At 44.0% G+C, this 57671-nt stretch carries 43 protein-coding genes, 1 tRNA gene and 1 riboswitch (2 of these 45 cut by a window edge); of the genes, 20 read left to right on the top strand and 24 right to left on the bottom strand.

Annotation, left to right across the window (positions count from 1 at the left end):
* On the top strand, positions 1-211 hold the final stretch of the coding sequence (gene pelA, locus BUB52_RS00435; RefSeq protein WP_009122916.1) for a pectate lyase. It extends 896 nt beyond the left edge of the window; 211 of the gene's 1107 nt are visible here — the last part of the coding sequence; its start codon lies beyond the left edge, outside the window; the stop codon is at positions 209-211.
* Between the two features lie 6 nt (positions 212-217).
* Here pelA and BUB52_RS00430 read toward each other — a convergent pair whose 3' ends face one another.
* The 8 genes from BUB52_RS00430 to BUB52_RS00395 form a co-directional block, all read right to left on the bottom strand.
* Positions 218-1375, bottom strand: a complete 1158-nt coding sequence (locus BUB52_RS00430; protein ID WP_009122915.1) for an acyltransferase — start codon at positions 1373-1375, stop codon at positions 218-220.
* Between the two features lie 157 nt (positions 1376-1532).
* Positions 1533-3173, bottom strand: coding sequence for a fumarate hydratase (locus BUB52_RS00425; protein ID WP_009122913.1), 1641 nt, complete (start codon positions 3171-3173; stop codon positions 1533-1535).
* Positions 3174-3288: 115 nt separating this feature from the next.
* Positions 3289-5274 (bottom strand): DUF4954 family protein, encoded by a 1986-nt coding sequence (locus BUB52_RS00420; protein WP_009122912.1) that lies wholly within the window; start codon positions 5272-5274, stop codon positions 3289-3291.
* Positions 5275-5387: 113 nt separating this feature from the next.
* Positions 5388-6647, bottom strand: coding sequence for a GTPase HflX (gene hflX / locus BUB52_RS00415; protein ID WP_009122911.1), 1260 nt, complete (start codon positions 6645-6647; stop codon positions 5388-5390).
* A 115-nt stretch (positions 6648-6762) separates the two neighbouring features.
* Positions 6763-7266 (bottom strand): lipid-binding protein, encoded by a 504-nt coding sequence (locus BUB52_RS00410; RefSeq protein ID WP_009122909.1) that lies wholly within the window; start codon positions 7264-7266, stop codon positions 6763-6765.
* Positions 7267-7285: 19 nt separating this feature from the next.
* Positions 7286-8080, bottom strand: a complete 795-nt coding sequence (locus BUB52_RS00405) for a BT_2262 family domain-containing protein (protein WP_009122908.1) — start codon at positions 8078-8080, stop codon at positions 7286-7288.
* A 35-nt stretch (positions 8081-8115) separates the two neighbouring features.
* Positions 8116-9591, bottom strand: a complete 1476-nt coding sequence (locus tag BUB52_RS00400; RefSeq protein ID WP_009122907.1) for a SusD/RagB family nutrient-binding outer membrane lipoprotein — start codon at positions 9589-9591, stop codon at positions 8116-8118.
* 16 nt (positions 9592-9607) lie between these two features.
* The gene (locus BUB52_RS00395) at positions 9608-12787 is read right to left on the bottom strand and encodes a SusC/RagA family TonB-linked outer membrane protein (RefSeq protein WP_009122906.1); all 3180 of its coding nucleotides are present in this window, start codon (positions 12785-12787) and stop codon (positions 9608-9610) included.
* 453 nt (positions 12788-13240) lie between these two features.
* Between BUB52_RS00395 and BUB52_RS00390 the strand changes: the two genes are divergently transcribed.
* The 3 genes from BUB52_RS00390 (at position 13241) to BUB52_RS00380 (ending at position 19395) form a co-directional block, all read left to right on the top strand.
* A complete protein-coding gene (locus BUB52_RS00390; RefSeq protein WP_009122904.1) occupies positions 13241-14422 on the top strand; it encodes a site-specific integrase in 1182 nt (393 codons plus the stop codon).
* A gap of 595 nt (positions 14423-15017) precedes the next feature.
* Positions 15018-17942 (top strand): SusC/RagA family TonB-linked outer membrane protein, encoded by a 2925-nt coding sequence (locus tag BUB52_RS00385; protein ID WP_009122903.1) that lies wholly within the window; start codon positions 15018-15020, stop codon positions 17940-17942.
* A gap of 16 nt (positions 17943-17958) precedes the next feature.
* Positions 17959-19395, top strand: a complete 1437-nt coding sequence (locus tag BUB52_RS00380; protein WP_022219496.1) for a RagB/SusD family nutrient uptake outer membrane protein — start codon at positions 17959-17961, stop codon at positions 19393-19395.
* 230 nt (positions 19396-19625) lie between these two features.
* On the opposite strand, the gene BUB52_RS00375 is transcribed toward BUB52_RS00380, so the two are convergent.
* Positions 19626-20753, bottom strand: coding sequence for an AAA family ATPase (locus BUB52_RS00375; RefSeq protein WP_009122901.1), 1128 nt, complete (start codon positions 20751-20753; stop codon positions 19626-19628).
* A 432-nt stretch (positions 20754-21185) separates the two neighbouring features.
* Here BUB52_RS00375 and BUB52_RS00370 point away from each other — a divergent pair, with 432 nt between their 5' ends.
* The 4 genes from BUB52_RS00370 to BUB52_RS00355 all read left to right on the top strand — a co-directional run bounded on the left by BUB52_RS00370 (position 21186) and on the right by BUB52_RS00355 (position 30893).
* Entirely contained in the window at positions 21186-24236 is a 3051-nt protein-coding gene (locus BUB52_RS00370) for a SusC/RagA family TonB-linked outer membrane protein (protein WP_083554531.1), read from the top strand.
* Positions 24237-24249: 13 nt separating this feature from the next.
* Positions 24250-25902 carry a RagB/SusD family nutrient uptake outer membrane protein gene (locus BUB52_RS00365; protein WP_022219500.1) on the top strand — a complete coding sequence of 551 codons (1653 nt, stop codon included), beginning with the start codon at positions 24250-24252 and terminating at the stop codon, positions 25900-25902.
* A gap of 503 nt (positions 25903-26405) precedes the next feature.
* Entirely contained in the window at positions 26406-29390 is a 2985-nt protein-coding gene (locus BUB52_RS00360) for a SusC/RagA family TonB-linked outer membrane protein (RefSeq protein WP_394363695.1), read from the top strand.
* 24 nt (positions 29391-29414) lie between these two features.
* The gene (locus BUB52_RS00355; protein ID WP_009122899.1) at positions 29415-30893 is read left to right on the top strand and encodes a SusD/RagB family nutrient-binding outer membrane lipoprotein; all 1479 of its coding nucleotides are present in this window, start codon (positions 29415-29417) and stop codon (positions 30891-30893) included.
* Positions 30894-31034: 141 nt separating this feature from the next.
* Here BUB52_RS00355 and BUB52_RS00350 read toward each other — a convergent pair whose 3' ends face one another.
* From BUB52_RS00350 to BUB52_RS00330, 5 genes are all read right to left on the bottom strand, one after another.
* Positions 31035-31691, bottom strand: a complete 657-nt coding sequence (locus tag BUB52_RS00350) for a MarC family protein (RefSeq protein WP_009122898.1) — start codon at positions 31689-31691, stop codon at positions 31035-31037.
* Between the two features lie 56 nt (positions 31692-31747).
* Positions 31748-32440: a YjjG family noncanonical pyrimidine nucleotidase gene (locus BUB52_RS00345; RefSeq protein ID WP_009122897.1), complete on the bottom strand. Its 693-nt coding sequence runs from the start codon at positions 32438-32440 to the stop codon at positions 31748-31750.
* A gap of 83 nt (positions 32441-32523) precedes the next feature.
* Positions 32524-33402 carry a Cbp1 family collagen-binding glycoprotein adhesin gene (locus BUB52_RS00340; RefSeq protein ID WP_009122896.1) on the bottom strand — a complete coding sequence of 293 codons (879 nt, stop codon included), beginning with the start codon at positions 33400-33402 and terminating at the stop codon, positions 32524-32526.
* A 34-nt stretch (positions 33403-33436) separates the two neighbouring features.
* Positions 33437-34111 (bottom strand): 16S rRNA (cytidine(1402)-2'-O)-methyltransferase, encoded by a 675-nt coding sequence (rsmI, locus tag BUB52_RS00335; RefSeq protein ID WP_009122895.1) that lies wholly within the window; start codon positions 34109-34111, stop codon positions 33437-33439.
* A 12-nt stretch (positions 34112-34123) separates the two neighbouring features.
* Positions 34124-34672 (bottom strand): hypothetical protein, encoded by a 549-nt coding sequence (locus BUB52_RS00330; RefSeq protein ID WP_009122894.1) that lies wholly within the window; start codon positions 34670-34672, stop codon positions 34124-34126.
* Between the two features lie 109 nt (positions 34673-34781).
* On the opposite strand from BUB52_RS00330, the gene BUB52_RS00325 reads away from it, so the two are divergent.
* The 3 genes from BUB52_RS00325 to BUB52_RS00315 all read left to right on the top strand — a co-directional run bounded on the left by BUB52_RS00325 (position 34782) and on the right by BUB52_RS00315 (position 36692).
* Positions 34782-35387 (top strand): thymidine kinase, encoded by a 606-nt coding sequence (locus tag BUB52_RS00325; protein ID WP_009122893.1) that lies wholly within the window; start codon positions 34782-34784, stop codon positions 35385-35387.
* Positions 35388-35406: 19 nt separating this feature from the next.
* Complete coding sequence (locus tag BUB52_RS00320) at positions 35407-36537, top strand: AI-2E family transporter (RefSeq protein ID WP_009122892.1); 1131 nt, start codon at positions 35407-35409, stop codon at positions 36535-36537.
* 79 nt (positions 36538-36616) lie between these two features.
* Positions 36617-36692, top strand: a tRNA-Lys gene (locus tag BUB52_RS00315).
* 191 nt (positions 36693-36883) lie between these two features.
* On the opposite strand, the gene BUB52_RS00310 is transcribed toward BUB52_RS00315, so the two are convergent.
* Positions 36884-37426: a DUF2500 family protein gene (locus BUB52_RS00310; RefSeq protein WP_039951049.1), complete on the bottom strand. Its 543-nt coding sequence runs from the start codon at positions 37424-37426 to the stop codon at positions 36884-36886.
* Between the two features lie 131 nt (positions 37427-37557).
* Here BUB52_RS00310 and BUB52_RS00305 point away from each other — a divergent pair, with 131 nt between their 5' ends.
* Positions 37558-37806 carry a hypothetical protein gene (locus BUB52_RS00305; RefSeq protein WP_009122890.1) on the top strand — a complete coding sequence of 83 codons (249 nt, stop codon included), beginning with the start codon at positions 37558-37560 and terminating at the stop codon, positions 37804-37806.
* Between the two features lie 92 nt (positions 37807-37898).
* On the opposite strand, the gene BUB52_RS00300 is transcribed toward BUB52_RS00305, so the two are convergent.
* The gene (locus tag BUB52_RS00300; protein WP_009122889.1) at positions 37899-38750 is read right to left on the bottom strand and encodes a mechanosensitive ion channel family protein; all 852 of its coding nucleotides are present in this window, start codon (positions 38748-38750) and stop codon (positions 37899-37901) included.
* Between the two features lie 123 nt (positions 38751-38873).
* Positions 38874-38970: riboswitch (TPP riboswitch) on the top strand.
* Between the two features lie 35 nt (positions 38971-39005).
* On the opposite strand from BUB52_RS00300, the gene BUB52_RS00295 reads away from it, so the two are divergent.
* The 3 genes from BUB52_RS00295 to BUB52_RS00285 are packed head-to-tail and all read left to right on the top strand — an operon-like array spanning position 39006 to position 42533.
* Positions 39006-41240 (top strand): TonB-dependent receptor, encoded by a 2235-nt coding sequence (locus BUB52_RS00295; RefSeq protein WP_009122888.1) that lies wholly within the window; start codon positions 39006-39008, stop codon positions 41238-41240.
* 8 nt (positions 41241-41248) lie between these two features.
* The gene (gene pnuC, locus BUB52_RS00290; protein ID WP_009122887.1) at positions 41249-41866 is read left to right on the top strand and encodes a nicotinamide riboside transporter PnuC; all 618 of its coding nucleotides are present in this window, start codon (positions 41249-41251) and stop codon (positions 41864-41866) included.
* Positions 41867-41897: 31 nt separating this feature from the next.
* Positions 41898-42533 carry a thiamine diphosphokinase gene (locus BUB52_RS00285; RefSeq protein WP_039951047.1) on the top strand — a complete coding sequence of 212 codons (636 nt, stop codon included), beginning with the start codon at positions 41898-41900 and terminating at the stop codon, positions 42531-42533.
* Here BUB52_RS00285 and BUB52_RS00280 read toward each other — a convergent pair.
* A complete protein-coding gene (locus BUB52_RS00280) occupies positions 42460-43401 on the bottom strand; it encodes a DMT family transporter (RefSeq protein ID WP_009122884.1) in 942 nt (313 codons plus the stop codon). The two genes, BUB52_RS00285 and BUB52_RS00280, sit on opposite strands and share 74 nt — an antisense overlap.
* A 128-nt stretch (positions 43402-43529) precedes the next feature.
* Here BUB52_RS00280 and BUB52_RS15685 point away from each other — a divergent pair, with 128 nt between their 5' ends.
* Together BUB52_RS15685 and BUB52_RS00275 are read left to right on the top strand one after the other, a co-directional pair.
* On the top strand, positions 43530-43697 hold the full coding sequence (locus tag BUB52_RS15685; protein ID WP_009122883.1) for a hypothetical protein: 168 nt from the start codon (positions 43530-43532) through the stop codon (positions 43695-43697).
* Positions 43682-44002, top strand: coding sequence for a type II toxin-antitoxin system RelE/ParE family toxin (locus BUB52_RS00275; protein ID WP_009122882.1), 321 nt, complete (start codon positions 43682-43684; stop codon positions 44000-44002). Before BUB52_RS15685 ends, BUB52_RS00275 begins: the two co-directional genes overlap by 16 nt.
* Positions 44003-44163: 161 nt before the next feature.
* Here the strand turns inward: BUB52_RS00275 and thrC are convergent, their stop codons facing one another.
* The 3 genes from thrC to thrA all read right to left on the bottom strand — a co-directional run bounded on the left by thrC (position 44164) and on the right by thrA (position 49256).
* Entirely contained in the window at positions 44164-45465 is a 1302-nt protein-coding gene (thrC, locus tag BUB52_RS00270) for a threonine synthase (RefSeq protein WP_009122881.1), read from the bottom strand.
* Positions 45462-46715 carry a cofactor-independent phosphoglycerate mutase gene (locus tag BUB52_RS00265; protein WP_009122880.1) on the bottom strand — a complete coding sequence of 418 codons (1254 nt, stop codon included), beginning with the start codon at positions 46713-46715 and terminating at the stop codon, positions 45462-45464. Before BUB52_RS00265 ends, thrC begins: the two co-directional genes overlap by 4 nt.
* 108 nt (positions 46716-46823) lie before the next feature.
* A complete protein-coding gene (thrA, locus tag BUB52_RS00260) occupies positions 46824-49256 on the bottom strand; it encodes a bifunctional aspartate kinase/homoserine dehydrogenase I (RefSeq protein WP_009122879.1) in 2433 nt (810 codons plus the stop codon).
* A 449-nt stretch (positions 49257-49705) separates the two neighbouring features.
* Here thrA and BUB52_RS00255 point away from each other — a divergent pair, with 449 nt between their 5' ends.
* Positions 49706-50743, top strand: coding sequence for an asparaginase (locus BUB52_RS00255; protein WP_009122878.1), 1038 nt, complete (start codon positions 49706-49708; stop codon positions 50741-50743).
* A gap of 216 nt (positions 50744-50959) precedes the next feature.
* Here BUB52_RS00255 and BUB52_RS00250 read toward each other — a convergent pair whose 3' ends face one another.
* Positions 50960-51505: a beta-class carbonic anhydrase gene (locus BUB52_RS00250; protein ID WP_009122877.1), complete on the bottom strand. Its 546-nt coding sequence runs from the start codon at positions 51503-51505 to the stop codon at positions 50960-50962.
* Positions 51506-51617: 112 nt separating this feature from the next.
* Here BUB52_RS00250 and radA point away from each other — a divergent pair, with 112 nt between their 5' ends.
* Entirely contained in the window at positions 51618-52985 is a 1368-nt protein-coding gene (radA, locus tag BUB52_RS00245; RefSeq protein ID WP_009122876.1) for a DNA repair protein RadA, read from the top strand.
* A gap of 76 nt (positions 52986-53061) precedes the next feature.
* Positions 53062-54687, top strand: coding sequence for an NAD(P)/FAD-dependent oxidoreductase (locus tag BUB52_RS00240; protein ID WP_009122875.1), 1626 nt, complete (start codon positions 53062-53064; stop codon positions 54685-54687).
* Here the strand turns inward: BUB52_RS00240 and BUB52_RS00235 are convergent.
* The 3 genes in view from BUB52_RS00235 to BUB52_RS00225 are tightly spaced (at most 18 nt apart) and all read right to left on the bottom strand, a layout consistent with a single transcriptional unit that may run on beyond the window.
* The gene (locus BUB52_RS00235; protein ID WP_039951147.1) at positions 54679-55185 is read right to left on the bottom strand and encodes a flavodoxin; all 507 of its coding nucleotides are present in this window, start codon (positions 55183-55185) and stop codon (positions 54679-54681) included. The genes BUB52_RS00240 and BUB52_RS00235 overlap by 9 nt on opposite strands.
* 17 nt (positions 55186-55202) lie before the next feature.
* The gene (locus BUB52_RS00230) at positions 55203-57239 is read right to left on the bottom strand and encodes an alpha-ketoacid dehydrogenase subunit alpha/beta (RefSeq protein WP_009122873.1); all 2037 of its coding nucleotides are present in this window, start codon (positions 57237-57239) and stop codon (positions 55203-55205) included.
* Positions 57240-57257: 18 nt separating this feature from the next.
* Positions 57258-57671, bottom strand: the 3' end of a protein-coding gene (locus tag BUB52_RS00225; RefSeq protein ID WP_009122872.1) for a dihydrolipoamide acetyltransferase family protein. The gene runs 963 nt beyond the window's last position; the window shows 414 of its 1377 coding nt (coding positions 964-1377); its start codon lies beyond the right edge, outside the window; the stop codon is at positions 57258-57260.

Genomic DNA, 57671 nt, shown 5'->3' with positions numbered 1-57671 from the left:
CCCGCAGGACGATTATCCTTGTCCCGTACTTTGGGCGCGTTTCTACACTCTCGAAGACAACCGTCCTTTCTTCTGCGACCGAGACGGCGTGAAGAAGTACGATATCTCCGAGATAGGCTATGAACGCCGTAATGGATACAGCTGGTACAACAATGCCGGACTGAAAGTGCTGAAAAAGTACGAGCAGTGGAAAAAGCGGATAGGTAATTAAGCATACCTATCCCAACACCCATTTCGTATTCTTCCCGAAACAGCGATAAGCCATCGCTACCAGAAACCAGGATACACAGAATGCCACCACTGCCGCACAAGGTATCTGCAAAGGAATGGGAATATGGATAGCGCGCATCAGTACCACACTCGGTCCGGTAAAGAAATAATGTATCATATACACACCGAAACCGCAAAGAGTCAGATTGGCCAGCGCTCGTCTGACTCTTTCCGATTTAATATTTGCCCGTTTACACAGTACGAATACGGGAACAGTCATCATGACTACATTCAGCGAGCAATATGTAAAGTACAATTCCAGCATTTCATCCGTGAAGTCCGGTAACGAAGTCATGTGACAAAACCCCAGGAAGGTCACCGCATACCCCGCTACAAACATCGGTATACCGATAAATGCCAGTTGTCTTCCGCTCCAATCATGGTTACGCAAATAATGCCCCAGCAACAGGTAACCGTTGAAACCGGCAAAGTAGTACAACATTCCGAACGCATTCCACGAACAACCGCCCCAAAGATATTCCGATACGTACTCATTATAATAAGGTAGTAATAAAGTCACTCCCCACGCCGCAAGAAACCAGAGTTTGGCACGTTCCGACGCCTTTTCCACCCATGCCGAGAATATCGGCAAATATAAGTAAAGGCCGATCAGCAAGTATATGTACCACATATGTACGGCAAGCAGCGAGAAATTAAGGGGTATTTGAGCGATATATCCCATGCTCACTGCAAAAGATTGGCGCATGACATCCTCGCCCGAGTAAGGGAAGAAATCAAGAATGACTTCCGGGTTCAGCCCTAACAGTCCCGTTATCCAAGGAAAGAAATTATATATCAGCGACCAGATAATAAACGGGAAGAATACGCGGGGAATACGTTTCTTATAAAATACGGATGCTTCTCCACGTACCGGCAACAGCAACGCGCCGGTAATCATTACGAATAGCGGTACGCAGGGGCGAAGCACCGCGCCATAGGCGGCTCCCCAAAACTTAATACTTTCGATGTCGGGCGACGTACCCGGAAAGAAATTGAAAGGGTCTGCGCTGTGGCAGCAAACTACGGTAAACATAGCTACCAATCGGGCTACATCGAGCCATACAATGTGTTGTCCTGCTTTGGATTGTGTAAGTGTTTGTTCCATGTTATCAGATATTTGTGTTTGAAAGCGTAAAGATAGAAAATGTACCAAAATACAGCAGCCTTTTTCCATATATATTTTTGACAGGAAACTCATCAAACACAAACAGAGCCGCTGAAGTTTCCCTCGGCGGCTCTGTCTTTATTTAATCTTGCGGCACTTATTTACTGCAATTCCAGGGTTTCAGTTGTTTAAAGAAGTCATTACCCTTATCATCCACCAGGATAAATGCGGGGAAATCTTCCACTTCAATCTTCCAGATAGCCTCCATACCGAGTTCGGGATATTCCACACACTCGATACTCTTGATATTATTCTGTGCCAAGATGGCGGCAGGACCGCCGATAGAACCGAGATAGAAGCCGCCATACTTCTTGCAGGCATCCGTAACCTGCTGGCTACGATTACCTTTGGCAAGCATAATCATACTTCCGCCATGGCTTTGGAAAAGGTCCACATACGGGTCCATACGTCCGGCAGTTGTCGGCCCCATTGAACCACACGCCATTCCCTGCGGAGTTTTGGCAGGACCGGCATAGTAGATAGGATGGTCTTTGATGTATTGCGGCAAATCTTCACCGCGATCCAAACGTTCTTTCAACTTGGCATGAGCGATGTCACGACCTACGATGATAGTACCGTTCAGAGACAGACGGGTAGAAACCGGATACTTGGTCAGCTCCTTCAGGATATTTTCCATCGGTTGGTTCAAATCGATCTTCACTACATCACCCTCACCAGCTTTACGGAGTTCGGCAGGAATCAGCTCACCCGGATTGCTGTCGAGTTTTTCAATCCAAATACCCTCTTTGTTGATTTTACATTTAATGTTACGGTCGGCAGAACAGGACACGCCCAGACCTACCGGACAGGAAGCACCGTGACGCGGTAAACGAATGATACGTACATCATGAGCCAGATATTTACCGCCGAACTGTGCGCCAAGACCAATCTTGTGAGCTTCCGCCAATACCTGTTTCTCCAATTCCACATCACGGAAAGCACGACCGAACTCATTGCCGGCGGTAGGCAGGTTATCGTAGAAGTGAGTGGAAGCCAACTTCACCGTCAGCAAGTTCTTCTCGGCAGAAGTACCACCGATAACGAATGCAATGTGATAGGGCGGACAAGCAGCCGTACCCAATGTCTTTATCTTTTCGATAAGGAACGGAACCAGCGTTTCAGGATTCAGGATAGCTTTCGTTTCTTGATAGAGATATGTTTTATTGGCAGAACCGCCACCCTTAGTAACGCAAAGAAACTCATACTCCATGCCTTCAGTAGCTTCAATATCAATCTGCGCCGGAAGATTGCACTTCGTATTCACTTCGTCGTACATATTGAGAGGGGCGTTCTGAGAATAACGCAGATTCTCTTCCGTATATGTTTTATAGACACCGAGCGAGAGGGCTTCTTCATCACAATAGCCCGTCCACACTTGTTGTCCTTTTTCACCGTGGATGATAGCCGTACCCGTATCCTGGCAGAAGGGCAGCACACCCTTAGAGGCAACTTCGGCATTACGCAGGAAAGTCAAAGCCACATACTTATCGTTGTCACTTGCTTCAGGGTCACTCAAAATCTTAGCAACTTGTTCGTTGTGCGAACGACGCAACATAAACGAAACGTCACGGAAAGCCGCATTAGCCATTGCGGTCAGACCCTCTTTTTCAATCTTCAGGATGGGTTTTCCTTCAAACTCGCTTACGGACACGTAGTCTTTTGTAAGCAGATAATACTCAGTTGTATCCTTACCCTTCTCGAACATGGGCTGATACTTGAACGGAGGTGTTGTTGCCATAATTACTTGTTCATTTAATATTTAAAAGTGATTCGTGACACAAAGGTAACAACTATTATTGAAATATTTCTTTAATTAGGGTGAAAACTTATAGGCACAACCATCTTGCCATTACTTAACGTACGTGTCGCATGCGCCCTATCAATTCATCGCCCAACGCCGTCTTTACTTCGATATGTTTCAACACGGCAGTTACAAACGGATTACTTTCAAAATCACCGCGCACTTGCTCAAAGTCAAGTTCTTTTTCAAGACGTGAGCCATCGGCTCCGAACCCGGTCATAGAAGCCAAAGAAAATTCTTTCTTGGCATCTTCATAGACCATACGGTCTAGACCGACAACAGACTCTTTCCACTTTTCTACGATGTGTATAATGTCTTCCGCCGTAATATTTTCGGGATTGATACCGTAAAATTCTTCCAGTTTGTCGTACGCCCATGTCCACTCGTAAGTGTAGTAGTTCTGATGCATCCGTTCAAATTCCGCATTGATGTTTTTCAATCGGTTGACCACCCCGGACTCAATGCCGTCTATTAATGCGTCAATTTCGCTTTTAGGAGCTATCAATCCGGAAATATCCACCCACTCCCCGCTACCGATAGAGGTATCGGGCTTAAGGCGGGTGCGTATCTCTTCATTACTTCTGAAATTGATACCTTCCAAACGCTTGATTACGGAATTACCAAGGAATTTGTGAATAGCGATTTCATAAAAGCGAATACCTTTTACCAATGCTGAATTGCGAATCTTGGCACTATGGAAAGAATAGATATCGGATAATTCACCCGAAGCATAACGCAGGTTCTTCAATGTCTCCCGCCCCTTGAACATCTTTTGTACAGTATACGGACTCAAAAGGTTGTAGTTAATGAAGTCCAGCTTATTGGTATCGGTACGCTGGTCACGCTTAGGCCATTTCTGGGCATCACGGATAGTACCTACGCTACGCAGATTGACACCCGGAACAAGATAGGTCGTATTGTTCTGCTCTATCAGATAAGAGAACGGCAAGTTGGAAGTATCGGAATGGTTGACGTGACGACCCATAACGAGAGAGAAAGCCCCCACCCTTGCAGGCCACAGAATATAAGAATCGGAAGTGGTCTTAGCGCCGCGTTCCAACGTTCCCTGGTGAATAGGGCCGAGCTTGTACATGTGATTACTCTGATTGGAACCGGAACCGGCATTCATAAAGGAGAACATACCGGCTATAAGCAAAGTGGATTTGTGGTGCGTCACCGTATAAGGTCCGGCAAAGATGGCACATGCTTCACCGTTTTCTCCCTGACAATTACTGAAGAACAAGGAATCCGAAGCAGAATAGTTATGCCCCAGTTTGCAAGCCTGCCCTACAAAACAACGGGTAAGCATAGCACCGTCGTCCACACGCGAACCGGATGATATAATAAAGTTATCGCAAATAACGCCGTGACCGATATGTACAGGAGCTATCTCATTACTGTTGACGCTTCCGTTGTACAGACGGCACGTACCGCAAATGTGGCAATAGTCACCGATACGCACATTCTTGATAGAACCGGTGTTGAGTATCATGACATGATTACCGATAGAACCGACAGTAGAAGCATGCTTATTGGAATAGAAATCTGTTATTTCCTTCATCCGCGCAATCAGCTCCGGACGATGGCGGTAAAGCGCCATGATATAAGCTTGATGAGCGGAAAGTTTATCACTGATAAGAACCTCACGGCCACCCGTTTCGTTCAGAACGGATACCTCTACACCATTACCAAATTTAGATAACCCGTCTACAAGAATGATATCCACATTCTCAATGAAAGTATCATGTCCGATTTCATAATTGGCAATGTAGTTCTGAATATTCTCAATGCAGCAGTTATCGCCCACCGTTACATTGTGAAGCGTTACATGCCGCAAACCGGAATGTTTCTTTATTCCACCCGGTAAGGTAAATTCCGAATGGAATATCCCCAAACGCACCTCGCCCGAGAAGCGGGTATGATGCACAAATTCCGTTGAAAACTCTTCAGCAACGGTTACCTTCCCCCAATCATCCGCCAGACACGACTGGCTCTTTAACCGGAGCACTTCGTCTTCGGTCAAGTTTCTGTAAGTCATAACACCTAAATTAAGAATGAAGAATTAAGAATGAAGAATCCGGCTGCGCCGTGTCGTGCAGACATCATTCCGCACGGTAATTCTTCACTCTTCATTCTTAACTCTTCATTAAATTAAACCTCTTCTTCTTCGTAGGTCTGATAAAGAAAATCGTTATAGGGGTACTTTTGCACGTGCAGTTCTTTTACACGCTGATAAACCACACTCTTCAATTCCTCTACATTGACTCGTTCACGGGCAGAGATAAAGAGACAGTTGTCTTCCATCTTTGCCATCCATGTCTTCATCAGTTCTTCGAGCGTTAAGTTTTCTTTGGTTCTGGGGGTAAGGTCGTCTTCCGCTTTCGCCACATAGGTGTAAGCGTCTATTTTATTAAATACAAGTATCATGGGTTTACCGGATGCACCGATGTCCGCCAATGTCTTGTTTACCACTTCTATCTGCTCTTCAAAGTCGGGATGTGAAATATCTACGATGTGCAGCAACAAATCGGCTTCGCGCACTTCGTCCAAAGTAGATTTAAAAGAATCTACCAAGTCGGTCGGCAATTTACGGATAAAACCAACCGTATCTGACAAAAGGAACGGCAGGTTCTCGATGATAACTTTACGTACCGTAGTATCCAACGTAGCAAAGAGCTTATTCTCCGCAAATACTTCGCTCTTGGAAAGCAACGTCATCAAAGTAGATTTGCCTACATTGGTATATCCTACCAATGCTACACGAATAAGACGACCGCGATTCTTACGCTGGGTTGCCTTTTGCTTATCAATCTCCGCCAAACGTTCTTTCAGTAATGACATGCGGTTTAAGATGATACGACGGTCCATCTCCAACTGTGTTTCACCCGGACCGCGCAAACCTACGGAACCTTTACCGCCACCCGCACCTGAACCACCTCCCTGACGTTCCAAGTGAGTCCACAAACGTTGCAGACGGGGAAGCATGTATTTATACTGCGCCAGTTCAACCTGAGTTTTCGCATTGGCAGTCTGTGCACGCATGGCAAAAATGTCGAGAATGAGTGAGGTACGGTCTAATATCTTTATTTTCAACTCAGCCTCAATATTACGTATCTGCTTTGCCGAGAGCTCATCATCGAAAATCACCATACCGATTTCACGTTCGGCTTCTTCTTCGTTACGGATATATTCTTTTATTTCTTCCAGCTTACCCTTTCCGACATATGTCACAGAGTTTGCCTGGTCTAACTTCTGAGTAAATCGTTTCACCACTTCCGCCCCGGCTGTCTCAGCCAAGAATGCCAGTTCATCGAGGTATTCGTTCGTCTTGCGCTCATCCTGAGTTTTCGTGATAAGACCTACCAATACTGCGGTTTCGACCTGTGCTTCGGAAATTACAAATTCTTTCATTCTATTTTATACCTTATTATATATGTATACCTTTATTATATGTGGCGGCAAATATAACAAAAAAAAAGAGGACAATGTTGCGTTGTCCTCCTTTTCGTATTCTCTAGTTTCAAAATTACTCATCTTCAGCAAAGCCTGTACGACGGAAACCCGCGATTTTATAGGTATCGTCTCCCTGCACATTTACAAAGAAAACAATACTATCCGCCGGCATTCCGCTCGGAGTAGTGGCCTCGCCTTCCAAAACCTTACCGTCTGTAATGCTCAGTGTTATCTTGGGCGCTCCCCAATTAGCTTCATTGACAGCAATAGACGTTTCTGCCATTTCGAACGTACGACCTGCATAGTTAGTAGTAACTTTCAATGCAGTATTCAGCAGATAGCCTTCTTTCAACCACATCTCGGTAGGAACATTAGCGGTAGTATTATAGGTGTTCAATTCCACCGTACCGCCCAATACATCTTCCCATTCTCCTTGAGCATTTTTCTGCTCCCATGTTACATACCATGTTCCTGCCATCTTTTCTACGGCAGTACCGCCCGCTTCTACATCCGTTTCTTCGCAACCTGTCAGCGAGAAGGAAAGAACGGCAAACAATAACATCAAATATTTTTTCATATACGTATTCCTTTTATATTTATTCTACTGGTTTATCCAACACTATATTAAATAACATTCCCTGATATTCAATAGACCATTTCAATATGCCCGGATAAATATCATCAGCCGGAGTTACATCCGGATTATAAGTGATACCGGATAATTCATCATACATTCCACCAAAAGCAGAAGTTCCTCCTGATACGATAGTAAATGCAGGGTCAGTATTGCTCTTCATGCTGACATAAGCAGGCATAGCATACGCAGCACCGTATCCACGGCCTTGATCGTAGTAACCGCCCATCATATCCGAGATATGGAAAATACCCGGAGCAATCTTTTCAATGACAACAGAGAAATTACTTGAGAAAGGTTCCGGAGTATCCCACACATAATTACCACCGTCATCTGTCATATCTTCACCTTCATCGTTTGTTTGAGGCATTTGGCGATTAGAGTCCAAACTGGTAGAATACGTACCGGATATATCGGTAGTGATGGCAGGGTCATAAACGGCAACCATTCTTGTGATCTCACTGCTATACCCATCTACGTTTGTAGCTGAATATGTAATGAAATATACACCGGCCTTGCTGACGTCTACTTTATCCGCACCGGTAGTTACAATCGTAGAAGTAATATCCTTGCCCTGCTCTTTAGCAATTACACCCGGCTCTACATAAGGGGTACCTAATTCAACCGTCATAATCTCATCTCCGTTCATCTCAAAATCCACATAGTAAGTGATGAATGACGGGTCTTGTGTTGATTCATCGCAAGAAACCATCACAAGCGATAAACAAACAAATAAACTATATATTATCTTTTTCATATCTTTCTTTTATTATAAATATGTGATTGATACGCTTAATTCTTATCCCACCAAACAGGATCAGTCAACTTCATACCTGTAGGAGTATTTTTATTCAGCTGACTTGCACTATAAGAAGGATACAGACGCTTAATCATATTCTGACCGCCCAACGCATTAGTCATCGGAGCAATTAAATCACCGGCCTCATACCCTGAAATATCACCACTTGCCATATCGGCAGCCGATTTAGATGACAGTTTCGGACAATCCGTGCGACGAATTTCCGACCAAGCCTCCATATGATCCATATAGCAAAGAGCAACCCACTTTTGCATATAAATAAGTTTCAATTTAGCATCAGTAGTTGTAGCCGAAGCCCAACTAACAGTAGTAGTATATAATGCATCCGCTCCGGTCAAACCACGTGCGGCGAAGTCGGCTTCGATACCGGCTTCATAAGCAGCTTTTGCTTTGGCATCATCATTGATGAAACGGATATATACCTCCGCTATCAAGAACTGAAGCTCACTTTGAGTAAAGAAATAGACCGGTTTTGTAGCATAATACTGCATACCGCTATAATCTTTATTAAATTTACTTCCTTTCAGATTATTCTTGACTCCCGGAATTTCACCCTCATACTTCTTGGTAGCTTTTGCTTCCTTAAAACTATAAGCCAAACGTTCGATATCATTTGTCTGACTCATATACGCAATGATAGGATATGAAGCACAATGATTGTTAGCCAGACTGATGTTATTCTGTCCATACCAAGGATTATACTTGGATGTTTCATTGGCATACACATCAAATTTCACATCACCGGAAAAGAATTGATTGGCAGTAACGAGAGATTTTACTTTTTCCGTATATCCGGCAACATCCACACCCGCATCAATAAATCGAAGATACATACGCAAACGAAGAGCATTGGCAAAACCAACCCATTGGGATACATTCTTATTGAGCAGCAAATCCGTACAAGTCATTGCAGACTCCCCAAGCTCTTTTTCAGCTTCTTCCATTTCTGCCAAAACACCTTCATATATGGCTTGGCCGCCATCCCATTTAGGCATTGGATTTTCACTACCCATCAAAGCTTCACTGTAAGGAGCCTGATCCATATTATCCACTAATAACTGGAAGCTGAATGCACGCAATACAGACACGGCAAAACGGTCGGCCGGAGTTACATCTTCACTTTCGCTAATAGTTTTCAAATCTTCCAAAGCACCTGCATATAATTGGGTATAAGCACGGTCTATAATCTGAGAAGAAGGATTTATATCATATTCAATCAATGCATCATATTGCTGAGCTTCCGGCATTTGCTCGTAGTACTGAGCAAAGAAACCGGCATAATTGTACATAGCATTACCTACCGTCCATGCAATAACATTTTCCGCAGCAGGAAGTATCATATCCGGTGTTACATCACTCGGTGCATCCGGATCCGTATTAATATCAAGGTTGCAGCTCGTAAACCCTATGAGCAACGAGGAAGCAAATATCATCAGTTTCTTTTTCATATTCGTTTCTGTTTTTTTAGAATTTAACCATTAAGTTAAAACCGAACTTACGGCTGCTCGGGTTGGCCGTCCATTCACCGTACTGTCCTTCAAGGTCATTACCGAATGAAGTCATTTCCGGGTCAATAAAGGTATTGTCTGACGGAGTCCATACAAAAAGGTTGCTTCCGTAAACAGACACCTTGATATCTTGGAACGGAGTCTTGGATAACCATCTCTTTGGCAAATCCCATCCTAAAGAGATATTGCGCAACTTAACAAATGATTTATCAATCAATTCATAGCTGCCCATCATATCTCCACCTGCATTCCAATAATCACAAATCTTAGCATAGCTCACCGGAGTGGTATTTTCCACGAAACTGCCATCGCTTAATTGATTAACCGAGTTAGGCACGATGAACGGGTTACGGTCGTTATAGGCAGTCTGGATAGCATTACCTGTAAAATAGTTGATTGCCTTTGTACGTGAATACATTTTACCACCCTGACGAATATCGAAATCTACACCTAAAGTAATACCTTTGTATTGCAACATGGTAGATACACCCATCTGATATTTATAGTTCATGGTACCTACAATAGCCATTTGGTCTGAAGCCACCGGCAGACCGGTAGAAGGATTCACTACAATATTACCATTATCATCAGTCATAGGAACTTCAGCTTTGTACGTACCCAAAGGTTCACCTACAATAGCATATAGTGTTGTACCACCGCTCAAACCGAAAATGGTAGCAAGGCCGCCCAATTCTTCCGGCAAACTGATTACCTTACTATTGTTTTTCGTAAAGTTCCAGGTCAATTCCCAAGTAAAGTCTTTAGTCTGAATAGGACGTCCGGTAACAAGCAACTCCCAACCTTGATTACGAATTTTACCCAAGTTGACGTTACGATATGTATAACCGCTGGCAGCATCCATATTCAAACTCATAATCTGATTGTCTGAATTACGGTTATAATATGCCGCATCTACTGACAATCGTCCATTAAAGAACGCTACATTTGCCCCGAATTCATATTCCGTAGTCATCTCCGGCTTCAATGCATTATTGCCAAGTATATTACCTTTGGTAAAAGCATTAGTACCATTCAGCGGAAACTTCACTTCACCCCAGCCACCGCTATCAGCCACGGCTTGACCATAAGAAGTCAATGTCATATAAGGATCGGCATCATTACCGGTCTTACCATAAGCCGCACGAATCTTACCGAATGTAAACCAGCTTTTCAAATCTTCATTAAACAATTCGCTGAATACAAAACTACCTGTAACACCCGGATAGAAGAAACCGCGTTTACCCTTAGGAAGAGTAGATGACCAGTCGTTACGCGCTGTGGCAGTCAAATAAACCATGCTTTTCCATGCCAAGTCCACTTGTGCAAACACCGCATTGGAACGACGGCGGGAGCTTAATTCCTCTGCAAGAGGAGTATTGGCCGAATTGCTCAAATGATACCAGGTAGGGATATCCAAACCTGTAACAGTCGATGTCATTGAAGAATATTTACGCTCATTGAAGTTACCACCGACTAAAGCATTGATATCAAAATCACTTACCGGCATGCTGAAAGTAACTAATACATCTTGATTCAGCTCACGACGACGTAACATTTCTTCCATTACCTTTCCGTTCTTTCCATTAAAGTTTCCCTGATCATCATTAGGAGTACCGGCAAATAAAGCTGCCAAATTAGGCTCACCATATTTTTGTTCGCTGTTCGTAGCGTCTAAACCGATGCGATAGGTAAACTTAAAATATTTCAAGAAATCGTAATCTACCTGGAACTTTCCATAAATCTTCTCTGACTTATAAGTATTCATATAAGTATCCAGAATATAATAGGGATTGGTTACACCATAAGGAGTATAATAGTATCCCGGACCATTGAATGGATCATTCAAATCCTTTTGACCAATAATGCTTATATCACGCGGAGTTTGGTACAGAGAGTTAATCATTGAAAGTCCCTGTCCGGTTGTAGCAAACTTATTACGCTGACTTGCATAATTTACAGAAGATGACAGGGTCAAATTTCCAATCTTATGTCCGCCACGGGCAGAGAAAGTATATTTGTCATACGTATCTGCCTTGCCCGGCAACATTCCATCATCACTTATTTGTGAAAATGACACATAGTAATTACTTTTTTCATTAGCATTATTGAATGAAAGGCTGTTTGAGTAACGGAAACCTGTATCAAAGAAATCTTTAATGTTATCTTTCATTGCCACATAAGGCTTTACTTTCTGCGAGTTATCATAGACATTACCCCAAACACGCATAGAACCGTCAAAACGAGGTCCCCAACTACCATTCTCCAATTCAGTATGTGTACCGCTCCAACCCATACCGAATTCATTCTGTAATTGCGGGTAACGTAAGATAGTAGAAGCCTGTAAGCCACCATTATATTCTATTCCCAAACCTTTCTTTTGCTGCTTACCAGTTTTTGTAGTGATCATGATAACACCATTAGCCGCACGGCTACCATAAAGTGCCGTTGCAGCAGCACCTTTCAATACTGTCATGCTCTCTACATCATCAGGATTAATAGCATTGGCACCATTACCAAAGTCATAGCTCGTATCAAGAGCATCACTGGTAGATGAACCGGCGGAAGAGTTACTCATCGGTACTCCATCAATAATATAAAGCGGCTGATTGGAACCTGACAAAGAACTAAAACCACGTACGACAACAGAATTAGACGCACCCGGATCCGATGAGTTACTTGATATCTGTACACCCGCAATTTTTCCGGATAAAGCAGACATCACATCTGAATTGCGAGTAGCTGTAATCTTGTCACTATTCACAGAGGTTGCAGAATATCCCAATGCTTTTTCTGAACGTTTAATACCCATTGCTGTCACAACGACCTCATCAAGCACTTCTGTATCAGACTTTAATACAACTCTCAAATTAGGCTTGATTGCAACTTCTTGTGCCTGCATACCTACGAACGAAACCTGCAAAGTCTTCGCAGAACTTGGTACGTTCAGTAATGTAAAATCACCATCTACATTGGTAATAGCACCAATTTGTGTACCTTTTACCAATACAGAGGCTCCAATAACTGGCTGCCCATCTTCTTCAGAAATCACAACACCTGTAACCTTCTGTGTTTGGGCAGTTACTAAGCCTATTCCTACAAAAAGGCAGGCCAATAACAGCATTAATTTTCTTTTCATAAATTCTCTCTTAAAGTTTAACTTTACATTAATTGTTTCTTTACTCTAACAAAATGCAAATATATTAATAAATATGAAACGGGCAACTATTTTATTGAAAAAACCTTGTAAATCTATCAAACTGTTAACAAAATATGCCATTTTATGCTGAATAGCAGATTTTATACAATTAAAGAACCTCAAAACACTATCATTAGCTATCACTATGTTTCAACCATTTTACCCAATTATTAATCCGGATACACGTATTTTAAAACAAAATGGTTAAAAAAACTCCCATATTTGTGCTATTTGATTGGATTATGAGAGACATTTTGCGTCTTTTTTATGGCTTTAAAGAATGAACTATAAAAAAACAGAAGCCATTTTTTGCAGATATTAATCCTTATTCAAACCCTGTTTTGCACAGAATATCGTCTTATTTGTTTATAGTATTAATCAAAACAACTTGAGATGAATAAAATTATTTACAGTCTTGTGTATAACAGGAAGAAGTGTCTGAACAAAAAAGGTATGGCATTAGTACAGGTAGAAGCCTATTTAGACAGAAAAAAAAAGTACTTTTCCACCAGAGTCTATTTGAAGCCGGAACAGTGGGATACCAAAAAGCTGGTTGTTAAGAACCACCCTAATGCAGATGCTCTAAACCGGTTGATTTATGAATTTGTAGCAGCGATAGAGAAAAAAGAGCTGGAATTATGGCAACAAGGCAAACGTATATCTTTAGAGCTACTAAAGAATATGTTGACCACTCAGGAGAATAATTCTTCGTTTATATCCTTTTTCAAGCAAGAAGTCACAAACTCATCTTTAAAGAATAGCACTAAGCGCAATCATCTTTCCACCCTTATGTTATTGCAAGAGTTCAAAAAGGATATAACGTTTTCTGATCTGACATTTGAGTTTGTGTCCTCTTTTGAGTATTTTCTACAGTTAAAAGGGTATCATACAAATACTATTGCAAAACATATGAAACATTTGAAACGCCACGTAAATATAGCTATTAATAAGGAATATATTGAAATACAGAAATATGCTTTCAGAAAATATAAAATAAAAACAGTGGAGAATAAACATACCCATTTAGTGCCGGAAGAACTGGAAAAGTTGGAGAAATTGAATTTGTCGGGTAGATATATGAAGTTACAAAAATCTTTGGATGCTTTTCTGTTCTGTTGCTATGCAGGAATGCGATACTCTGATTTTACAAATTTATCTTCCGAGAATATTGTGGATATTAATCAGGAAACATGGCTTATATATAAATCGGTAAAGACAGGAACAGAAGTACGTTTACCCCTTTATTTGCTTTTCGCAGGCAAAGGGATTATAATTCTTAATAAATATCGAGATAATCTTGAAGGCTTCTTTCGTTTGAGAGATAACTCAAATGTCAACAAAGACTTGCTGACCCTCGCAAAGTTGGCCGGATTATCAAAGAATATATCTTTCCATACGGCACGTCATACCAATGCAACGTTGCTGATATACAACGGGGTAAATATCACTACCGTGCAAAAGCTACTCGGGCATAAGAGCGTAAAAACCACTCAAGTTTATACCAATATTATGGATATGACCATCATTCATGATTTAGAGAAAATGAAACAAGCAACACCGTTTGCTGGAAAATAAGTGGGGAATAAGGCTTTTTTAGTCAAGAAGTACCCCAAAAACAAGCAGCCAAGCTGCTGGCTCTGATTCGTTAGACAACTGTTTCCCTTTCGTTAGACAGTTGTTTAACGAAAGGATAACGGATGTCTAACGAAAGGGAAACAGCTGTCTAACGAATTAAAACTTGCTAAGTGGCTTGATAGTTAAGCACGATAGAATTATTATGTTTTACTACGGATTTGCATCCTTTATTTGTTTGTTGTCATACGTTATATGTTTTTGGGAAGAAATATCATAATCTTATTATAATATTCTTTTATATCTCTGAATTACTGTATTTATTTTTACATGAAATCTTAGTTTACCGTTTCCTAAATAATATGTTTTTTATTTTCATTCACTGCCACTATTTATATCGTTTTTTTTATTTACAAATGTATCTTAGTAAAAATTGAAAGTATATTTTAATAGTCATAATAAAAACTGCATATTGCTATTAGTACTCTAAAAATCAATAATTTATCATAGAATATGGGTACATAAGGGTAACGTAAAACTCTTGTTGATGTCCGTTGGAGCATGTTCTATTGATGTTTTAATCAAATGCAAAAAATAGATGCAATTTGTAAACTGCTCATTTATATATATTTATGTATATGATAGTTCTGCGAAAACTCTGCAGATTTCGTTCGTAGGTATGCAGACGCAAGAAGTAACAATTAAGCCGAATGTAAAGGTTGTAATGAAGTCTGATAGCGAGATGCTTGATGAAGTGATGGTAGTTGCTTATGGTACCGCGAAGAAATCTTCGTTTACAGGTGCCGCATCTTCCGTTAGTGGTGATAAAACCTTAAAGGATATACCCGTTTCGTCTTTTGAAGAAGCTCTTGCCGGTTCTACTCCGGGACTTACGATTAATTCAACCAGTGGGCAACCGGGAGCCGGCTTGCAGATTCGCGTACGTGGAACAGGCTCTATGAACGCGACTAACGAACCTCTTTATGTTATCGACGGTGTACCTGTTGTTTCGGGAGATATTGCAGTCTCTGCCGTAAATAATGACTCTAAGGCTTTCAATGTCATGGCATCTATTAACCCGAGTGATATAGAAAATATTACGGTTTTGAAAGATGCCGCTGCAGCCTCTCTTTATGGTTCAAGAGCAGCTAATGGTGTCATTCTTATCACCACCAAACATGGCAAGGCGGGCAAAACTAGAATTAACTTCAAAGCTAATTGGGGATTCTCGGATTGGGCTATGAAGAATCGCAAAAGTGTAAATGGAAAGCAGCGACATGAACTGACCTATGAAGCCTGTTATAACGAAGCAACCATTTACGGTATACCCGATAGTGAAGGAAACTATAATGGACCCGCTTCTGATGCTGATGCAAAGGCGTATGCACAAGAAATGGCAGACTATTACGCTGATGCAAACTATAACGTAGATTGGGAAGATGCTTTCTTCCGTAAGCACGGTTCAAGCCAAAACTATGAATTCTCGGCTCAGGGAGGAGATGAGCGTAATTCGTTCTTCGCATCACTTGCATACAAAAAGGAAGAGGGAAAGGCCAAGACTTCTTCTTTAGATGGATTTATGGGGCGTATCAATGCTGTGCATCGTTCTGCTGATAATAAGTGGCAAATGGGTGCAAACATTTCATTGTCTAAACAAAATTCTTCGGTTACTAGTGAAGGAACAGCTTATGCTAACCCATTTTTCCTTGTGAATTATGTTTGTTCACCTAACATGCCTATATATGACGAAAATGGTGACTATTATTTGCATCCGGTATTGCAACAGGTTTTCACTCATACTCATCCTGTTGAAGATATTAACCTGGATAAAAATGAATCAAAGGTTTTCAGAAGCTTCAATAATCTATGGGCATCCTACCAAATCATTGAAGGATTGACTTTGAAAGAGAGTATTAGCTATGACTATATCAATAACACATCTGTCACTTATTGGCCGCTTTCCTCTAATAATGGTGTTATGAACAATGGTTTAGGAGCTACTTACCCTGTACAGCAACATAATATTTATTCGTCCACAACTTTAAATTATACCAAAACTTTCAATAACAAACATAACGTTGACGCTTTGATTGGTTGGGATATTGATGATAGACGTAAAGAATATGTTCTTGCTACTGCATCGGGATATCCTCATGATAAATTACCGGAGTCTATTAATGCCTCGACTCCTTTGGAAGGTTTTTCATATTATACAGAAGACCATTTATTGTCTTTACTTTCACGTGTCAATTATGATTATGACAATAAATATTATTTCTCGGCTAACTATCGTAGAGATGGCAGCTCACGTTTAGGAGCAAACAACCGCTGGGCTAATTTCTGGTCTGTTTCCGCTGCGTGGAGAATGACTCAAGAAAAGTTTATGGAGAATGTTTCATTTATCAATGACTTGAAAATTAGAGCATCATATGGTATTAACGGTACATTACCCAATGACCTTTACGGACATTTAAGTCTTTATGGATACGGCTATAATTATCAAACGATAGCAGGCTCGGCACCAGCATCTGTTCCTAATCCTGATTTGTCGTGGGAACGCAATAACAACTTTAATATAGGTTTCGATGCAAGATTGTTTGATAGATTAGGCATTACCTTTGACTATTACACTCGTAAAACAACAGACTTGTTGCAAGATGTACCAACTTCAATGGTTGTTGGCTTTACATCAATGCTGAAAAATGTTGGAGAAATGACAAATAAGGGGGTTGAATTGGATATTAATGTTGATGTATTTAAGAATGGACCTGTTAAATGGAATACAGGTTTAGCTCTGTCTCATAACAGCAATAAGGTATCTAAACTTTATGGTGGCAAAGACATCATTGACGGCACAAGTATCATACGTGAAGGCGAATCATATTATTCATGGTGGAGTCGTGAATGGGCTGGAGTAGACCCTGCAACAGGTGAAGAACAGTGGGTTCTGAACACAGAGAATGAGGATGGAAGTCTGAATCGTGAATTGACGAAAGACCCTTCAAAAGCACAAAGAGTAATTATCGGGAAACCGGATCCTAAATTAACCGGTGGTTGGAGAAATAGTGTGTCATGGAAGGGTTTGGAACTTAATATGCTGTTCAATTTCTCTTTAGGCGGTAAACTCTTTGATTCAATGCGAACCAGTATAACAGATACAGATGGTTACTATATTTACTATAATACGTCCATAGACCAAATGAATAGATGGCAAAAGCCGGGTGATGTTACGGATGTACCCAGACGCATCAATAACTATATCTATGGTAATTATGGTAGCTCACGTTTTATGAAAGACCTTAATTATCTGCGTTTAAAGAGTTTGAGCCTGTCATACACGCTTCCTAAACAATGGGTAAGTCGCGCGCAAATGGAAAATGTCAGAGTTTTTGTTTCCGGAAGTAATCTATTAACGTTGACTTCTTATGATAATGTAGACCCGGAACAACCAATAAACGGTATCCCGACGTTTGCATTGCCGGCTCTGAAGAGTGTGACATTCGGTATTGAAATTGGCTTCTAATCAACAAAAAAAGAATATGATGAAAACAATAAATATAATATCTAAAACAGCTCTAATAGCAGGCTTGGTGTGCTTAGCCTCTTGCAATGACTATTTAGTTACATACCCTTCCGATTCGTTGGAAAGTGAAACCGCCATCACTACGCCTGAGGATACCAAAACTGCGCTGAATGGTGCATATGCAGGATTAATCAGTGCTCGGGATGCTGCTGGTAACAACTATTATTATTACGGAACTGATTTCTTGGCAAGGGCAGAAGTTGGGGGAGATGATATGCAAACCTCAAAGTCTGGTGACCGTACAGAACAATATTATCGCTTTACCTATCGCCAGACAAACGCCTCGGCGGATTTATGGTATCCTCCCTATACCGTTATTAATCGAGTTAACGTATTGTTGGAAGCAATAGATAGTGGTAAGGTCCCTATGACGGACGTAACCAAGAATTCTAAAGGAGAAGCTTTAGCTATCAGAGCCTTAGCACATTTTGACTTACTAATTACATATGGAGCTCCTTACTTAAAAGATAATGGGGCATCATTAGGAGTTCCTATTGTGAAAAAAGTGTTGTCCGCAACAGAATTGCCTGCTCGTTCAACGGTGGCCGAAGGTTATCAAGCTGTACTAGATGATTTGACTGAGGCTTTGGGTTTTATTGGTGAAGACAAGAACTATGGACACTTTAATATATGGGCGGTGAAAGCGCTTCTTGCCCGGGTTAATCTTTATAAAGGAGATTATGACGCCGCTTACACTTACGCCACTGATGTTGTGGAAAACAGCCCGTATAGTTTGATAGAAACCGGAGAATATGTAGCTTCATGGCAACTGGAAGAAACCAAAGAATCTATATTTGATTTAGCACTGTCTTCCACAACTTATTCTGGAGATCGTGAACTATGGGGAGCAGTTGTAAGTCCTGCGGAATATGGTTCGGTTATAGCAACCAAGGAATTTGTGGATTTATTAAATGAGGATCCTAATGATGTCCGGTTAGGCTTGCTTATCCCTGATAAGAGTGGAAGTAAACAAACCGTTAATAAATATCCTGGACGTGATGCCATAACAATTAATAATATCCGTGTGTTACGTTTGTCTGACATTTACTTGATTGGTGCAGAAGCTGCATTGAGAAAGGCCACAGTAGACCAGACGGTTGCAGATAATTATTTGTTTGCTATAAGGAATCGTGCAAATCGAGCAAATGTTAAAATTACTGCTACTTTAGATTTGGTGAGCAAAGAACGTAGGAAAGAGTTGGTTATGGAAGGACACCGCCTGCATGACATATTACGCCAAGGAGGAGAAGTGACACGTCAAGGAGGTTATCATTTTTTGAATGCGACTGACTTGATTACGGTTAATTGGAATGATTACCGTACTATCATGCCGATTCCGCAAGCAGAAATAGATGCTAATACTAATATGATACAGAATCCTGAATATAATTAATAGAATAAGATATTCATAGGGGAAGATTATTTTCTTCTTTCACAAGGATAGGCCAACTAGTTATTATAAACTGGTTGGCCTATTGTATTCTCCGAAGAGAACAATCTTAATTATAAATACTTTGCAGTATTTTATAGTGCCACTTATAACTGAATCCCGTTTACATTTACACAAAATTATGGACAGTGCCATTTTTTACTTTTACTAATAAGCAAATCATTACTTCCCTTTTAACTTATCTGTTTCTTCAACCAAATATCAAAGAACTTATCATATATGCTATACACACCTAATTCATTAGTTACAAAATCTTTATCCAAAAGTCCTTTAATAGCTCCTTGTACAGAACTGGCAGTGAGTTTATAAGTTTTCAAGAATTTGGAGGAAGTAATCTCCCGTGCCTTCCCTTCCTTGCAAATAGCAATAAGAACTTCTTTTTGCTTAGGTGGAAGTTGAAACAAAAGCGAAGAATAGGTAAAATTCAATTGTGCCAAAATATTATCAACTGCAGTATTCACTTTATCAACTGTACATTCTTCACCTTCAGCAGTTATTGCATAAAGTGAGTTTGCTAGAAATTGAATGTACCAAGTTATTCCTTCAAAACGCTGATAAACTTCTTGAACTGTTTCCTCAGTAATTATTTTCTTATTCTCCGTAAAGTGCTTTTTTATAAATTCCGTATAAATATCTATATCAATAGGAGATAATTCCATGATAGCCGTACTCTGATAAAACGGACGTGATGGGCTGGTAAATATCTCTCCCATCATATGTCGTTGCGAACCGGCATAAATAAATTTCGCATTAGAACAGTGTTGGATATGTGTTCGTAGTGTAGCCTCAACATCACTTTCCGGGTATTTAGCAATAACTTGAAACTCATCAATGGAGATTAAGCAAGGTTTATCTGCTTGTTCCAAATAATGAAATATTTCATCAAGAGTAATGGTAGGAGTCTTTATATCTCCCATCTCCAGATTCCAACTTGGATTACCGCTGAAGTCAAAAGAAATACTGGTACGAAGAGAAGACAAACTTTTGAGAAATACTTCCCACGCTTTTCTTCCACGTGGCTTTAAACCGTTCAAAATACCTTTTCCAAGTTCAAATACAAACTCTTGAAGATTCTTTGTCGCATATATATCTATTAAGAATGTATGATATGCTTCCTTTATTTGTTTTTGATGAAAGCAATGTTCTATCAGCCCCGTTTTTCCTAAACGGCGGGGAGATATCAAAGCTACATTGTTACCGTTGGTTATATAGCGTGTTAATGTGGCAGTTTCAATGATACGATCACAAAAGTACTCTGCCGAAATATAGCCACTGGTTATAAAAGGATTGATTTTTGCCATAGATTACATGTTTTATACAAAGATAATTATAATCTTATTATAATAGTAATTTTATAACGATTTTCTGTAAGCAACAATTCAAAAGTACGATAAAAAATAAGAATCTCTCTTTCTTATCTTCCTACTTATGCAAAGTTTTTTCATCTACAATACTGTGTTTTATTTTGACATGAGATCTAAATCTACTGCTTTTATTATAGCATGCCTCATCTTTGATAGCAACCAATATTTAGATTACTTTTTATTTACAAAGATAGTGCAATAAAAGACCAAGGTATATTTTAATAGTTATCATATGAGTTATATTACAGCATGTAATATTTTAAGAATCAGCATTTTGTTTTGAAGTACGGTAACACACGAGTAACTTTATAATCTTGTTAATTCCCTCTTGAATATGTTCTGTTGACGTTTTAGTCAAGTAGGATAAATATGTTATTATTTATAAGTTGTTTATTTAGAGATATTTATGCATCTGATAGTTCTGCGAAAACTCTGTTGGTTTCATTCGTGGGTATGCAGACACAAGAAGTGGAAATTAAACCACATGTAAAAGTTACGTTAAAATCTGATAGTGAGATGCTTGATGAAGTAGTGGTAGTTGCCTATGGTACAGCCAGCCGTCAATCTATCACAGGTGCTGTAGCTTCTATCGACTCAAAAAAATTAGAGATGCGTCCTGTTACAGAAGTGACGGGAACTTTGGAAGGTGCTGCTCCTGGTATTCAGGTGAATAACTCTTACGGTGAACCGGGTAGCGATAAATCTGAAATTCGTATTCGTGGATTTGGCTCTGTAAATGGAACTAATGCCCCATTGATAGTTGTAGATGGTTCCCCTTATGGTGGAAGCCTAAATGATATTAATCCTCAAGATATAGAATCTATTTCTGTGTTGAAAGATGCATCTTCTGCCGCTCTTTATGGAAATAAAGCTGCTAACGGTGTTATTATGATTACTACCAAGAAAGGAAAAAGCCACAAGTTGAACTTTAGAATAGGTGTAAAACAAGGTATGTACACCCGTGGTATTCCTGAATATGAGAAACTGGGAGTGAATCAATGGATGGAGGCTATGCGTTCCGGTATGCAAAGTTATTATCAGAAAAACGGCGGAATGCCTGTAGAACAAGCGTTCGAGGCTTCTAAAAATGTAAATACCATCGTTAAATCTCCTATTTTCGATAAGAGTGGTGCTGAGATGTTCGATGAAAATGGAAAATTCATTGCAAATGTAAAACCTGGGTATAACGACTTGGATTGGTTGGACGCTCTGGAACGTACAGGATATCGCCAAGAATATACTGCCAGTGCAGATGCTATGGGTGACAAATATGATATTTTCTCTTCTTTTGGCTACTTAAACGAAAGAGGCTATATTATAGGTTCTGACTATGATCGTTTTACAGCTCGCTTAAAAGCAAACTATCAGCCAACTAAGTGGTTTAAAACAGGGGTTAGCTTAAGTGGAACTATGTCTGGTTCTAATTATCAAGCTAATGCCTACGACCAATACTATGCAAACCCTTTCTATACAGCAGGGCAAATGGCTCCTGTATATCCTTATATGCTCCATAATGAAGATGGAAGCATTGCTACTGACGAGAATGGAAATTCTTACGATATAAACAATTATAAATACTTAAGTGGACGCAATATCATTTATGAAATAAAAAATGATATTAATCGTAAAGAACGTAATGCTGTATCAGGTCAGGTGTATGGTACGGTTTCTTTCTTGAAAGATTTTACGGCAACAGTAAGAGGAGACCTCTATAATGTAAATAACACAGAGAAAGCTTTCAATAATCCTTATTGCGGTGATGGAGCTGCCAATAATGGACGTCTTTCTAAAATGCATGCCCGTACTCGCGAATATCGCTTTACACAGGAATTAACTTGGGGACATGATTTCAAACAACATCACATAGATGTATTATTGGCACATGAGTCTTTCAAGCATTCCTACAACTATGACTTTATGATGAAAGAACAAATGAAAGTCAGCGGTAACACAGAAATGAGTAATTTTGCCAAGATGACAAGCATTGATGGTTATACACAGGAATATACAACAGAAAGCTACCTTTCTCGTGCACGCTATAATTTTGCTGAGAGATATTTTGTAGATGCTTCATTCCGTCGTGATGGTTCTTCACGTTTCTATGAACCATGGGGTAATTTCTGGTCTTTAGGTGCAAGCTGGATCATTTCTCAAGAGAAATTTATGAAAAATCTTACGTGGATAGACAACTTGAAGTTCCGTGTATCTTATGGCGAGGTAGGTAATGATGCTGGTGCTGACTATTATGCTTATAAAGAGCTTTTCTATTCGGATGTAAATGCAGGTATCGGTGCTTTCTATAAAATCCAGATTCCTAATAAGAATTTGAAATGGGAAACTTCCGGTTCATTGGATATTGCATTGGAAGGTCGTCTATTTAACCGCTTCAACTTTTCTTTAGACTTCTTCAACAAAACATCTAAAGATTTGCTTTTCACAGTATATAATCCACTTTCTGCTGGTGCGACAGATTGGTATGCCACTTCTGACGAAACGCCAAGCGGTATGTCACAATATTTTGCTAATATAGGTAGTGTGCGTAATACAGGTCTTGAAGTTGCTATGGATGTAGATGCTATCCGAACTAAAGATTGGAAGTGGAATATTGGTTTGAATTTGACCACTATTCATAATGAAATCACCAAACTACCTGGCGGCAAAGATATTTTGCATGGAACACAGAATTACAGTGAAGGACATAGTATTTATGAATTCTACACTTATACTTATGCTGGAGTAGACCAAATGAATGGACGTGCGCTTTATACCGCGAATTCAAATCTGAGTGAAAATACTATAAGTGCTCTAAAAGCTAGTGGCAATTATGTTACTATTAATGATAAGAACTATGTGTATAATACCTCATATGCGGAAAAAGCTTGGCAAGGAAGTGCATTACCTGATGTATATGGAAGTATCAATACTTCTTTAAGTTGGAAAGACCTTACACTTTCTGTACTTTGTACGTATTCCTTAGGCGGAAAAGTGTACGATTATAACTATCAAGGGTTGATGTATACGACAACTAACGGGCCAAGTGCTTTGCATAAGGATGTATTGAATGGTTGGCAAGCTGTTCCGGAAGGTATGACGGCTGATGCTCCTAATCGTTTGGATCCAAACGGTACACCTCAATTCGACCTTTCAGGTTTGGCATCTACTTCTTATGGTGCAAGTTCACGCTGGTTGACGGATGCTTCTTATTTTGTCATCAAAAATATCAACTTGAATTACGCATTTCCTAAAAGAGTAGTTACCAAATGGGGATTAAGTGGTTTGAACGTTTATGGCTCAATAGAGAATGCCGCTACTTTTACAGCACGTAAAGGTATGAATCCTCAATATAGCTTTAGCGGTTCTCAAGACAACACGTTCGTTGCAGCACGTGTATTTACGCTTGGTCTTAATTTAAACTTCTAAAATGAAACTAATTATGAAATATACATTCAAAAAAGTTATGATATTCGGCCTTGGTTGTCTTATGGGGCTTACCTCTTGTTCGGACAGCTGGCTTCAAACAGATTCTACGCAAACAGCAGAAGGAGATGCCATCTTCTCTACAACGGATAATGCCAAACTTGTTATTAACGGTATTTGCCGGACAATGGTACAGCAACATGCTTATTACGGACAGATGTTTAACGGTGAAGGAACAATGAAAGTTCTTTATGGAGAATATGCAGGACAGGATCTTAACTTTCCTTATATGTCTCCGGGATGGTCACCGATCATGAATAATGAATCAAGCCAGACTCAAAATAGTAGTTCCATATATGACTCTTATCCTTGGTATTATTATTATTTGATTATTGGCAATGCTAATGCGGTGATCGATAGAATTGATAAAGCGGAAGGTACACAGGAAATGAAAGATTTTTTAAAGGCAGAAGCACTAACATTCCGTGCTTATTCATTTTTCCGTTTATCGGAGTTTTATTGTCTTCCTTGGGCACGTAGCAATAATGGTGCGGCAGATGGTATAGTATTGCGTACAAAGGAAGTTGCAAATGCTGGTGGAGAAACTGATATGGCTTTGGCTACATTGGCAAAAACTTATGAGCAAATTTATGCTGACCTTGATGAAGCACTCAGACTATATGACGCTTCTGGACTGACTCGCGATGATGTGTATTCCGAAGCTGCTTCCACAGTCAGTTTCCCGGACGCACCAGTAGCTCATGCCATTTATGCACGTGCAGCTTTGACACGTGAGGATTATGCTACGGCAAAATCACATGCCTCTTTAGCACGTGACGGCTTTGCCTTGATGGATGTAAATTCTTACCGTACAGGTTTTTGTGAGCCTAATAACGAATGGATTTGGGGCGTGTACAATGATGCGTCTGAAACAATTTGGTACTTTGGCTGGCAGCTTTTCATGACCTGTAATGGTTATTATGCACAACAAGGAATTGATGTGTGTATCAATCGCGAATTAGCAGAGTCATTTCCAGATACGGATATTCGTAAAGGCTTGTTTCTTACAGAATCTACATTCTTACCAGCAGGTAAAGCTTTTACAGATGTTATCTATACAGATGATGACGATATAAATGCTTTTACAGATGAAACGGCCTATGTAAAAGCTAATCAATATGCTAAAGGAGTCGTTGCATCAGCTGCAACTCAATCTTATGCTTATGCAAGTTTGAAGTTCCAAGCTACGGCTCAACCCGCTGTTGGTTGCCAACCTATTTTTAGAGCTTCAGAAATGTTATTAATCGAAGCAGAAGCTAATTATCATCTGAGTACAGATCCGACTGCTGCGCAAAATAGTCTGGAAGAATTGAATCTTGCCAGTGGTCGTGACCCACAATATACTTGTACGGCTACGGGCGAAGATTTGTTGAAAGAAATCAAAATGTATCGCCGTTTAGAATTATGGGGTGAAGGTTTCAGCTGGTATGACTGTAAGCGTTGGGGAGATCCCGTAGTCCGCCCTTCTATAGCTGAGGGTGGTAATTACAGTCAGTTCGTTAGTGGAACTTTCGGTTTTGACAAAAGTGGTAATTATGATGAAACATTCTGGAAATGGATTATTCCAAATCGTGAAAGTGATTACAATACAGCTATTGAAATAAAGTAAATACACCAGTTTGAAGCAGGGCGATATACGAAATAAATTGTATATTTAACTACAAATAGTAGAGTAATAATATGGGAATATAATTATATTCCTGCTAAACCCAAGAGAGATGTTTCCAAGACAATTGGTGCATCTCTCTTTTTTTGTGATATCTTCTATTGACTAGAATACTTTTTTAGTTATATATATGACTTTATTTTAACATAAAAACTTCTTTCCCCTTAAAAAAATCTTTTAAGCTTCTTTCCTCTCAATATTAATTATTGATATACTTTTATTGACAAAGATTGGTTCTCAAAAACAATTAGTATATGCTAATAGCTACAAAACGAACCATATTATCATACATAATACATTAAATAATAGTGATATATAATGAATATTGGTAGCATATTGGTAGTTTCAAAATAATGCTAATATACAATAGGATACTTTCTGTAAAGCTCTTACTAAGTACAATGAAAAATAGACTATATGTAAATACTTAATTTGTAATACATTACATAGCTTGTAGTTCTGCGAAAACTCTGCAGATTTCGTTCGTAGGTATGCAGACGCAAGAAGTGGCTATCAAGCCGAATGTGAGAGTAATACTCAAATCCGATGCCGAACAATTGGATGAAGTGGTAGTAACCGCCATGGGTATCAAACGCGATCGCAAAGCATTAGGCTATGCGGCACAGGATTTGAATTCAGAACAACTGAATAAAGCGGGAACAACATCGCTTGCCAGCGCCATACAAGGTAAGCTGACAGGGGTAGATATCCGACAATCATCAGGTGCACCGGGTGCTTCTTCCCAAATTATAATTCGTGGCGCCCGCTCGTTTGACGGTAATAACCAGCCACTATATGTAATCGACGGTATGCCAGTAAATACAACTGCTGATTTTGATACCGGCAACTCTGTAACGGGTGCCAACTATGCCGATCGCAGCATAGACATTAATCCTGAAGATATAGAATCTGTAAATGTACTAAAAGGACAAGCGGCATCCGCATTATATGGTATCCGTGCATCCAACGGTGTAATTGTCATTACGACCAAACGTGGTGCCAAAAACAATATGAACAAGCCAAGTGTAACGATTTCAACGAACCTGAGTGCGCAACGGGTTTCACGCAAATTCGAACACCAAGATATATATTCGCAGGGTAACAGCATTACCGCAGGATATGATCCGACTTCCTCTATGACCTGGGGACCGAAAATCAGCGAATTGGCTAACGATCCTAAATATGGTGGAAACATGAGCAATCAATATACTGCGGCAGATGGTATGCACAAAGGACAATATTACAATCCCAAACGCGCGCAGGCCGGTCTGGACGGTTGGACTACACCGCAAATCTATGATAATGTGGGTGACTTCTTAGGTACAGGATTTACTGAAAACACCAATGTGAACCTGTCACAAAGTATCAACGGAATAAATTATTCGTTCGGCGTGAATAATTCGCACCAAAATGGCATCATCCCTTCAACAGGAATGGACCGTTGGGGAGCACGCGGATTGGTAGACTGGAAAATCAATCCACAGTGGAATACAGGATTCTCCATAAACTATTCATCTACCAAAATCACATCCGCACCTGGAGCCAATGATGGTATCATGAATGTGGTTTACTCGGCTCCCGCCGAATATGATTTGAAGGGAATCCCTAATCATGAACCGGGCAATCCGACGAACCAAATACTATTCCGTTCTACCTCATTTACCAACCCTTATTGGTGGGCGGAACATAACGAATACCTCCAGCATACTAACCGTGCCTTTGGTAATACCTATTTGGAGTATCAGCCAGATTTGGGTTTGGGAGAGAACTTCTCACTCAAGATTAGAGAACAAGCCGGTCTTGACATCTGGACTTCAGACTATGCCACCGTACGAGAAATGGGTAGCACGTCATCACTGAAAGGTGGAGACATAGAGAATTACGGTTCGCAGCACAATGTATTCAATAACTTATTTACCGTTAACTTTGACGGAAAATTCGGCAAAAGTGATGAATGGAGGCTGAATGTAATATTAGGTAATGAGTTCAATCATGAGAGCATTCGTAACTGGGACTATTACGGCAGTAACTTCAATTTTCCCGGTTTTACCAATATTGGAAATGCCACTTCATTGACATCCAGTGAATATAAGCGACAAGAACGTACAGTGGGCTTTTTCGGAAGCCTTTCAATGTCATGGCAAGATCAGGTGTACCTGACCGTAACCGGACGTAACGACTATGTGTCGACAATGCCACGCGGTAGTCGCAGCTTCTTCTATCCTTCGGTATCGTTAGGTTGGGAATTCACCAAATTACCTTTCTTGCAGAACAATAAAATATTAAACTACGGTAAACTCCGTGCTTCATTCGCACAGGTAGGCCAGGCCGGTAACTATTATGCCAATTATTATTATACCCCAACCTATGGCGGAGGCATGTATTCTTACTATCCGGTTACTTATCCTCTACCTAGTGGAGTATCCACTTTCACACCCTATTACCGAGTGTATGATGAAGGATTGAAACCGCAGAATACAACCAATTATGAAGTGGGTGCCGACTTGCATTTCTTTGGCAGCCGTCTGAAAGTGGAATACACATACAGTTTACAGAATGTAGAAGATCAGATTTTTTATGTGCCCGTAGATGGAGCGACAGGTTATCAGGAAATGTTAACCAACGCCGGAAAGATGCGTACACATGCTCACGAACTTTCTATCAATGCTGCTATTCTGCAAGCCAAAGATTTCGACTTAAATTTAGGTATCAATTTTACGAAAGTAAACAACAAGGTTATAGAACTAGCTCCAGGGGTAGAATCCATTATGTTGGGCGGATTTGTAGAGCCACAAATTCGTGCACAGGCAGGATGTACCTATCCGAATATATATGGTTTGGGATTCAAACGCGATGAAGCAGGCAATTTGCTGTTACTGAACGGTCTGCCCCAATCCTCGGGCAATAGCCAAGACTTGGGGAACTGCTCTCCAGACTTCACTACCGGTTTTACGCTGGGCGGCCGTTATAAACGTCTTTCACTCTCTACTACATGGAGTTGGCAACAAGGTGGAAAGATGTATCATGGAACAAACATGACCCTGAATTATTTCGGTGCTACCAAAGAGTCGCTTCCTTATCACGAAGGGAGTATGGTTGCTGAAGGTATAGACGAAGCAACGGGACAACCCAACACGGTTGAAGTAAATAAGGCCGATTACTATCAGGCTTATTACAACATCACCGAATCCGGTGTTTATGATACGAGCTTTATCAAGTTACGCGACTTAACCTTGACTTATCAATTGCCCAAGCTTGGTATCTTCGACATTTCAATTTACGGTTTTGCCCGTAATGTACTTGTTTGGGCCAACCTGCCAAACTTCGACCCAGAGTCTTCGCAAGGTAATAACAATATGAGTGGATATTTCGAACGGTTCTCAGTTCCCAATACATCCAGTTTCGGCGGTGGTCTTACTATTAATTTTTAAACATACAACATAAAGATTTTGATTATGAAAAAATACATATTCATGACTTTGACGGTGGTTCTTCTCGGACTGACAGCATGTACGGAAGATGCATTTGACCGTATCAACAAGGACAATGAACATCCTTCACCGGAAGCGGTCCCGGCAGTACTCCAGCTGACAGATGCCATTATGTCCACAGGTTTCAGTACCGTATCGGGTGACTTTGCTTTTTACCTTTCCTCACTCAACGAACAAGAGATAGGTATGGGTAACAATCAATTAATGTTTGCCGAAATGCGTAACTCAAGCGAATGGGCAGCTTCTACCACCTTTAATAATGTATGGAACTCCATCTATGGCAACTTACAGAATATACGCCAAATGCAGAGTAAAATAGAGAATGAAGTACCGGGTAATGTAGGACAGTCTGATATACTAGGAATGGCACAAGTATTGGAAGCTGTAAACTTCGGTATTCTGACCGATATGTTCGGTGATATCCCTTACAGCGAAGCTGTACAAGGGCAAGGTAATCTGCAACCCAAATTAGATGCGCAGAAGGATGTGTATACCGGCGTTCTGGCTACACTCGACAAAGCCATCAGTAACTTGGAAAAAGGTAAAAGTATGACAAATGCCGGCAACCAAGACATTGCCTACAAAGGTGTCGCATCTAAATGGCTCGCAGCTGCTCATGCGCTGAAAGCACGCTACCTGTTGCATAAACTGGCAGTAGAACCCAACGTGCTTTCTGAAGTAGCGACAGCGGTACAACAAGCTATAGACAATGGATTCGAAGGATTTACGGTTACAGGATTTAATGGTTCTACATGCGACAATCCATGGAGTGCCTATGTTTTCAGCCGTCAGTACACAGCACCCTCAAAGACTGTAGCAGATCTGATGAAAGCTACAAATGATCCTCGTTTGGATTATTACCTGAATGCTTTGGGAGAATCTTATACTCCGGGAGATGAAACTATTGCCAAGACGGTAGATGATGCCAGAGTAATGCAATATCAGCCAACATGGTATTTATTTGGTTCACAACCCGTTCATATCATGAGTAAGGCCGAACTCTATTTCATTCAGGCGGAAGTTCAACTACGTTCAAACATTGATGCCACCTCAGCGTATCAAAAAGCAGTAGAGGCTTCTGTTACGGAAATTCTGACTTGGTTTGGAGATGAAGCCACTGTGCCTGCTGCCGCAACAACAGCAAAAGCCTATGCAATGTCTTTGGGTACACCGACACTTCAAAAACTTTTCGAACAGAAGTATGTGGCGCAAGCACTGGATGAACAAGTGGAAACTTACAACGACTTACGCCGTTTGAAAGCAATGGGTGAAGAATATGTAATACTGACTAATCCGAGAAATACCCAAAGCGGTATCAATCGCTATCCGGAACGTTTACCCTATGGTAACAGTGCAGTCATCGGCAATCCAGATGTGAAAGAAGCTTACGGCGACGGTTCTTATATCTATTCTGAAAAGACATGGATAAACGGAGGTAAATAACTCCAAATAGATGAGGGGGTATCGAAACTCTCATAAATAGAAAATCACCCTCGCCACAGATAGTCGTAGCGGGGGTGATTTCGATACAAGGGGAGTTTTGACACACCTCCATTATAATAGAACGTCAACTTCCAAACCTACTTATTTAACTATCCCCAAATACCCTTCCTTAATTATATCCACCAATATCGGCTTCATTCCGCTAACAAAACACTCCACGGCAATCACCATCAGAATCAGCCCCATCAGACGCATCATCACATTATTACCGGTCTCACCCAATAAATTCACCAAACGGGTGGAAGCTCTCAATATCAAGAATGTAAGAAAATAAATAAGGGCAATAGTACCTATAAGCACCCCTTTCATCTCAAAAGAATGCGCATCTTGCATCAGTACAATCGCATTGGCAATAGCACCCGGACCGCACAACATCGGGATACCTAAGGGAGTAATTGAAATATCATCCGCATAGGTCTTAATTTCTTCGTCTTTTAACTTCATCGGCGTATAGCGTGCCTGCAACATATCAAATCCAATCTTAAAAATGATAACGCCACCCGCTATTCGGAAACCATTCGTCGAGATACCGAAAAACTTGAAAAGGAATTGTCCGGCGAAGACAAAGACCATTAAAGTTATAAACGAGACCAATGTGGCGCGGCTGACGATAGAACGGCGTTCCTTCTCCGTCATTCCCTGTGTCATCGTCAAAAAGACAGGCATCGTACCTAAAGGATTCGTCAATGTAAAGAAAGAAGTGAAACACAACAATGCAAAAGGAATGAGAGTTTCCATAATGGTAGTTTTATACGGTTATCATTGAAAGCAAAAGTACAACTAATCTCCCAATGTCACAATAAATCCAACAACTCTTTCAAATCCGTAATCTGATAGGTAGGAGTAAAAGGCAAATCCGTACGCCCGGACAGATTATAAAACACCTGATGCATTCCCACGCCGGCAGCTCCTGCAATATCATTTTCCCAACTATCTCCAATCATCAGCGAATCATTCAGTTCGGACTGGGTTGCCGAAAGAGCAAAATGAAAAATCTCCGGCCAAGGTTTCAGGATTCCGATATCATCGGAAAGAACCACCTTCCTGAAATATTTATCAATGTCCGACGAACGCATTTTATGGAACTGGAGTTCTTTAAATCCGTTTGAAAGAATATACAAATTATATTTCGCCGAAAGATATTCCAACACTTCACGCGCGTGAGGCATCAACTTGCTTTTGGTAGGAATCGTTGCGAGAGCGTCTTTTTCGTATGCTTCTGCCAAAGCGGAGTCACCTGCTCCCACAGCCTCCAATGGATAGAGATAGCGTTGGCGGTTTAGCTCTTCTTTCGTCACTTTACCATCGGCATACTCTGCCCATAACTCCAGATTACGACGCTGATAGAGTGAATAATAATGCTCGAAAGAGTCAAAGAAACGGTCGTAATCATACTTCCGGTACATTTCTTCGTATGTATCACGAGCATTGGCAGAGAACGCCCAAAGCGTATCGTCCAAATCGAAAAAAAGATTTTTATAAGGCATAAAGAGAATACTAAAAAGGCTGTTTCAAAAGCAAGCCGACAAACGCTCTTTTGAAACAGCCCCATCAATTATCAATCAAGTAACTATTTCACTTGAATTACCAAATACTTGGAAACACTCCAGAACTCTTTCGGGTTGGTAATCTTCAAAGTCAACTGACCCTTATCATCTTTCTCCAAGGCATAAGAACCGGTAGGATGAGTAGTCAGGATATCAGCATCCTTAGAATACAATTTGATTTCTTTAGTGGTACGAATATCAACCTGAGTAAAATAATCCTTATTGACATCGCCGTCTTTCAAAACCGAACCCTTCTTGAACAGACCGGAGCCGCTCAAAATCTTCTGATCTTTCAATTCTTTCTTCGTTCCGAATACAAACCAAGCGGTATTGAGCGCCTTATCCTGTTCTGCCACAGTCTTAGCTTTTGCCTCATTTTCAGCAGTCAGCTCACTCTTAACAGCATTCAAATCTGTTACGGCAGCATCCAGTTCCTGAATACGGATATTCTTGGAAGCCAATTCAGCCTGCAGTTCCTCAATACGCTGAGTTTTCGCATTCAACTCCTGCGTCAAAGATTCAACAGCCTTCTTCAATTGAGAAGAATTGGTTTTGCTACTTTTCAGCATAGACTGCAATTTCGCAATCTGCTGTTTGTTTTCTTCCATCTGCTTGCGAATGAATTCAATATCAGAGGCTATCTGCTGTTTTGCATTCAGAGAACCCTCTGCAACCGCACCACGCTGCAAGTCCACACGGCTCTCTGCCGCATTGATTTGGCGAAATCCTTCCGAAATATCATTGAAAGTACCCATCATCTCATCCAATTCAGCATTACGCTGAGTCAATTCCATCAAAAGAGAATCGTTTTCAGCTTTCAACTGGTCTTTGCTACCGCCAGAGAAGCTATCACATGAAGCCATAACGGCCGCACATACAATTAAAACAGCTAACTTTTTCATACGCTTTTGTTTTACGTTTTGTTAATGAAGTTATTTAATCGTCTATTCCTGCTACTACAATCACTATCTCACCACGCGGTTCGTTGGCGGTGAAATGTTCTATCAATTCGGTGAGAGTACCGCGTACCGTTTCTTCGTGTATCTTAGATATTTCACGAGAGACGGATGCCTGCCGCTCCGCACCAAAATATTCCGCAAACTGCGTCAGCGCTTTTACCAAACGGTGGGGGGATTCATAAAAGACCATTGTCCGGCGTTCTTCCGCCAGCCCTTTCAGCCGTGTCATCCTACCTTTTTTCTGAGGGAGAAAGCCCTCAAAGCAGAACTTCTCGTTAGGTAATCCTGAAGCCACCAATGCCGGAACGAAGGCTGTAGCCCCCGGCAAGCATTGCACTTCAATACCGTTGCGGACACATTCGCGAACTACCAGAAAACCCGGATCGGAGATTCCCGGAGTACCCGCATCCGATATCAGCGCTACGGTTTCACCGCCCTTTATTCTATTTACAACACTTTCTACCGTTTTATGTTCATTAAATTTATGGTGAGACTGCATCGCATTCTTTATCTCAAAATGCTTCAGTAATATTCCGGAAGTCCGTGTATCTTCGGCCAGTACCAAATCCGCTTCTTTCAGAATGCGAATCGCACGGAAAGTCATATCTTCCAAATTTCCTACCGGTGTAGGCACCACATAAAGTTTTCCCATATCCGCTACTTTTTAACTGAAATACTTCTTGAGAAGTTCCACAAAATCCGCCGTCGCCTCATTCTCCTCGTCCGGCCGAACCGTTGATATAAAAACAGCCATCGCCTCATCCAAAGAAGAAGCCTCACCCAACCGGCGTACCACTTCATTCATACGCGCCGTATCCCCGTTAAACAGTTCGCGGGTAAAGCGGAACGAATCATTCAGGCTGATAGCGTGGCGTAAGTCCTTAGCCGGTTTAATACGTTCGGCCAAAATCGGCGAAGCGGGAGCTGCGATATCCGAAACGGGAGCCGTTTCAACCGGGGGTTCTGCCACAGGTTCGGAAACAACGTCCGATTCGGTCATGTCCTGCACGGTATCAGGAGCGATCTGTCCCGCCGGAGTTATCACAAAAGCGGCATCCAGCAATTTGGTCAGCGCATCCAGCCGTTCCTGCATTTGATGGATATTCCTTTTGGCAACTATCTTCAACACAGGATTTGCATCGGCGGATATCGACTGCATCAAACATTTCAATTCCTGAACATCCAGTTCTATATCATTCAATAATGCTTGCATATCCTTCTCCCGTCCGTATTAATGGTACAAATGTAGAAATAAATAATGAAAAAATACCTGGAAGCAAACAAAATCATTACTTTTGCGACTGAATATAACACTTAAAAACATGGTATTATTCTCGGAAGACCACATACAGGAAACCAAACGCAGAGGGAGAATCGAAGTGATATGCGGCTCTATGTTCTCCGGCAAGACTGAAGAGCTTATACGCCGTTTGAAACGTGCCAAGTTCGCCAAACAACGTGTCGAAATATATAAACCTGCAATAGACACGCGCTACTCGGAAGCAGATGTCGTATCGCACGACAGCCACACCATATCTTCCACTCCGATAGACTCATCGGCAAGTATTCTGTTATTCACGTCCGAGATAGACGTAGTGGGCATTGATGAAGCGCAATTCTTTGACGAGGGTCTGATCGATGTATGCAACCAGCTTGCCAACAACGGTATACGTGTCATCGTAGCCGGACTGGACATGGACTTCCGCGGCAACCCTTTCGGGCCCATGCCGGGACTGTGCGCCATTGCGGACGAGGTGTCCAAAGTACATGCCATTTGTGTAAAATGCGGCCAACTCGCCTCATTCTCCCACCGTACCGTGAAAAACGACAAGCAAGTACTGCTGGGTGAAACAGCCGAATACGAGCCTTTGTGCCGCGAGTGCTATTTACAAGCGATAAAGGAAGACCGGCAAGCAGCAAGCGATTAGTAAATTAACACAGAAGTCTATGGAACGTAAAAAGATTACATTCGACAGTTTTATCCGCGGTGTCATTTTAGGAGTTATCATTATCGGCATATTGATGCTTCTGAAGCGTTTAAGCAGCGTTCTATTGCCTTTCTTTATCGCCTGGCTTATTGCCTATCTGATATATCCGCTGGTCACATTCTTCCAGTACAGGCTAAAGTTAAAGAACAGGATCGTATCCATATTCTGCGCATTATTGGCGCTCCTGATTGTAGGTGCCGGAACTTTCTATCTGTTAGTTCCCCCCATGATACAGGAGTGCGGCAGAGTACAGGCCTTATTGGTTCAATACTTTTCGCACGGAACATACAACAGCAATGTGCCAACCTCTCTTTCCGAATTCTTACGGGATAATATCGATGTCAAATTCATAACCGAACTATTCAATAAAGAGAACCTGCTGGATGCGCTCAAAGAGGCCGTTCCCCGTCTATGGTCTTTACTATCGGATTCCATCGACCTATTATTCAGCGTATTCACTATATTCATCATCCTGCTATACATCATCTTCATCTTATTGGACTATGAAAGTATCGCTGAAGGCTGGACACATCTCGTGCCCCTGAAATACCGTTCTTTCGTAGTGGGCATACTGAACGACGTAAAAGTAGGTATGAACAGATACTTCCGCGGGCAAGCATTCGTAGCTTTATGCGTCGGTATTTTATTCAGTATAGGCTTCCTCATCATAGACTTCCCGCTGGCCATAGGTCTCGGGCTGTTCATCGGAGCATTGAATATGGTGCCTTATCTTCAAATCATAGGTTTTGTTCCTACCATCATACTGGCAATCCTGAAAGCGTCCGACACGGGTGGGAATTTCTGGATAATCATCGCCTCGGCCATGGCGGTATTCATTGTAGTGCAAGCTATTCAAGACGGATTCATCGTACCGCGCGTCATGGGAAAAATTACTGGACTAAATCCCGCTATCATTCTATTGTCACTTTCTATATGGGGCTCATTAATGGGGATGTTGGGAATGATTATCGCGCTCCCGCTTACGACGTTAATGCTTTCCTATTACCAACGTTTCATTATCAACAGAGAAAATATTCATAAGACAGAACCATCTGATAATCAAACACAAGAAAGCGAACAGCAAGAATAATGCAAACTTTTTTCGTCACAAGCCTTGCATATTCAATAAAAGTACCTATCTTTGCACCCGCTTAACAGCAATAAGGATTGATTCGCTAGCTCAGCAGGTAGAGCACAACACTTTTAATGTTGGGGTCTTGGGTTCGAGCCCCAAGCGGATCACCAAAGAGGAAGCTACCACATGGCTTCCTCTTTTTTTATCACATACCAATAACAAATCCGTCCTACGGAACGAATAAATCCGTCTCACGAGCCAAATTATTTCATCCCGCGGGAGGATTTATTTCGTCCCGCAAGACGAAATTATTCAGCTCACGGGACAAAACCAGCCGCCATTAACAAAGCTTTGTCCGTTACTATATTCCCTTCTTTATGACCGGAAGTCCAAATCCGCCCCGAATTAAAGACAGCACTTTCGGCTTCCCTTTCCGTGCTTTCCGGTAGACGGCACGAGAAACATGCAATGTCTCCACCTTACCATTATCAAAGGCAACTTCCAGATAATATTCATAGCGCATGCCATCGGACACATAGCGGTGTTTTCCTACCCTACGCCTTTTTTCATGCTGCTCCATACGTTTATCGAGTACGGTTACTGTTGCCTCATGCTCGGAAGCGGCATCCGCCGACAGGTAGTTGCCGGCAAGGAACAATACATAGCAGACGGAACCTACGCATACCAAATGGCAGAGCACATTCACAATTCTGTTCTCCATAGTCGTCAGCCATATCCATTTCCGGTAGAGAGGAAGCGTCAGCATGCCCGCCGCCAATGCTACGCCAACGGGTATCCACCAGGCTGCCAACGTTTTCTCGGAAATCACATATCCCATAGCGCCCGAAAACAACACAACCAAGACAACAAAAATGCGTAATATTTTAATAAACAGAGTTCCCATCGCTTCAATTTGTATTTTCCTGCAAATATAAAAATAAAAGCGACATAACAAATTCTCCCGTACCGCATTCCGCATGAACTAACTTACCCGACGGAACGTTATAACCATACTAACTTAAAGAAGCAACCATCATGGAAAAAAACTTGATTCATAGTAATGAATTGCATTTCATTGACAAGAAACGCATTCACCGGGCAGTAGAGCAGCTGGTTGAGTCATTGGAGCTGGCCGCAGGGTCCACAACAGGATTCAATCTGTATGCAGTAGTAGAGAGCTATTTCACCGACTTGGACAAACGAAGGGAAATAAATCGTTTGCTCCATCTTGAGCAAAATATTTGCGAAGAAGTGGAAGAAGAACTCGGAGTATACGAAATGTAAAACAATGTATGTACATCGATACAAAAAGGAAGCTGCATCAAAAAATGCAGCTTCCTTTTTGTATCATATTTCTTCCGTATTCGGATTCCTTATCAATCCTTTGCCTGATGTACCGTCAACTGCGGGAACGGGAAACCGATTCCTTCCTCGTTGAATACAGTATAAATGGTCTTGTTCATATCAAAATAAACTCCCCAGTAATCACTGCTCTTCACCCAAACACGGATAACGACGTTCACGCTGCTGGCATCCAAAGCATGCAGGGCCACAAAAGGTTCCGGAGTATCCAATACGCGGCTGTCTGCCGCAAGTACACGGCGCACGGTACTTTCCACCTTGTCGTAATTCTCGCCGTACTCCACACCGATAATCCATTCCACGCGACGGGTGTCTTCCCGACTGTAATTAATCACGGTTCCACTGCTTAAAGCGCCGTTGGGAATATAAATCACCTTATTGTCGGACGTAGTAAGGATGGTATGGAATATCTGGATTTCGCGCACCGTACCGGATACACCCTGACTTTCAATCCAGTCGCCCACCTTGAACGGACGGAATAACAAAACGATAAGTCCGCCGGCAAAATTCTGCAGATTACCGGACAGCGCCATACCTATCGCCACACCGGCAGACGCCAGCAAAGCGGCAAACGAAGTCGTCTCGACCCCCAACTTACCGATAACGGCTATAATCAGCAGAATTGTCAGCAGTATGTTCACAAGGCTCTTGACGAAGCTCTGAATACTTGCATCGATATTCCGCTTCACAAGAAGTTTGGACACCAGCTTTTTGATGAAAGAAATAAGGAAACGTCCCACCACAAAGATGATAGCCGCTCCTATGATACGGCCGCCGGCTCCCACTCCCCAGTCTATCAGTTGCTGCATAAAAATCTGAAGTTTGCTGAAGCCCTCTTCAGAAGCCTGGACGACAAACACCGCCATTAATAAAGATGATAACATAATGATTTATAGTTTATAAATTACTGAATGCAAAATTAACAAATAAATCTATTTTCCGTTCACATTATTTGTACCTTTCGGCCAAAAGAGATACTTTTGCACCCGATTTCAACTAAGGGGTGCCCTAATATGACGGGCTGAGAACATACCCATTGACCTGATCCGGGTAGTGCCGGCGGAGGGAAAAGAAGAAAAGTTCCCCTTTTCTGTATTCATCTTTAATAGTTTAAATTGCAAATGAGAAAGTATGCAATGGCGGCATGTCTGTTTATGGCAGCGCTGAATGTCTGTGCACAGACAAAGGAAAAAGACAGTCTGCGAGTGATAGACTTGCAGGAGGTAGAGATTATCTCCACACGTGCCACAGGAACCACTCCGATGGCGTTTACCAACATCAACAAAGAACAACTTAAAAAGCAGAACTTCGGTCAGGACTTGCCGTATCTGTTGAGCATGACACCTTCCGCCATCACCACCAGCGATGCCGGAGCCGGTATCGGCTACACTACGTTAAGAGTTCGCGGCACAGACGGAACCCGCATTAACGTCACCGCTAACGGCATTCCCATCAACGATGCCGAAAGCCATAATGTATTCTGGGTGAACCTGCCCGACTTCGCATCGTCCGTCAAAGACATGCAGATACAACGCGGCGCAGGAACTTCCACCAATGGCGCAGGAGCTTTCGGAGCCAGCATCAACATGCAGACCGGAGACTTCTCGCTGAAACCGTATGCCGAGCTGAACGGTTCGTACGGCTCGTTCAATACGCACAAAGAAACGGTAAAAGCGGGTACGGGACTTATCAACGGGCATTGGTCTTTCGACGCCCGCCTGTCCAATATCAGTTCGGACGGATATATCGACCGCGCATCGGTCGGGCTGAACTCTTACTACCTGCAAGGCGGGTATTACAACGACAACACCTCTGTCAAACTGATAACGTTCGGCGGTAAAGAACGCACTTACCATGCCTGGAATTACGCCAGCAAAGAAGAAATGGAAAAATACGGCCGCCGCTACAACTCCTGCGGGTATATGTACACCGACGACAACGGCATAGACCACTTCTACGAAGACCAGACTGACAATTACGTACAGAAGAATTATCAGCTGCTTTTCAACCACAACTTCACTTCCGCCTGGAATGTAAACGCAGGTCTGCACTACACCAAAGGAGACGGCTACTATCAAGAGTACAAAGACGGACGCGAGCTGGTGGAATACGGCCTGCTTCCGTACGAACACGACGGTGAAACCGTAAACGAGAGCGACCTTATCCGCAAAAAAGCAATGGACAACCGCTTCGGCGGCGGTATCTTCTCCGTTAATTATAAGGGTGACCGCCTTCACGCATCCCTCGGCGGCGGGCTGAACCGCTATGACGGCGACCACTTCGGCAAAGTGTTGTGGGTGAAGAACTACATCGGCAACCTCGACCCCGACAAAGACTACTACCGCAACAATGCCACCAAGAATGACGGTAACCTCTACCTGAAAGCCGACTACGAGTTGCGCAACGGTCTCAATGTCTATGCGGATTTGCAGTACCGCCACATCTCTTATAAGATGTATGGACAGAACGACAAGTGGAACAGCGTTACCAATGACGGCTTGCAGCAACTCGCCATTCACGAGAAGTTCGACTTCTTCAATCCCAAAGCCGGACTGTCGTGGCAGCTCAACCGTAACAACCGGATATACGGTTCGTTCAGCGTAGCCCACAAAGAGCCGACGCGCAACAACTATACGGACGGCAAGTTCACCGAGCATCCCAAAGCAGAGCGTTTGTTCGACTACGAGCTGGGTTACACCTTTGCCGATTCATGGCTGACATTCGGTGCCAACCTATACTACATGGATTACAAAGACCAGTTGGTGCTGACCGGCGAACTGAATGAAATCGGTGAAGCCGTAGCCGCCAATGTGCCCGACAGCTATCGCATGGGTATCGAACTGATGGCAGGCTTAAAGCTGCCTTACGGCTTCCAATGGGACATCAACGCCACTTTGAGCCGTAACCGCGTAGAGAACTTCACCGAAACCCTTTACGAGAACGAAGACCCGGCGGGCGAAAAGTGGAGCACCTATCTGGGCGACACTCACATCGCCTTCTCTCCCGACTTCCTGCTGAACAACCGCTTCGGCTATACTTACAAAGGCTTTGAAGCAGCTTTGCAATCACAATACGTCAGCAAGCAATACATGAGCAACCTGGACTGTAAAGACCATATTCTGGATGCCTATTTCGTCAGCAACCTGAACTTATCATACACGTTTACGTTACCCAAAATAAAGTCGGTAACCATAGGCTGTACCGTCTACAACCTCTTCAATGAAGAGTACGAAAACAACGGCTACGCAGGCAGCGGTTTCTATTACGAGGGCGGGCAGAAAGTACGCTACAATTATGCAGGATATGCGGCGCAGGCCGGTACCAATGTATTAGGACATATCTCTTTGCGTTTCTGAACTTGATTATGGAGCAGACACTCGAAATTATCGGAACACTTGTCGGACTTCTCTACCTCTGGCTGGAATATCGGGCAAGCATCTATCTTTGGATAGCGGGCATCATCATGCCCGCCATCTACATCTTCGTGTACTACAACGCGGGGCTGTACGCGGATTTCGGCATCAACATCTACTATCTCGGAGCCGCCATATACGGCTGGACGATGTGGAAGTACGGAGCATTCCTGCGGCGTACCATCCTGAAAAGAAAAGCCTCGGAAGCGGAAAACCGGCAACAGGAGTTACCCATCACCCGCATGCCGCTGCGGTATCTGCTACCGCTCGTTGCGGTATTTGCCGTCACTCTTGCGGGCATTGCCTGGATACTTATCAACTTTACAGACAGCAATGTTCCGTGGCTTGACTCCTTTACCACCGCGCTCAGCATTGTCGGCATGTGGATGCTGGCACGCAAATACGTGGAGCAATGGTGGGCATGGATAGGCGTAGACGCTGTAAGCACAGGTCTGTACATTTATAAAGGACTTGATTTTACCGCCGCACTATACGGCCTTTACACAATAATCGCTATCTTTGGCTACTTCAAATGGAAGAAGATGGTGAAGCAAGAGGCTGATTTATGATTTATAAATTCCGATTTATCAATTATCGACTATGAAAGTGGATGCTGTAGTTTTAGCCAACGGAGAATACCCTGCCGCCGCCCCGCCTTTACAAATATTGGCGGACGCTCCCTACGTAATCTGCTGCGACGGCGGCGCGGACGAATATATCCGGAACGGACATATCCCCAATCTTATTATAGGTGACGGCGACTCCATCAGCGAGGAGAATCGCAAGAAGTACGGATATCTGCTCCACCGCATTTCCGAACAAGATACGAACGACCAGACGAAAGCCGTCAACTATCTGTTATCACAAGGCAAACGCCGGATAGCCATCGTAGGCGCCACCGGCAAACGCGAAGACCACACCTTGGGAAACATCAGCCTGCTCATGGACTATATGCGTGCAGGAGCCGATGTTCGTACCTACACAGACCATGGCGTCTTTATCCCTTGCCGGGACACACGTACCTTTGCCTGCCAGCCGGGGCAGCAAGTATCCATCATCAACTTCAATGCCCGCAACCTGCATGGGCTTGGTTTGGTATATCCTCTCAGCGACTTCACCAACTGGTGGCAGGGCACTCTCAACGAATGTACCGGGACAGAATTTACGATTGAGGCTGAAGGGGAGTATTTGGTCTTTTTGAATTTCCCTCAGCCACTTCCACAAAGTACACGCTGATACAAATCATGGCAATGGCGACGGCCTGCGTCCAACTGAACCGGTCTTGTCCCAAAGCAAGGGAGACAACCGTGGTCACTACCAATATCAGATAACTGTAAATAGCGACAACGGTAGTCTTCAGGTACTTCAATCCGATAGGAACCAGAAAATAGCTGAGATAAGTAGGGAAAATAAGCACAAACGCAAGTACCGCCCATGCCGTCCAGTGCCACTCGCCTCTCCAGGCATCTGTAAACATCAGCGCATCCCACCCCATCACGGATGAAACGATTATTCCGGAAACAGCCGCACCGCCAAAGATGTATTTCATCATCGTCACTACTCCTACCTTCTCCAACAACTTCTTGCTCACAATCAGGTAAATCGCAAAAACAAACGAGCTAATCATACAAAGCAGATTGCCGGTGAACGCATCGTGTGCCAAATCATCGCTGCCCTGCGTCAGGATACACAGCATCGCACCGCCAAAACCCAAAGCGATACCGATAATCTTCATCACCGTAGCTTTCTCATGCAGAAAGAATACCGAAATAAGAAACACCCAGATAGGCTGCATCGAATTGAATATGGCACTCGACACCGGAGTGGTTTTGCTGATGCCCAGCAGATAGCAGAACATAAATCCGTAAAGCCCGAACGCTCCCAGGCAGAACAGCATGAGGCGTTGTTTTTTTGTAACCGCCGCTTCTTTTATGAAGCATCCCGTCACCCAAAAAGCCACCGCCGCAAACACGCACCGTATGGTGACACCCGTTAAAGCTCCCAACCACAAAGGCAACAAATACTTCAATCCGTTCATGTTCAGACCCGCCATGACACGGGATGCAACCATACTGAGATTGGCTTCCAGCTTTTTATCTTTCATGAGACTATCTACATTGAGTTTGAGGTATTGAGAACGTACGGTACCGGAAAATGTTCGGAAACAAGCGGAGCCTTATCTTAAACAATTCATAACTTTACAACGTTTTAAGGGAAACAGGAGACTGAAAAATGAAAGAAACAGAACCGAAACAAACGTCACAACCCGCCAAACAGGTACTCGTGTTCTCCACCCGCTTACGCCAAGACATTCAAACCGCCTGCCGGCAACTGGAGAACGGAGAAGGACAAGAAAATATAACCATCAATAAGGAGGCTGAGTCATGGTTAAACAAATAAATTGGTCGCCACTCGCCAAAGAAGAGCTCAGAAATCTGTTGCTGTCCTCCCTGCAAAAGCACGGGAATAAAGAGCAGGGAAAGGTCATATATTCGCTCTTTCAAAATGCGCTCCACCGCATTACTCTAAATCCTTTTATCGGACAAGCCACGGAAGCGGATAATATACGATATATCACTCCCCACCCCGACTATACGCTATTCTACCGCCACAGCCTTCTGAAAATAGAAGTACTGGTGCTCTGGAACAACAGCCACAAAGCCGGAAAGATAAAGACCATTCTTAAAGAAAACCCAAAGTGTTAAAACGAGTATTAGTTCTCATCCCGTCATTCAGAGGAACCTTGCGGCGAAGAATTCCCTCTCTTGTATGCAAGGAGAAGGGATTCTTCACTTCGTTCCGAATGACGGGATGAGAACTAATACTCGTTTTGGCGTATCGCCATCTTATTAGAAAGAGTGAGTAATCAGATACTCATCAAATAACGCTTGAAGTCCGCAAAGTCTTTCGACATGGGCAGACTTTTCTTTTCGCCACGCATAAAGGCTTGCAGCTTCTCCGGTATCCGTACCGCTTCACCGATAATATTCTCCACCGTGTCTTTGAACTTGGCAGGGTGAGCCGTTTCCAGGAAGACTCCCGTCTCGCCCGGTTGCAAGCCCTCTTGCAATGCACGGAAACCGCATGCGCCATGAGGATCGAGCAAATAACGCTCATTCTTCCAAACATCTTTCATGGTTTCGGCAATCTGTTCGTCCGTATAAGTAGCGCCGCTTATCTCTGCCGAGATAGCCGCATGGTTACCGCCATAGAGGTCGAGGACACGCGCAAAGTTGCTCGGGTCGCCCACATCCATGGCATTGGCAATCGTAGCGATACTGGGGCGCGGCGTATAAGCACCCGTCTGCAAATATTGATAGAATATGTCGTTACGGTTATTGGATGCTATGAAACGCTTCACCGGCAGTCCCATACGTTTGCCGAACAAACCTGCCGTTATATTACCGAAGTTACCGCTTGGCACGCAGATTACGGCATCAGCGGCCTTTCCCGCCCGCTTCAACTGCGCATAAGCATAGAAATAGTAGAAAGCCTGCGGCAGGAAACGCGCCACATTAATGGAGTTGGCGCTGGTCAGTTGCAGACGGCTGTTAAGTTCCTTGTCCATGAAAGCCGCTTTCACCAATGCCTGACAGTCGTCGAACGTACCGTCCACTTCAAGAGCCGTGATATTCTGTCCCAGTGTAGTGAATTGCTTTTCCTGAATTTCACTGACCTTGCCTTTCGGATAAAGCACATAAACATGGATACCTTCCACGCCGAGGAAACCATTGGCTACGGCACTGCCCGTATCGCCCGAGGTGGCAACCAGTACATTCACCTGCTTCTTACCCTCTTTTCTGATGAAATAGCCCAGCAAACGCGCCATAAAACGACCGCCTACATCCTTAAAGGCAAGTGTGGGTCCATGGAACAATTCGAGGGAGTAGATGTTTTCCGTCACCTTCACCAAAGGAACGTCGAAACTCAATGTATCATATACTATCTGCTTCAATGTGTCTGCCGGAACATCTTCGCCAAAGAAAGCATCCGCTACCCGATAAGCTATCTCCTGAAAACCGAGCGTATCGATGCTGTCGTAGAATTCCTGCGGCAACGGTTTGATGGTAAAGGGCATGAAAAGCCCTTTGTCTGCGGCAAGCCCTTTCACTACGGCTTCTTCGAGGGTAACGTCGGGGGCTTGTTTGTTGGTACTGTAATATTTCATAACTCTTTCATAAATTCGTTTATAAACTCATCTTCTTTCATCAGGCCGTAGCTGCCGCTGCAAGCGGCAACCTCATCGAAAGTCTGCACTTCGTCCGGCTCGATGCCCGGATACCAGATAAAGAAAGGTATCGGTTCGTTGGTGTGCGTACGCAGTTCGCAAGGAGTGGGATGGTCTGGTAAAACGGCTATTGCGACAGGCTCTTCCCAACCTTTCACTGCTTCATAGATAGGACCTACGGCACGGCTGTCCAAGTTCTCAATGGTCAGCATCTTCAAGGGAACATCTCCTTCGTGCCCGGCCTCATCGCTGGCCTCGATATGCAGATAAACGAAATCATCCGTTTTCAAGGCATCAAGGGCGGCAGCTACTTTATTCTCGTAGTTGGTATCGTACAGTCCGGTCGCACCTTCCACCGTCAGACGGCGCAGTCCGGCATAATAGCCGATACCGTTAATCAAGTCTACGGCAGAGATAACAGCGCCTTTCTTCACTTGAGGAAACTTATCCGAGAGTTTCTCCATCTGCGGACGATACCCCGGACTCCACGGCCAAATACTGTTAGCCGGGTCTTTACCTTCGGCCGCACGTTTCCTGTTCACGGGATGCTCTTTCAGCAGCTCCTGCGACCGCATGATTAAGTCGTTAATCAGGTCGGCGGTTTGCTGCGGGGTTAAATCGGCTTGTCCTTCGGGAACAGTGATACCCTCCGTACCGGGCATAGGCTTCACCAGCAACGGCCGATAGGGTTTCAGGGGAACATCATGCGGGGGAGTACAGTCTATCCGCTTGTCTCCGCCTTTTATTACCAGCAAATGCCGGTATTGCACACCTGTGTGGAAGCGCACACGCTCACTGCCCAAATGTTCCTGCAGATACTTCACCAGTACATCGGCTTCTTCGGTCGTGATATGTCCCGCCGAATGATTCTTTATATCATCCCCTTCAATACAGATAATATTACAGCGCATCGCCATTTCACCCGGCTTCAGGTCTACTCCGATACTCGCCGCTTCCAACGGACCGCGTCCCTCGTATACTTTCGGCAAGTCATAGCCCAAAACAGACATATTGGCCACCTCGCTACCCGGATGAAAACCATCGGCAACAGTCTTCAGCCTGCCTACACGTCCCATCCCTGCGAGTTTATCCATATAGGGCGTTTTGGCAGCCTGCAACAAAGTCTTGTTTCCCAAAGACTTTACAGGCCAGTCGGCCATACCGTCGCCCAATATAATAATGTGTTTCATCTTTGTAAATGAAGAATTAAGGATGAAGAATGATGAATTAAAAATGATAAATTAAGAACCACCGCGCAGCCCGAATTCTTCATTCTTAATTCTTCGTTCTTCATTTAATTAAACGTTCGCAATACTCATAATATCGGCAAATACCCCCGCAGCCGTTACACCCGCACCGGCTCCGTAACCCTGTATCATCATAGGATATTCCTTATAACGCTCTGTGGTCAGCAAGATAATGTTGTTGCTGCCTTCCAGACCGTAGAACGGATGGTTGACACCGACCTCCTGCAGTCCTACGGATGCCTTGCCGTTCTCCAGCTTGGCAACGAAACGCCAGTGCTTGTTTTCCGCTTCCAACACCTCGCGGCGTGCTTCAAAGCCGGCGTCAAGGCTCGGCACTTTCTTCCAGAAATCATCCAAAGAACCTTCAAAGAAGTCATCGGGTACAAAGAGGTTCTTTTCCACATCGCTTTGTTCGATGCGATAACCGGCTTCACGCGCCAGAATTACCAGTTTGCGGATTACATCCTTGCCGCTAAGGTCGATACGCGGGTCTGGTTCGGAATAACGTTCCTCCTGAGCCATCTTAATGGTCTTGCTGAAAGGAATATCCGCGCTTATCTTGTTGAAGATATAATTCAGTGTACCGCTCAGCACGGCTTCAATCTTCAGTATCTTGTCGCCGCTATGGATAAGGTCGTTAATGGTATTGATGATGGGCAGACCTGCGCCGACGTTTGTCTCAAACAAATATTTCACACCGCGCTGGCGGGCTATCTGCTTCAACTCACGATAGTTTTCGTATTCCGAAGAAGCGGCAATCTTATTGGCGGCAACTACCGATACGTTGTGCATCAGAAGGTCTTTATACAGGGAAGCCACTCCCGCGCTCGCCGTACAATCCACGAATACGGAGTTAAAGATGTTCATGCCGATAATCTCGTCACGGAGCGTATTCAAAGAACTGTCCTTGCCTTTCTCCGCCAACTCTTCACGGAAACGTCCCAAGTCAAAGCCCTCACGACCGAACATGGCTTTGGACGCATCGGCAATGCCTACCACATTCAGTTGCAAACCGTTCTCCTGCATCAACTTCTGACGCTGGCTGTGAATCTGTTCTATCAAACTGCCGCCTACCGTGCCAACACCGCATATAAAGAGGTTCAACACCTGATATTCCGACAGGAAGAAAGAATCATGGATAACATTCAGGGACTTGCGCAGAGACTTGCTGTCCACCACAAACGAAATATTCGTTTCCGAAGCGCCCTGTGCACAGGCTATCACATTGATACCGTTACGTCCCAGCGTACCGAACAGCTTACCGGCAATACCCGGTGTATGCTTCATGTTCTCGCCAACGATAGCCACCGTAGCCAAATCCTTTTCCGCCTGTATGGGCGAAATCTCTCCCATCTCAATCTCTTTGGCAAACTCCTCGTTCAGCACTTCGCAAGCCAGGTCCGCATCCGCATTACGCACACCGATAGAAGTAGAGTTCTCCGAAGATGCCTGTGATACGAGGAACACGCTGATACCATTCTTTGCCAAAGCCTTGAAGATACGGTAGTTCACACCAATCACACCCACCATACCGAGCCCCTGTACCGTTATCAGGCTCGTATCGTTAATGGACGAAATACCTTTAATGGCTTTGCTCTGCGGATTGGAAACCTCTTGCTTGATAACGGTTCCCGCTCCTTCGGGATTGAAAGTATTCTTTATTATAATAGGTATGTTCTTATGGCAAACCGGATAAATGGTAGGCGGATACACCACTTTAGCCCCGAAATTACAAAGCTCCGTAGCCTCTACATAGCTCAGCTCATTAATAGTGTAGGCAGTGGAAATCACACGCGGGTCGGCGGTCATGAAACCATCCACATCCGTCCAGATTTCCAGCGCATCGGCATCCAATGCCGCGGCTATAATGGCAGCCGTATAGTCGGAACCACCGCGACCGAGGTTAGTCACCTCGCCCGTAATCTTGTCCGTAGAGATAAATCCCGGAACCAATACGCGTTTAGGCATATCCTTGAACGTTTCACGTACCAAAGAGGTGGTAAGTTCCGTATCCAATACATGCTTGGAATGTTTCTTCTCCGTTTTGATGAACCGGCGCGAATCAAACCATTCAGCGCCCGTCAGTTGCGCCGCAATAATAGATGAAAGGCGTTCGCCGTAACTCACAATCGTATCGGATGTCTTTTGCGAAAGGTCTTTTATCAGATAAATTCCCTGGAAGATGTCCTTCAATTCGTTAAGCAACTCTCCCACCTGGCGTTGCAGCGATACTTGCGCTTCACCTGCCGGAATTACTTCCTTTATCATTTCCACATGACGATAGACAATCTCACGAAACTCGTTTTCATAAGAGGAGTCACCGGCCGCCGCCATTTTCGAAGTATTAATCAGTTTGTCCGTAATACCGCCCAATGCGGATACTACCACTATTAAGGGTTCGTTTATAGCCTCTACAATTCTCTTAACGCTTAAAATACTGTTCGCGGAACCTACGGATGTTCCGCCGAATTTTATTACTTTCATTTCTTTTTATCGGATTGAAACGGTTGATACAATGTGTCAAAAACAAGCTGCCATAGCCCGTATAGACTTTAACTAAATAAGAAAAACTGCTGAAAATCGGTGTAACACGTAGAAACACAAAATACTATCCCCAACCCCTAAGGGTCATGGTACACATGGATGTGACTGTATGTTGATAGTACTTGTTCATTGTCTCTTACTGCTATCGTTTATGATAAGTGTTGCAAAAGTAACAATAAAAATATTCAAACTATCACGTTTTATGACTTTTTTGCGATAAAAATACAATTTCACCTCATAAAGGACAGAAATATGTATATATCACGGCCGACAGATTCACACTTTTCACAGCGGAAAGGCAAAAATACGAACGCAGTTTTATAACACTTTGCTATTATTTTAGAGATATATTACTATCTTTGCATAGTAACCATGTAAGAATCGAACGTATGTCCCCAGATAACACTTCCGTTTTGTTAATTTACACCGGTGGCACTATCGGCATGATAGAGAATGCGGAAACCGGAGCTTTGGAGAACTTCAACTTCGAACATTTACAGAAGCATGTGCCCGAACTTCAGAATTTTACGTTCCGCATCGATACCTATCAGTTCGACCCGCCTATGGATTCTTCGGATATGGACCCGGATGCCTGGCGCAAACTCGTACGCATCATCAGCGACAACTACAATCGATATACAGGCTTCGTCATTCTTCACGGCACGGACACCATGGCCTACACGGCATCCGCCCTCAGCTTCATGCTCGAAGGTCTTAACAAGCCCGTCATTCTTACCGGCTCACAGCTTCCCATCGGTGTGCTTCGTACCGACGGTAAGGAAAACCTGCTGACGAGTATTGAAATAGCTACCGCCCGTCATTCCGGCGGACGGCCTATCGTACCGGAAGTATGTATCTTTTTTGAAAATCACCTGATGCGCGGCAACCGCACTACCAAAATAAATGCGGAAAACTTCAACGCTTTCCGCTCGTACAATTATCCGGTACTTGCTTCCGCCGGCATACATATTAAATATAACAATGTACAGATACATACGGAAAATACACACGGACAACTGCGGCCGCATTATCTGCTTGACACCGATATTGCCATACTGAAACTCTTCCCCGGCATTCAGGAGAGCGTGGTAGATGCCATTCTTGCCATAAAAGGTCTGAAAGCCGTGGTTCTGGAAACATACGGTTCAGGGAACGCTCCCCGGAAGGAATGGTTCCTTCGCCGCCTTCATGACGCTTGCGAACAGGGCGTTGTCATCGTAAACGTTACCCAGTGCAATGCCGGTACGGTGGAAATGGAACGTTATGAAACAGGTTACCGGCTGATGCAGGCAGGCGTAGTATGCGGATATGACAGCACCACGGAATCCGCCGTGACCAAACTGATGTTTTTGTTAGGACACAACTACTCTCCCGCAGAGGTACGCGAACTGATGAACCGCCCCATTGCAGGTGAGATTACGATATAACAGGGATGCCTGTATAAGCAAGCCGGGATGAGAGTACCGGTGAGTTATGATTAAAAGCCTTATAATATGGTATTAAAAGCCTTTTAATGCTATATTATAAGGCTTTTAATACTATCTCATCATAGGGAAGAGGGCGGCAGATACAGTGAAAGAAAAAAGACGGCTCCCGCCAATATCCGGTCAAAGGTATACATCCATACGGATAATCATAACCGTTTATTCCACCACAGGGCTCAAGGCTCCGGTAATCGAGTCTATGATAAACCCGGAAACATGCACGTCTTCCGGAATCAGCGGGTGTTCCAGAATAGCTTTTACCGTCTCCCGGACGGATTTCTCCGTATCGCCGAAACCGTAAAGCCACGAGTCGAAATCCACCCCGCAGAAACGTATCATATCTATCGTCTCCTGCTTGATACCGCGCACTTTCATGTGTTCTATCATTTGGGCGCTGCTCATATGGCATGCACCGCAATCGGAATGCGCAATGACCATCACCTCTTTCACCCCCAATTCATAGATAGCCACCATAAGACTGCGTATGACACTGCCGAAAGGATGCGAAATGATTCCGCCCGCATTCTTTATCATCTTGACATCACCGTTCTTGATACCCAAAGCCGCCGGAAGCAATTCCGTCAGACGGGTATCCATACAAGATAAGATGGCGATTTTCTTATCGGGATATTTGTTGGTGATATACTTCTCATATCCCTTGTTCTCTACAAACTGCTTATTGTATTTAAGAATATCTTCTATCATGGTTTCCGTTTTATATTTCTGAGAACAAATATAAAAAAACTCTGTGACACACCGCCGGCTCTGAAACGAAAAATCGTACCTTTGGGCAATTATTCTAAAGGAAGTTCTTTTTATGGCAAAAGAGAAGACGGTATATGTATGTAGCAACTGCGGACAGGAATCGCCCAAATGGGTAGGTAAATGCCCGTCATGCGGAGAGTGGAACACCTATGTAGAAGAGATTGTACGCAAGGAAGCAGTAAACAAGCGTCCGGTATCGGGCATAGAAACAGCCAAAGCAAAACCCGTAACATTAAACGAGATTGCCGCCGATGACGAACCCCGCATCGACCTGCATGACGCGGAGCTGAACCGTGTGCTGGGCGGCGGGCTGGTGCAGGGCTCGCTCGTACTGATAGGCGGCGAACCGGGTATCGGCAAGTCCACCCTGGTACTGCAAACCATACTCCGCATACCGGAGAAACGCATCCTTTACATATCCGGGGAAGAAAGCGCCCGGCAGTTAAAACTGCGTGCCGACCGCCTGTCAAGTACGTCCTGCGACTGCCTGATTGTCTGTGAAACCTCGTTGGAACAGATTTATGTACATATCAGGAACACACATCCCGATTTAGTCATAATAGACTCCATACAGACCATTTCCACGGAGACGCTCGAATCCTCTCCGGGCAGCATAGCCCAAGTCAGGGAGTGCTCCGCATCTATCCTGCGCTTTGCCAAAGAGACGCATACGGCGGTTATCCTCATCGGGCATATCAACAAAGAAGGAAGCATTGCCGGGCCTAAAGTACTGGAACATATCGTAGACACCGTACTTCAATTTGAAGGCGACCAGCATTATATGTACCGCATCTTGCGCAGCATCAAAAACCGCTTCGGAAGCACCGCCGAACTGGGCATCTATGAAATGAGGCAGGACGGTCTGCGGCAGGTAAGCAATCCTTCGGAGCTGCTTCTCAGCCAAGACCATGAAGGGATGAGCGGCATAGCCATCGCCTCAGCCATAGAAGGCGTACGACCGTTCCTGATAGAGACGCAGGCATTGGTCAGCAGCGCCGTATACGGAAACCCGCAACGCTCCGCCACCGGTTTCGACATACGGAGAATGAATATGTTACTCGCCGTACTGGAGAAGCGCGTCGGCTTCAAACTCGCCCAGAAAGACGTTTTTCTCAATATCGCCGGCGGGCTGAAAGTAAACGACCCCGCTATCGACCTGGCCGTTATCAGCGCCATTCTGTCCAGCAACATGGATACCGCCATCGAACCCGAAATCTGTATGGCGGGAGAAATAGGGCTGTCCGGTGAAATCCGCCCCGTAAACCGGATTGAGCAACGCATCGGCGAAGCGGAAAAGCTCGGTTTCAAACGGTTTATATTGCCAAAATACAATTTGCAGGGACTGAATACCTCCAAATTAAAGATAGAACTGATACCGGTAAGAAAGGTGGAAGAAGCGTTCCGGGCACTGTTCGGCTAAATCCGTCCCAGAGTGATTTTGCCGCAGGGCATACGGATTAATACACATTATTATATAGTATACAGAAAGAAACCCAATGATACAAGAATACCAATTACGCGTGTTGCCTGAAATCGCAGCCAACGAACAACGCATAAAAGAATACCTCATACAAGAGAAAGGGCTGAACGCGCGCGACATTACGGCCACACGAATTCTGAAACGCAGCATCGATGCACGCCAACGGACCATCTTCGTAAACCTGACCGTGCGCACCTATCTCAATGAGATGCCGAAAGAGAAGGAGTATCAGGAAACCGTCTATCATAATGTGTCGTACAGGCCGCAAGTCATTGTTGTAGGAGCCGGCCCCGGCGGACTGTTCGCCGCCTTGCGTCTGATAGAGCTTGGTTTGCGCCCCGTCATAGTGGAACGCGGAAAGAATGTGCGCGACCGCAAGAAAGACCTTGCCCTGATAGGAAGGGAGCAGACCGTCAATCCGGAATCCAATTACAGTTTCGGAGAAGGTGGCGCGGGAGCCTATTCGGACGGCAAGCTCTATACCCGCAGTAAAAAGCGGGGAAACGTAGATAAAATACTGAACGTATTCTGCCAGCATGGCGCTTCGTCTTCCATACTCGTAGACGCCCATCCCCATATCGGAACCGACAAACTGCCGCGGGTCATAGAAAATATGCGGAATACAATCATCGATTGTGGCGGTGAAGTGCATTTTGAGACACGCATGGACGCCCTTATCATTGAAAACGATGAAGTGAAAGGCATCGAAACCAATACCGGGCAAACGCTCCTCGGTCCTGTAATACTCGCCACCGGACACTCTGCACGGGATGTATACCGCTGGCTTGCAGCCAACCGGGTGGAAATAGAGGCCAAAGGCATCGCCGTAGGAGTACGCCTGGAACATCCCGCTTCCCTGATAGACCGGATACAATACCACAACCGCAACGGACGCGGCAAATACCTGCCCGCCGCCGAGTACAGCTTTGTCTCCCAGGTGGACGGAAGAGGCGTGTACAGCTTCTGCATGTGCCCCGGAGGCTTTGTCGTTCCGGCAGCCAGCGGTCCCCGGCAAATAGTAGTCAACGGCATGAGCCCCAGCAACCGGGGTTCCCGATGGAGCAACTCGGGAATGGTAGTGGAACTGCGCCCGGAAGACTTGGGGAATGATGAATTAAGAATGATGAATGAAGAATGGGCTGCGCAACAAAGCAGTGCGGCCGACGCTCGACTTTCGGATTTCAATTCCCAACTCAACATGATGTACTTTCAAGAAGCTTTGGAACGTCTTTGCTGGCAGCAGGGCAACATGAAGCAAACAGCACCGGCACAACGCATGGCAGACTTTACAAAGAAAAAGCTCAGCTACGACCTGCCGGAAAGTTCGTATGCTCCCGGACTGGTATCATCGCCTCTGCACTTCTGGATGCCGCCGTTCATCGCAGACCGGCTGAGCAAAGGTTTCCAGCAATTCGGAAAGTACAGCCACGGTTTCCTTACCAACGAAGCCACCATGATCGGGGTCGAAACCCGTACATCGGCTCCGGTGCGTATTGTCAGAGACAAAGATACGCTGCAACACGTCCGCCTGAAAGGGTTGTTTCCCTGCGGAGAGGGAGCCGGATATGCAGGCGGTATCGTATCAGCCGGGATTGACGGGGAACGGTGCGCGGAAGCCGTAGGCCGGCTCTTGCTACAATAATTCCGTTTTCAGCCGGTCACACCAGGCTTTGATACGCTTATCGGTTCTTCCGGACTGGTTCTCGATATCAATAACCAGTCCGCACCATTCATTACCTCGTAAAGCCTTCGACCGGTTGAATGAATACTCTTTAGCGGGAGTAAATCCCACTAAAGCAGCTCCCGCCTTTTCAAAAGCATCACCCAGAATACCCAGGCCGTCAACAAAATTATCGGGATAATTCACCTGGTCGCCCAGGCCGAAAAGAGCAACGCGCTTTCCTTTCAAGTCCAATGTCTCCAGTTCAGGAATCAGCTCATCCCAATAGGTGGGCAGCTCTCCGTCAAACCAGGTGGATACTCCGACAATCAAATTGTCATAGGCCTCGAAATCATTGCCCCAAGCCTGTTCGGCCGGAATAATATCCACATACTCCGTACCCAATGCCTCACGTATCTTCTTCGCTATCTGTGAGGTCTTCACTGCATTCGCAGCATAAAACAATCCTATCTTTTTCATAATCCGTTCATCTTTCATTAAAATTCCAGCAGCTTTTTGGCCGCATCATAAATTCTGTCCGCGTCCGGCAGGATAGCACGTTCCAATACCGGATGAAAACCTACGGGTGTAAAGGTGGAACCTACCCGCTGTACCGGAGCGTCCAGATAGCGGAACATATCCGAACCGATACCGGCGGCAATCTCGCCGCCAAAACCGCCGAACACCTTATCCTCGTGCACCACCAATGCCTTGCCGGTCTTCTTCACCGACTCATAAATCGTCTCCCTGTCCAGCGGAATCAAAGAACGTATATCGATGACTTCCACGTTCCAGCCGCCTTCTTTTTCCAGACGCTCGGCCACATTCAGACAGAGGTGCGTCGTATTGCCATAAGTAATGATGCTCAAGTCGGAACCCTCCCTGCGGATACGCGCCTTACCGAACGGAACTTCAAAATCTTCGGGTACGACCGTCGCCGCTTCCACCGAGTTATACAAAGCTTTCGGTTCGAGAAACAGCGTAAATCCGCGCGAGAGCATACTCGTACGAAGCAGTCCGGCAGCGTCATCCGCAAAGGACGGGTATACAATGCGCGCTCCGGGCAAGGTAGCCAAAGCCCCTTCGAGATTCTGCGAATGATAAAGCCCTCCGCCGATATAGCCACCCGAAGCCAGACGTAACGTTACATTGGGAACAAACTTCCCGTTGCTGCGCCAGTACTCGTGCGTACATTCCACATACTGCTCAACCGCAGGCCAGAAGTAATCGGCAAACTCCGCACCTTCTATTACGACACGTATCTTCGGGTCAAAACGGCTCATGCCGTTTGCCGTACCCACAATATAGTCCTCGGCAATGGGCGCACTGAACACGCGCGCCTCTCCAAACTCCTGCTGCATACCTTTCGTAACATTAAAGACACCGCCCTTATCCTTATTGGCAACGTCCTGTCCCCAAATAAAAGTATCGGGATTATGCCGGAATTCCGCTTTCAGGGTTTCATTGATAGCATTCACCAGGAACTCTTTCCCGCCTTCCGTCTCGGAGTGCACACCGTCCCTGTATTTTTCAGGCTTATAAGGCTCGGGCAGTACATAGTCGAATATGGTCTTCGGATCCGGGTCGGGAGCAGCCAGCGCCTTACGGTTGGCTGCGGACAAATCTTTCTTCGCCTTTTCCTCAATCGCAACCAAATCTTCCTCGGTAAGGCGTTTGTAGCGCAGCAACATCCTGCGGAACTTCATCAAAGGATCGGCGGCCTTTACGTAAGTCAGCTCTCCTTCATCACGATACAACGTATGCTTGTCCGAATTGGAATGCGAACCGATACGTACACAATTGGCATGCACAATCACCGGATTGCGGTTAAGCAACGCGTATTCCCGCGCCTCGGTCATCGCATTCATCGAGTCAAAGACATCCTTGCCGTTGCAATGAATGATTTTCAAGTTTTTGAAACCGGAAAAGTTATCGGCAACCTTACGCGCCGCCGTCTGGTCTTTCTTCGGTACGGAGATGCCATATCCGTTATCCTGCCAGACGAAGATAACCGGCAGACGCTCCAGACTCGCACCGTTGACAGCCTCATACACAAACCCCTCGGACGAGGCCGACTCGCCATGCGAAGTGATAACCACTCCTTTATGCCCGTAATACACCATGGCCCGCGCCACGCCTGCGGCGTGCAGGTCGTGCGTACCTGTCGCCGAAGATATATTCTCGATATGCCACTCCGGTTTGGCGAAGTGATTGGACATGTGCCGTCCGCCGCTTCCCGGATCGGTAGCCTTCGAGATGCCGTTCAGTATCAGTTCTTCGGGAGTCATTCCTGCCGAAAGCACTGTCAGCATATCCCTGTAATAAGGAAAGAGGAAATCCTCTCCTTTGGTGAATACCTGTCCCATTGCCAGCTGTATGCCGTCATGCCCCGCATACGGAGCATGGTAAGACCAGCCTAAGGACTGCAACAGATAGGCAGGCGCTTTCTCGTCAAGCGCACGCCCCAAAGCCATTAAGTAATACCACTTCTTCAGCGTTTCCGCATCCGTGGTTTTTATATCATATTTCTTCATAATACTCTTTTTTTAGTTTTATTCATTCCAGTTCTCCAGGTAATTCTTGATGAAGTAGAGGAAGTTGCCTCCCAGTGACCCGTCCACCACTCGGTGGTCGTAAGACAAGGAAAGATACATCTTATGGCGGATAGCTATCACATCCCCTTCGGGCGTTTCCATAACGGCGGGTTTCTTCTCTATCACCCCTACTCCCAATATGGCGACCTGAGGCTGATTGATGATAGGCGTACCGAACAGCGACTTGAACGTGCCGAAATTGGTAATCGTAAACGTACCGCCCGCTATATCGTCGGGCGTCAGTTTGTTGACGCGCGCTTTAGCCGCCAAGCCGTCTATCGCAATGGCAAGTCCGCTCAGGTTCAGCCGGTCGGCATCGCGCACAACAGGTACAATCAGGTTACCGTCGTTTTGCGATACGGCTATTCCCAC

The organism is Bacteroides clarus YIT 12056 (assembly GCF_900129655.1).
In the GTDB taxonomy this organism is placed as follows: domain Bacteria; phylum Bacteroidota; class Bacteroidia; order Bacteroidales; family Bacteroidaceae; genus Bacteroides; species Bacteroides clarus.
This window is presented reverse-complemented; position numbering and strand designations above follow the sequence as displayed.

What these genes read in the sequence shown, in the direction of transcription:
- BUB52_RS00430 (WP_009122915.1), bottom strand. Translation starts at nt 1,375, where the DNA reads ATGGAACAAACACTTACACAATCCAAAGCAGGACAACACATTGTATGG.
- BUB52_RS00425 (WP_009122913.1), bottom strand. Translation starts at nt 3,173, where the DNA reads ATGGCAACAACACCTCCGTTCAAGTATCAGCCCATGTTCGAGAAGGGT.
- BUB52_RS00420 (WP_009122912.1), bottom strand. Translation starts at nt 5,274, where the DNA reads ATGACTTACAGAAACTTGACCGAAGACGAAGTGCTCCGGTTAAAGAGC.
- hflX (WP_009122911.1), bottom strand. Translation starts at nt 6,647, where the DNA reads ATGAAAGAATTTGTAATTTCCGAAGCACAGGTCGAAACCGCAGTATTG.
- BUB52_RS00410 (WP_009122909.1), bottom strand. Translation starts at nt 7,266, where the DNA reads ATGAAAAAATATTTGATGTTATTGTTTGCCGTTCTTTCCTTCTCGCTG.
- BUB52_RS00405 (WP_009122908.1), bottom strand. Translation starts at nt 8,080, where the DNA reads ATGAAAAAGATAATATATAGTTTATTTGTTTGTTTATCGCTTGTGATG.
- BUB52_RS00400 (WP_009122907.1), bottom strand. Translation starts at nt 9,591, where the DNA reads ATGAAAAAGAAACTGATGATATTTGCTTCCTCGTTGCTCATAGGGTTT.
- BUB52_RS00395 (WP_009122906.1), bottom strand. Translation starts at nt 12,787, where the DNA reads ATGAAAAGAAAATTAATGCTGTTATTGGCCTGCCTTTTTGTAGGAATA.
- BUB52_RS00390 (WP_009122904.1), top strand. Translation starts at nt 13,241, where the DNA reads ATGAATAAAATTATTTACAGTCTTGTGTATAACAGGAAGAAGTGTCTG.
- BUB52_RS00385 (WP_009122903.1), top strand. Translation starts at nt 15,018, where the DNA reads ATGCAATTTGTAAACTGCTCATTTATATATATTTATGTATATGATAGT.
- BUB52_RS00380 (WP_022219496.1), top strand. Translation starts at nt 17,959, where the DNA reads ATGATGAAAACAATAAATATAATATCTAAAACAGCTCTAATAGCAGGC.
- BUB52_RS00375 (WP_009122901.1), bottom strand. Translation starts at nt 20,753, where the DNA reads ATGGCAAAAATCAATCCTTTTATAACCAGTGGCTATATTTCGGCAGAG.
- BUB52_RS00370 (WP_083554531.1), top strand. Translation starts at nt 21,186, where the DNA reads ATGTTATTATTTATAAGTTGTTTATTTAGAGATATTTATGCATCTGAT.
- BUB52_RS00365 (WP_022219500.1), top strand. Translation starts at nt 24,250, where the DNA reads ATGAAATATACATTCAAAAAAGTTATGATATTCGGCCTTGGTTGTCTT.
- BUB52_RS00355 (WP_009122899.1), top strand. Translation starts at nt 29,415, where the DNA reads ATGAAAAAATACATATTCATGACTTTGACGGTGGTTCTTCTCGGACTG.
- BUB52_RS00350 (WP_009122898.1), bottom strand. Translation starts at nt 31,691, where the DNA reads ATGGAAACTCTCATTCCTTTTGCATTGTTGTGTTTCACTTCTTTCTTT.
- BUB52_RS00345 (WP_009122897.1), bottom strand. Translation starts at nt 32,440, where the DNA reads ATGCCTTATAAAAATCTTTTTTTCGATTTGGACGATACGCTTTGGGCG.
- BUB52_RS00340 (WP_009122896.1), bottom strand. Translation starts at nt 33,402, where the DNA reads ATGAAAAAGTTAGCTGTTTTAATTGTATGTGCGGCCGTTATGGCTTCA.
- rsmI (WP_009122895.1), bottom strand. Translation starts at nt 34,111, where the DNA reads ATGGGAAAACTTTATGTGGTGCCTACACCGGTAGGAAATTTGGAAGAT.
- BUB52_RS00330 (WP_009122894.1), bottom strand. Translation starts at nt 34,672, where the DNA reads ATGCAAGCATTATTGAATGATATAGAACTGGATGTTCAGGAATTGAAA.
- BUB52_RS00325 (WP_009122893.1), top strand. Translation starts at nt 34,782, where the DNA reads ATGGTATTATTCTCGGAAGACCACATACAGGAAACCAAACGCAGAGGG.
- BUB52_RS00320 (WP_009122892.1), top strand. Translation starts at nt 35,407, where the DNA reads ATGGAACGTAAAAAGATTACATTCGACAGTTTTATCCGCGGTGTCATT.
- BUB52_RS00310 (WP_039951049.1), bottom strand. Translation starts at nt 37,426, where the DNA reads ATGGGAACTCTGTTTATTAAAATATTACGCATTTTTGTTGTCTTGGTT.
- BUB52_RS00305 (WP_009122890.1), top strand. Translation starts at nt 37,558, where the DNA reads ATGGAAAAAAACTTGATTCATAGTAATGAATTGCATTTCATTGACAAG.
- BUB52_RS00300 (WP_009122889.1), bottom strand. Translation starts at nt 38,750, where the DNA reads ATGGCGGTGTTTGTCGTCCAGGCTTCTGAAGAGGGCTTCAGCAAACTT.
- BUB52_RS00295 (WP_009122888.1), top strand. Translation starts at nt 39,006, where the DNA reads ATGAGAAAGTATGCAATGGCGGCATGTCTGTTTATGGCAGCGCTGAAT.
- pnuC (WP_009122887.1), top strand. Translation starts at nt 41,249, where the DNA reads ATGGAGCAGACACTCGAAATTATCGGAACACTTGTCGGACTTCTCTAC.
- BUB52_RS00285 (WP_039951047.1), top strand. Translation starts at nt 41,898, where the DNA reads ATGAAAGTGGATGCTGTAGTTTTAGCCAACGGAGAATACCCTGCCGCC.
- BUB52_RS00280 (WP_009122884.1), bottom strand. Translation starts at nt 43,401, where the DNA reads ATGAAAGATAAAAAGCTGGAAGCCAATCTCAGTATGGTTGCATCCCGT.
- BUB52_RS15685 (WP_009122883.1), top strand. Translation starts at nt 43,530, where the DNA reads ATGAAAGAAACAGAACCGAAACAAACGTCACAACCCGCCAAACAGGTA.
- BUB52_RS00275 (WP_009122882.1), top strand. Translation starts at nt 43,682, where the DNA reads ATGGTTAAACAAATAAATTGGTCGCCACTCGCCAAAGAAGAGCTCAGA.
- thrC (WP_009122881.1), bottom strand. Translation starts at nt 45,465, where the DNA reads ATGAAATATTACAGTACCAACAAACAAGCCCCCGACGTTACCCTCGAA.
- BUB52_RS00265 (WP_009122880.1), bottom strand. Translation starts at nt 46,715, where the DNA reads ATGAAACACATTATTATATTGGGCGACGGTATGGCCGACTGGCCTGTA.
- thrA (WP_009122879.1), bottom strand. Translation starts at nt 49,256, where the DNA reads ATGAAAGTAATAAAATTCGGCGGAACATCCGTAGGTTCCGCGAACAGT.
- BUB52_RS00255 (WP_009122878.1), top strand. Translation starts at nt 49,706, where the DNA reads ATGTCCCCAGATAACACTTCCGTTTTGTTAATTTACACCGGTGGCACT.
- BUB52_RS00250 (WP_009122877.1), bottom strand. Translation starts at nt 51,505, where the DNA reads ATGATAGAAGATATTCTTAAATACAATAAGCAGTTTGTAGAGAACAAG.
- radA (WP_009122876.1), top strand. Translation starts at nt 51,618, where the DNA reads ATGGCAAAAGAGAAGACGGTATATGTATGTAGCAACTGCGGACAGGAA.
- BUB52_RS00240 (WP_009122875.1), top strand. Translation starts at nt 53,062, where the DNA reads ATGATACAAGAATACCAATTACGCGTGTTGCCTGAAATCGCAGCCAAC.
- BUB52_RS00235 (WP_039951147.1), bottom strand. Translation starts at nt 55,185, where the DNA reads ATGAAAAAGATAGGATTGTTTTATGCTGCGAATGCAGTGAAGACCTCA.
- BUB52_RS00230 (WP_009122873.1), bottom strand. Translation starts at nt 57,239, where the DNA reads ATGAAGAAATATGATATAAAAACCACGGATGCGGAAACGCTGAAGAAG.